The sequence below is a fragment of the Streptomyces sp. NPDC048275 genome (assembly GCF_040652275.1).
Taxonomy (GTDB): domain Bacteria; phylum Actinomycetota; class Actinomycetes; order Streptomycetales; family Streptomycetaceae; genus Streptomyces.
This window is the reverse complement of sequence record NZ_JBEZLR010000052.1, coordinates 1-54778: the sequence shown is the minus strand read 5'-3', so window position 1 is coordinate 54778 and position 54778 is coordinate 1. Positions and strand designations below refer to the sequence as shown.

Below are 54778 nucleotides of genomic sequence, written 5' to 3'. Positions count from 1 at the left end.
TTCGATCTTCACCCAGAAGTGTTTGACCAGCAGAAGCGCGAGCTGCTTCATGCTGGAGTAGTCGAGATCGGCGCGACGCCGGCCGAAGTAGTCGATCAGCAGACCGCGGACGGCCTGGTCGCGGACCCCGTACTGGTCGACGAGCTCCTCGATGCTCCGCTGGCCGCGCATCATCGCCGCCCGCATGGTCGTCGGCGTGGAGGTCGGGAACCGGTCCATGGCGATGAGGGCCGTCCACATTCCGTGCCCGAACAGGCGGTTGGAGGCAGGTTGACCGGGCTGGAGACGGCAGCGGGCCAGCCGGTTGTCGTGCGCGTACTGAAGGATCGACGCCGGCGTGACGTCGGCCAGCGCGACGCCCTGATAGGTGAGGAGGGTGCACATGTCGAGTACCGCCTCCCGCTGGTGCTTGAGCCGCAGCTCCTGTGCGGCGATGTGCTCCTCGAAGGTGACCAGCAGCGGGTCGTTCTGCGCGGAGATGAACAGGGGCGTGAAGTTGTTGAGCTGGTTCCGGCGGAAGGCGAGCATCGTGGGCTGCACGACGCGGAGACAGAACAGCGTGCGGACCCCAGGGGTGATCGCGAGGCCGGTCGTCCTGCGGGCTCCGAGGCTGTTCGCCTTGATCAGTCCCTTGCCCAGAGGACTGGCATCCCACCGCTCCTGCCAGGTCTGACCGGGGTGGGTGGACAGGTACTGAAGGATCCCTCGGGTGGCCTGGGCGCGCTGGTGCCGTGTGACGGTGGAGGCGTCCTCCCAGACGTCGAAGGCCAGCTTGGAGATGTGGTTGATCGTGGCACCGGACAGTTCCCCGTGCGGGCGCGGTGGTGTCTTCGCGATCGCGGCCTGCGGCTTCATCGGGCCGCCCACGAATCGGCTGGGGAAGGTGAGCCCCTCCAGGATGGGCCCGTGTCGGCGGCTGACCCCCGTGGTCGGGCTGGCCTGTGACCTAGGCACCGAACACCGCCTTGATGTCGTCCGCGGAGTACCCGGTGGGGTAGGTCATCGCAGGTCGGGGGGTGCTGTAGTGCTCGGCGAGCTTGTCGAACATCTCCTCCACCCGCGCGGTGAGGTAGCGGCTGGTGGTCTGGATGTTGGCGTGCCGCATGATCGCCTGGACCTCGACCGGGGTGAGTTTCCCGCCGTTGGCCATCCGGGACGCCGCCGTGTGTCGGAGGTCGTGCAGGGTCCAGTTCGTGCCCAGCAGCTCGTTCGCCCGCTGCATGATCCGGCGCATCGCCCAGTAGGACAGAGGCCGATCGCTCCCGCGACGGGTTCGCCAGACCGGCTCGCCCTGGGGAGGCGTGCCCGCTTCGTCGAGGTAGCGGGCCAGCCGGACGAACGCCTGCGGTGAGGCCGGCACCGCTTCCCTCTCCCGGGTGCCCTTGGAGATCACGTAGATCCGCTGGCCGGACCAGTCGATGTCGTTCACTCCGACCCCGAGGAGTTCGACCGCGCGGGCGCCGCTCGAGACGTAGAACTCCATCAGGGCGCGGTCGCGCTCGCAGCTCATGCAGTCGAACAGCTCGTCCCAGAGCCGGTCGGGGATGGAGCGGGGCGGTCGGTCGGAGACCTTCTGCCGAAGCCGTGCCCGACCTACAACCGCTCGCGGCTCCAACGGGCTTCGGTGTGCGAGGGCCCGTCGGCGGTGCGGCGAGACAGGGACAGGGTTGACCACCGGGCCGTTGCCCTGATGGGCGTGGAACCCGTAGAAGCCGCTGATTACCGACAACGCGTGGTTGATCGTCCTCGGCGCATATCCGGGGCGGAGTGCGGGCTTGCTGGTCCTGAGGTTCACCGATCCCGGCGCGTCTCCGCCCGGCCGCGTCCGATGGCGCTGCGGATTCGAGGCAGTCCGCAGCCACCCTGCCAGCACCGCGACCTCCGCCTCAGTCGCCTTCTCCCAGGCCACCCCCAGCAGCCACAGCAACCGGAACCACCGCAGCAGGCCGTACCCGTAGCTGCGTACCGTCAGCGGACTGCAGTCGTTCAACGCCAGGTCGCGCAGGTAGGCGGTAGCCGCTTCGATCTCGTCGTCGTACGCGTTCACGACGATGTACGGCGGGTGGACGCCCCGAGCGGGGACAACGGCCCCCACCCGGGGCAGCTCGGCCCGCCCCTCGATCAGTTCATGCCGCAGTTCCAAGGTGTTCCTCCTCGTCGATCGCACTGACCATCACGTCGATCAACGAGGGGAGCTGGTGCAGATAACTGTGCATTGCCGCCTGGTCATACCCGGATTTCCGTCCTTGTTCAGGACGTAGAGCGGCATCGACGCAAACCTGTGGTCGGGGTCCAGGGCATCCTTGCGTATGTTTCCGGACGATACGCGGAGAACGGGTATGCCTGCGGGTCCGGCTATTTCTTGCTCCAGCCGGTCGAGATGGGAATAGACGGCTTTAGGTTCCCATCCTGTGTCGGCGAAAATTGCGTAGTCGACCTTCGGGAGGATGCCGTGTGCGGAGAGGGCGAGCATGGCGCTGGACTGGATACCGGCACCTAGAGAAATTGCCCGGCAGGCAGGGAGTTCGGAAATGATTGGTCCTGGGGGTGAGGAGGGCGGGGGCTCGGTTCTGCGGCGAGGCGGGCGATGCGGTCGCTGATGAGCGCGGGGTGGCGGACGGGCAGCGCGTGCGTGGTGCGGGGGAGGATCTCCAGGCGGGCGGCAGGGAGTTGGGCGGCCAGCTGCTTGGTGTGGGCGGCGGGGATGTGCCGGTCGTCCGCGCCGGCCATCAGCAGCAGCCGGTCGCCGAACTGGTTGAGCGCGGTGGCGTCGCGCGGCTGGTAGCGGCGCAGGCACTGCCACAGGTCGGCGAGATCGCGGGTGCGGGTGTGGCGGATGCCGTGGCGGCACGGCGGTGGCCCATCGGCCGGTCGGTCGGGGTGGGGCGCGAGGCTGTAGGGGTGTGTGGTGGGCAGCCGGTGCCGCAGGAAGTCCACCGTGCGGGGCGCCCGGGTGCAGGTCAGGGCGGTGAGGCTGCGTCCGGCGGCCAGGAGCCAGGCGCGCGGGTCGCGTCCGGGCAGCACGCTCGCCCCGCGTGCGGTGGCTGACAGCAGCACCATGCCCCGGATGCGGGCGTGGTGTTGGGGGTGCAGGGCGGTGAGTTCCTGCAGGACGAGGGCGCCCAGGGAATGGCCGGCGAGCACGAGCGGCCCGGCGGGGACGACGTGGGCCAGGATCTGGTGCAGGTCGTCGGCGAGCTGCCGGATCGTCAGCGGTGCCTGGCCGCGCGGGGTGTGACCGTGTGCGCGCTGGTCGTAGCGCACGACGGTCAAGCCCAGGCCGGTCAGGTGCCGGGCGTGGACGCGCCACAGGTCGGCGGTGACGGACGCGCCGTGCACCAGCACGACCGCCGCGCCGCCGGGACGCGGGCGCACAGGGGTGTCGCGGTAGACGGACAGGCGAGTGCCGTCCGTAGCGGAGACCGACAACACCTCGGTGGCAGAAGGAGGGTTGCGCACAGGTAGGACTCCCAAAGGGGGGATCAGTAGGGGGCAGCCGTTCGCCGTCCGCGCCGGAGGGCCTGGGGCGGGCGAGCGCGCGGTGCCCTTCAGCGGCTGTGTCGCGCGGGATCCCGGCGGCGGACATGTTCAGCGGCGCGGGCCCGGCGTGACGGCGGGGGCGGCAACGACGGGCGGCCGTGTCGTGGTCGACCAGCGCGGAACGCTGACGGTCGGCAGTGCAGGACCGCGAGCCGCCCGGGCGCGGGCGAGGTCCCGCGGTGTGGGCGCCGCCACGGCCCGGGGCGCCGCGGGGGCGTGCGGCTTCAGCGGGCGCAGGTGGGCGTGGCACTCGCGCGGCACGCAGGCGCGTTCCCGGGAGACCGGCGCCGGATCGGCCAGAGCCGTGGCGAAGGCCGCGACCAGATGGGCGGGTGTGGCGCTGTGGAAGTCGGCCTCCCACAGCGCCCGTCGCGCCTCCGGGGCGGCAAGGATCCTCGCGCGCCACGCCTCGTCCCGGGCCACGTTGTGCCCGCCGAACGAGGAGGGAGGGCGGTATTCCAGGCGGGCCAGCCGGTCGGGCGAGGTCGCGGTGATGTGCCAGCCGTCCACGGTGATCTGCCAGCGGGCGGCGCGCAGGACCTCCCACACCATCTCCGGATGGTCATCGCGCTCGCGGTAGGGCTCGTCGTCCCATCGGCCCGCGGTGACGTCGGCGTCCAGGGCGGCGGTGACGGCGGCGACGATCTCGGGCGGGGTCTCGTCGGTGAAGGCCGCGGTCCACGTCGGTGGGGCGTGCAGATCCGTGCGGCAGCGGATCTGCCACAACGCGGTGGCGTCCGGCATCAGTTCGGAGGCTTCCGGGACGTAGGCGACGCGGAGTTGGCTGCCCATGGTCGTGACGTAGAAGTTGCCCATCTCGTCACACATGCCGTGCCAGTAGTGATGGGTCAGCGGGACGAAGGCGTCGTCACCGCAATAGGCACTGCCGGCAAGGTAGCCAGGGGCGACGAGGACATCGTCACCGGTACGGTCACGGCCGGCCCGCTGCGTGCGGCGCAGGCCGGGGTCGGGGCGGGGTTCGGGCACAGGGGAGTCCAGTGGTGGGGAAGAGACGGAGCGCTTCGGACCGCCGTCAGGTGTCGGCATTCAACGGCCCGGGCGGCGCAGGAGCTTGAGCTGTGCCGAAGAGGCCGGGCGGGAAGGTCAGCTGCGTGATCGTGTGGGGTTGGCAAGGCGCAGGTGCGCGGTTGTTCGGGCCACGGGTACAGCGCTGGCCGGGGACCGGGCGGTGGCGCGGGCAGCGTGAGCTTGGGTGCGGGCCGCCGCAGAGCGGATGGTCAGGAAGGGCAGATGGCGCTCGGGGAGGTTGTGCGGCCTGCGGCGGACCGGTGCCGGGCTGGAGAGGGCGTCGGCGGCGGCGATGATCAGGTGCAGCGGGGTGGCGGAGGTGAAGTCCGCGTGCCAGCGGGGCCCGTTGGCGGCCTCGATGCCCGCGTACATGGTGCGTTCGGCGGCAACGCCACCTTCCAACTCGGAGTGGAAGTCGGCGTCGTACTGGCGGAGGCTGAGGTAGGCGTGTCGGTCGGGTGAGTGCTGGTACTGGAAGAGGGCGTTGGCCTCGTCCTTCCAGCCGCGGGAGATGAGGACATCGCCGGGGGCGATGGGGGTGAAGTGGGGGCCGCCGGGGAGGAAGTCCTTGTGGTCGTTGTCCAGTCCGCGCATGAGGGTGGTGGTGAAGGCGGAGACGATCTCGGCAGGCCAGTCGCGGGTGAAGTGGGCGGTCCAGTGGGGGACGGCCAGTGGCGCGCGGGCGTAGGAGATCGTCCAGCCGTCGGGAAGGCGGGCGATCTGTGCGCGCAGGCAGGGGCTGGAGAACATTCGCCCGGCGGGCGTGCGTGCCTCAGCCCAGCTCGCTGCGTGCAGCGGGCGGGTGACCACGGCGGAGTTGCCGGGGCCGGCCAGATAGACGGGGCTGACCATGTGGTCCGTCGGGGCGAAGCCGGTCATCGCGTGCGTCCTGCGGCGGCCTGCTTGGTCGCAGGAGGTGTCACGGCCGCTGTTCGGGCGGGGGGCGTGGTGGGCTTGTGCTGGGCGAGGGCACGCTGGCCTTCGGCGGTGACGTGGAGGCGCTGGCCCTGGTACAGGGACGTCGTGGTGTCCACCTGGATGAGTCCTCGCTTGATCAGGGCGTTGAGGGTGGCGACGTTCACGGTGGCCCGGTCCTTGTCGATGGCCTTGAGCACGCCGTACCGGCTGATCACGTAACGGGTGCCGCCCCCTGCGGACAGCCGGGCGAGGACCGTGTACTGGCTGTCCGTGATCTTCGGCGCCGGTGTCGCCTGGTGCTGTTCGGCGTGCTGCTTCAGGTCCCGGGTGATGCCGCTGGCGAGGTAGTAGCAGCCGGTGTGGGCCAGATCGAGCTGGTGGGCGGCGTCCGCGAGGTGCTCCGCCATGGCGGGGACCGCCTCCGCGTGCCGCGCCGTACGCACGGCTGCTTCATCGGCCGGCGTGTCGGGGAACGGGGCGCCCGGCGGGCCGGGGAAGGGGGCGCCCTCCAGCGGGTTGGCCTCCAGCGCGCAGGCCAGGTCGGAGGCGGCGAGACTGGCGGCCAAGACGATCGAGGCGAGTGCTTCCAGAGCCGGGCGGCTGCCGGGTACGGCGGTGTACTGGCTGCCGTCGAGGGCGGCGAGGCGGAACATGGCCTGTTGGACCAGCTCGTTCGTGTCCACGATCTTCGCCGTGAGCTGCTGCCGGGCGTCGGTGCCGGGTGTCAGGGCGAGCGAGCGGATCTCGCTGTGCAAGTCCTCGAAGTCGCCGCCGAGTTGCCGCAGTCGGGCAATCTCGGCGTGCAGATCGATCTGGCGCATGGTGCAGTGCTCCGGGGGAGGCGGATGGTAGTCAGCGGCTGCGCCGCTGGACCGGTGCGGTGGGCGGCGGTGAGGGGGCGGCACCGGGGCGGGACGGTGCCGGTGCGATGTCCTGCGTGGTCGCGATGCCGAGGTCGACGTGCACGCGGACGCCGTGGGTGTAGAGATGGGCCTCGACACGGACTACCGCGTTCACGGCGTCGGCTGCGCCGGGCCCGGCAGCCAGCGTGTACTCCCCCGTCGTTTCTGTGGGAGTGAAGCCGTGTTGGGTGAGGACGTCGCCAGCCCGGTCCGTGAGAGCGGTGGCGGTGACCGTGCCGCCGTGGAATCGGATGGTCGCCTCGCGCTCGGCACCGTCGGTACTGGGGTGGTGTGTGGTCCAGGCGAGGTCGACGAGGTCCTGGGTGTGGGCCATGAGCCCGTAGGCCGCGACACCGGCGCGCTCGTGCGCGTCCTCGGCGGTCTCGGGCGGCAGGAGGTAGAGGGTGCGGCCCTGGTGTTCGCGGGCGGTGAATCCCGCGCCGGTCAGGATGCGGGCGGCGTTGCGGAGAGGGCGGTTGAGGACGACGAAGGTCCATCCGTCGCCGGTCGAGCCGATGAAGACGTCGTGGTGGTCGGTGAGAGCCATGGTGCTCCGGAGGGTCGTGGTGCGGTGAGCGCGATCCGGGGGTGTGGCGCAGCCCGGTCAGGCGGCCGTGCCGTAGTCGCCTTGCTGGGGTGCGTGCTTGGCGATGGCGCGGGCGGTGATGGCCTTCGACGCTCGGGCGGAGGCGGCGGACAGCTCGTCAGCGCCGGGCTCGAGGTACCAGGGGCGCAGGTCGAGCATGGCGGCGCGCATGCCGGTGGCGAAGCAGAGCGCGGTGCCCTTGGGCAGGGCACGGATCGCGTCGGCGGGCAGGATCCGCTCCTGCCGCATCGACACGGAGGTCGACTTGCCGGACTCGGAGTGGGAGGTGGAGGTGGTCTCGACGTCGTGGTCGCCGATGAGGCGGGAGAGCTTGTCGGCGAAGTCCGGGTCGTCGATGCCGGAGCCGATGACCTTCACGGTCGAGGCGGACCACATGGCGTCCATGCCGGCGTCCGACCACACCTTCTGGCCCTGGCGGTAGGACTGGAGGATGGTGATCGGGATGATCCCGCGGCTGCCGAGGTGGGAGTACAGGTCCGGCAAGTCGCTGATCTTGCACACGTTGGCGGCCTCGTCGAGGATCGCCAGCATGGGCGGGTCGAGACGTCCGCCGGCGCGTTCGGCCTGTGCGGTCGCGGCCCGCATAACCGAGTCCGCACACGCCGCGATCAGCGCACTGGCGCCCCCACCGCCATCCTTCGACAGCAGGTACAGCGTGTCGGCGGACACGACGAACGCGGACGGCCGAAACTCGGGGACGTCCTTCTGCGGGGTGACCCAGGCGGCGATCTCGCTGTTCAGCAGCGCGGCGGCGTACTGGCGGGCGGTCTCGTAGATGCCGTCCCGGGTTTCCGGCGGTCCTTCCACCGTTCCCTTGAGCTGGGCGGCGACGGCGGCGAGTTGGTGGTCGCGGAGGATGTCGAGCGGGGTACGGTCGGCGGGGAAGGCCAGCCACTGCATGACGTCGGTGATCGGCCGCTCGTCGAGGGCCGCGGCCAGGAAGAGCTGGGCGAGGATGTTGGATCCGGCCTTGGACCAGAAGTCGCCCTGCTGGCTCGCATCTACTGAGGCGGCGAGGAAGTGGCCGGCCAACCGCCCGGCGCCGTCCAGGGTTTTGGCGTCCGCCAAGGGGTTCCACCACATGGCGCGTGCGGCGTGCGCGATCTGCTGCGGGTCCATCGACCACACCTGTCCGACGCGGGCGCGGGCGTCGTAGGTGGCGGTGAAGGCATCGCCGGCGGCTTTGTTCGAGGTCAGCAGGACGGGGCCGGGCGCGGAGAGGATGGAGGGGATCGCGAGCGAGGTGGTCTTGCCCGAGCGGGGCGCCATGATGGCGACGGCCACGTCCTCGTAGCCCATGCGCACCTCGTGCCGGGTGCCCTGCAGGTTGCCGAGCAGGATGCCGGTGTCGCGGGCCTCGATGTGCTTGGCGTCCTTCAGGCTCGGGCGCAGGGAACGGGCCTTGTCGGTGATCGCCTTGGCCATCAGCGGCTCGATGTCCCGGGCCTTGGCCATGCCGGTGATCTTCTTCTTCCGGCCGCCGCTGCGGTTCTTGTGCCGGGCCCACAGGACGCCCGCCGCTGTCCCGAGGGCAAGGAGGAGGAGAACGGGAACGATGCGGGCACCGATCAGCAGGGACGTTTCTCCCGCGTCGGGCCAGACCTGCTCGGGGTGGAGCAGGGCGGTGGTCGGCTGGTAGGGGGCCCAGCTGGCTCCGGTGAGGTAGACGGTGATGTTGCCGGACAGCCAGGCGAGGTGGGCGAGGGGGACGACGACAGCGAGCACGCCGAGGAGGAGGCGCAGGACGAGGTCGTACCCGTCCGTGTTGCTGTTGGAGGAGGAAGGGGGCAAGGGCTACGTGCTTCCGGGCGGAGATGGAGGGATCAGCGGCTGCGGCTGTTCTTGGCCGGCGGCTGTCGCGAGGGGTTCGGACTCGCCGGCGAGATGGCGTGCCGGGCAGCGAGGGAGTGGACGCGCTCTTCCAGCGCCCCGGCCACGTACACCGCGAGCACGTCCGTGGCCCTACGGGTGACGACGTTCGGGTCGCGGGTCGGGAAACTGCGCCCGCTGTCCATGCGCAGCACGGGCTTTGGATCGGCGAGCGCAGCGGTGAACGCGGCGACCAGGCGGGCGGGAGTGTGCGCGCCGAAGCGGGCCTGCCACACCGGCCGGTCCCGGCCGAGTGCGGCGGTGACGAACCAGGCGCCCGGTTCTTCCACGCTGCCCAGCCGCTGGAGATACGCGGTGCCGCCGGGTGACACGAGGCCGTCGTCCGCGGAGGCGGGCGACCAACCGACCTGTTGGAGCGGCTCGCACGGATCGGAGGATGCGCCCGTCGGCGGGGCCGGATCGGTGAGGGCATCGGTGGCGGCGGCGATCAGTTCTACAGGCGTGCGGGCGCCGAAGCTCGCGTACCACGCGGGCCGGTCCGGCTCCGCGGTGTGGTGAAGGGTCCACCACTGTCCGTCGGGTTCGGGTTCCAGGCGCAGGAGGGCTTTCTGGCCGGGGCTGGAGAGCAGGACGCGCGGCATCAGGGGGTCGTCGCCGTGGCTCCAGCCGCAGGCGCGGTGGAGGGGGATGGTGATCCAGGCGGGGTCACCGCCACCGGCCAGGTGGCGCGGTGCGATGAACTCGACCTCGACAGTGTCGGGAGCCGGGGGCATGGTCACTTCCGTGCCGGGGTTCGCCGGTCGGCCGCGGGAGCCGGTGCAGGTGCCAGAGGTGAGGGGGCTTTGCGGGCGGCGGCGTTGATCTCGCGGAGTGTATTGCCATGGGTGGCCCAGTCGTCGAGGTAGCTCCACGCTTCGGCGTGGTACTCGGCGAGGGCGTCGTCGAAGGCCGTGGTGCCGGGCTTGGCGGTGGCGGGAAGGGCGTCTCGGGTTTCCAGCCACTGCTCGTGAAGTTGTTCGAGCCGGTCGAGGGCGGCGTGCAGGACACCCAGTTGGTAGACCCAGCGGCTCTGCACGGTGTTTTCCGGCAGATGGCCCAGTTGCGTCTCCGCTGTGGCCAGCAGGTGACGGGCGCCGTACCGGAGTGATTCGAACGCCTCGGCGGTGTCGGCGTCGCGCTGGCTCGCGCGCAGGCCGTAGGCGTGGTCGTCGTAGGGCCATCCGTCGAGGTCGGTGTGCTCGTCGGAGTAGGCGTCCCAGGCGTCGAGGATCTTCTTGCTGTCGCTCACGTAGTGGTCGAGGTGACGGAGGAAGTCGCGGTGTGCGCGGTGGTCGGCGGAAATGGGGGAGGTGTCCTGTCGGTTCAGCGGCGGGCGGTTGGCTGGGCGGTGTGGGCCTTCGCCGGGGTCGGTGCGGGTTTTGTCTGCTGTCGGCGGGCGGAGCGTGCCCGGGCGCGGAGCGACTCGATACGCGCGGTGTGCGCGTCGACCACCTGCTGTGGGCGCAGCGGGCTGGGTTCCTGTACGGCGTTGTAGTGGGCGGTGCGGTCGTACATGCCGCGCTGCAGTGGTGCGGGGTCGGCGAGCCCGGTGGCGAACGCGGTCACGAGGTGGTCGGGCGTGTTGCTGTCGAACCAGGCGTGCCAGATCCGGGGGCCCACAGGGTGTCCGTATCCCGGTTCTCGAGTCTCGATGTGCCAGGACGCCGTGTCGCGGCTATCGGTGTGGCGCCGTTCGATGTGGCACATCGCGTCCGGGGACTGGGCCGCGTTGTGCGCGCTGAGCTTCCAGCCCGCCGCAGTCAACGCATCCAACAAATGGGGCTGTTCGCGAGGCTGCGGAGAGACGAGGGCGTCGGTGACATGGACGAGGATCTCGGCGGGCACGAGTTCGCCGAACTCGGCGTACCAGCCCGGCTCGGCGTCGGTGGGCTCGGCCCGCAGCCGCCACCACGCGGAGGTGGCGGACTGCGGGTCGAACTGGAGGCGGTGGCGAAGGTCGGGACTGCGCAGGACGATCTCGGCACTCAACGGGTCGGAGACGACGCTCCATCCGGCGGCGGCCAGGCCGTGGGTGACATGGCGGGCATCCCCGGAACCGGCCAGGTGGCGGGGGCTGGTGTCGAACGGGATCTGCCCTGCGTGCTTGTCGGCGAACGCCGCGAGCTGCCGTTCGCTCAGCGGCACCGGCCGTACCCCTGCCCGCTCGCGAGGGCGCTGCCGTACAGGTCACGGAGATCGTCCAGCACGTAGTGGAGGGTGTGCTGGTCGGCCAGCTCCCACGCGGCCGTGCGCAACTCGGTGATCAGGAGAGTGACCTGCGCGGTGCGCGGGGTGTCCGGGTGGTCCTGTACGGCGCGGGCGAGGGCGCGCAGGGTGTCAGCGAGCTGGACGGGCAGTCCCGTGTACTCGTCGAGGAGGGGCTCGACGAGCGCGAGGGCCTCCTCGGGGTCGGGGTCCTCGCGCAGGTAGTCGGTGAGGTCAGACAGGGTTTCGGTCAGGGTGCGGATGGTGTCCGGGGTGAGTGCAGGCATCGGGCTCCTTGGAACGGGGCGTCGTCGGGTCAGCGGCGGGTCCGGGCGCCGCCGGCCGGGGTGTACGGACGGGCGGTGGTGCGCGGCTGGGTGCTTCGGGTGCTGCTCTGGGCCCAGGTGGCGGCGCGGGCGGCCGTGATCCGGGCCTGCTGCCACGCACGGAGCTGCGAGGGCTTGACGGAGACCGACCAGGTACGGATCTGCGCGCTGTGCGGCACGCGTCCGCGCGGACGCATCACGGGATCGGGGCTGGCGAGTTCGGCCGCGAAGGCTTGCACCAGGTGCATCGGCGTGTTCGGCGTGAAGTTGGCCGTCCAGCCGTTGCCCTGCCTGTCCTTCGCTCCGGTCCACCACATCGCTGCCCCGTCGGGGCTCTGCTGGTACTGCATCCACGCACTACCGTCGGTTTTGGTCGCCATGTAGTCGTGGCCCTCGAAACGCGTGTGCCAGTTCTGTTTCTCCAACGGTGCCCAGACGTTGGGGGCGTGGGCGGAGCGGGGACGGGTGAGGGCGTCGGTCAGACCGGCGACGATCTCCACCGGAGTCTGTCGGCCCAGGTGCGCCGACCACTCGCCGTTCAGGCCGTCCGCTCTGCCGTGGATGGTCCACCCGCCGGGCAGAACATAGGGGTCGTAGGCAACACGGACGGTGCGGTCCGGGCTCTCCACGACCAGAGGGCCGCCCTTCTTGGACTTGTCCCGCCATCCCGAGGCGCGCAGGAACTCCGAGACGTGGCGGACGTCGCCGCCGCCGGCGAGGGCGCGAGGCTGGACGAGGTAGTGCTGCTCGGCCTGCTCGCCTGGCCCCCAGCCCTGCCACTGCTTCTTCGTCACCGGCGCCGCCGGACCACGAGCGGTGCGGGTGACGGGGGCTTCGCCGCGGTGGTGGCGGGCTGGGTGCCGACGTGCTGCAGGGTGTCCTTGTGTTCGTCCAGGTCGAGGGTGATGTCGTGCAGTTCGTTCGAGGCGCGGCCAAGCGCGAGCCACACCTCCGCGGGGAGGGCTCCGCGTTCGGCCTGGTCCTTGGCGAACGCGCTGCCGGTGGAGACGAGGTGGGTGATGCCGCCGAGGACTCCGGCGTCCGGGTCGAGAACGCGGGCGATGACCTGCGCGGCCTGCGGCGGGGGAAGCTGAGAGAGGTGGTCGGCGAGCTGGCCGAGCTGGCGGGTGATCACGTCGGCCAGTCTCACCGGGTAGGGGGCGGGGTGGGACATGCTCCTCCGGGTCGGTGGACGGTCAGTGGTGGTGGCGCTGCCCGATGCGCTGTGTTTCTGCGAGGACGGCTTCCGGGCGGGCGTCGGCCAGCGGGGAGACGCGGTCAGGCCCGGTGGGGATGCAGGCCCGCAGGTAGCGGCGGAACAGGGCGGTCGCGAGGCGGGGTGTGAGCCGGTTGCTGATCTGTGGGGGTGTGCGGGTTGCTACGGGTTTCTCCGGGAGTCGGGGCGGTTTGGTGGGTGGCCCCGGCGCGGTGCCGGGGCCACCCAGGGGCTTACGGGGTGCGGCGGGCCGGCGCGGGCCGTGAGGGGGAGCTGGCCGGTGCCGGATGCTGCGCGGCAGGGCGGGCCGCACGGGTGCGGATGTCGCGCACGGCCTGCCGGTAGGCGGCCTCGTCGAAGACGTCGGGCGTGCAGTTGACTTCGTACCCGGCCAGGAGCAGGGCGGGGATGGCGCGGGTGGCCAGGTGCTTCTGCTCGTCCCCGCCGAGGTGTTCGGGCACGGTGTGCCAGATGTAGAGCGATTCGCCCGTGGGGTATTCGTGGCGTTCCAGGCCGAGCTGTTCCAGCAGGTCGTGGAGCCCGGCGGGGGCTCCGGTGGGCGTGTCGGCGTGGATGGTGGTCGTCAGGGCCTTGATGTAGATCTCGACGTCCGTGCCGTATTCGTCGGCCAGGTTGGCCATGTACTTTTCTCCGGGGTCAACGCCGCCGGGAGGCCGGGGGCCGGGTGGAGCTCGGCGGCGGTGCGGGGGCCGCCGTTCGCGGAGCGCGGGCGGCGTGGTTGCGGGCGTGGAGGATGAGGCGGGCGGCCCGGCTCATGGAGCTGGCGGTGTCCCCGAGCCGTGCGATCGGCTCGGGTTCCTCACCGGGCGAGGCCCCTTGGAGGTCACTGGCGGCGATCCAGGCTCGGACGACGACTTCTCTGGTGAGGGGCAGCAGCCCGGTGACCGGGGCGGCGATCTCGGTCAGCACCTCGGCCCTCGTGTTCGCCGTCCGGGGTGGCCAGCGCGTTCAGCGCGGGGTCGAGGTGGACGCTGTGGCCGGCGGCGAGCAGGGTGTGCGAGGCGGTGGCCGCCTTCAGACGCTGCTGCTCGACGGGCAGGTCGTGGGGAAGCCGGTGATAGTCCCCGCGAGGCCCGGCCGCGGACAGGAACCCGCCGGTTCGCTGGAGGATGTCCGCCGCCTTCTCGGTGCCGCCTATGGCGACGACCAGGCCGCTGCGCGGATCCTTGGTAATGGTGACGTACTCCAGCACCCAGAAGTCGGGCTCCGTCTGCCTCATCGCCCGCGGGCTGCCGGTGCGCGGGTGCCCGCCGGAACCGGCGGCACGGACGCCGGGGCGGACGTGGGAGCGGTCCGGCCAGCGGGATGCTGCAGGCCGGTGCCGATGCCGATTGCTTCCAGCTGCGGGCCAATCTCGCGCAGGGCACGGGCCTGCGCCTGGGTGTCGTTGCCGCCCAGACGGTAGATGCCGCTCTGCGGGTCCTGGGCGAAGCCGTGAGCGATGAGGACCGTCCCGGCACGGTTGTCGACGGGCGCGGTGGCGACGCTGCCGTCGGGCTGCCAGGTCAGGACGATCCGGTCTGGCTGGGAGGGCTGGAGGCTGCCCAGGGCGTTGTGGCGGACCTGGGCGAGCGCGGTGTCGTAGCGGGCGAGCAGGTCGCCGGCGACCTGCTCGGCGCTCAGGAACGGATCGTCCGCCAAGGCGATGCCGTTGGGCTCGGGGACGGCGCGGTACGCCTCGTCGGGCAGGGCGCGCGGGGCGACGGCGGCGATGAGGAACCCGTCGCGTTCGTCGTGCCGGTCCAGAAGGACGAGCTGGGCGCCGTCCGGGCGGCTCAGGACGGCCGCCTGCTGGAGCGGATGCTCGGCGAGGGAGGCAGCGACCAGGTCCAGGTCCCATATCCGTTCCGAGAGTTCGGCGAGGTCATCCTTGGCATCCGGCGGGAGGTGGGAGCTGGTCCAGGCGTCGGGGAGTTCACCGGCGAGGACGTCGGCGTACGAGGCGAGGCGCTCGGAGGTGTCGTGGTGGTCGTGCATGGTGTCCTTGGGCGAGGTGGGAGTCAGCGGCGCAGTCCGGCGGCCACCGGGGGCGGCGGGGCCGGGAGCGTGCGTCGCGGGGGCGGGCAGGCGCACACGGCGGAGCGCTCGCGTTCAGTTGCGGGGACCTCTGCGCCGCAGGTGCTGCGGCCGGGGTGCGGGGCGTGCCGGTCGGCGAGCGCGTTGCGGGTGCCGGAGAGGTCGGTGCGGATGATGCGGAGGTGCTCGTCGGCGAGATAGCGCAGCCGTCGGGCGATGTGCGGGTCGGCCGCCTGGCCGAGCCCGTCGTGGAAGTCGGCGGTGGCGGTGAGGACTTCCTCCAGCGCGGCGAGGACGCCGTCGTGGGCGGCGGTCAGCTCGGTCAGCGCGTCGGCCGTCTCGTCCCTAGTGGTGGCCTCGCGAATGCGCTCGGCGAGGTGGGCGACGGACGAGCCCAGCGGCAGGTAACTGGCCGGACGGGCATCGGTGTCGAAGTCCTCGTCGCAGTCGACGTGGTATCCGTTGGCTCGGAGACGGGCAACGGCGTCGGTGGCGAGACGATCCTCGTCCTGGTCGGCCAAACCGGTGGGGGCGCGGTGGTAAGTCTCGTGGACGCGGACGACGGCGACGAACCCCGCCCGCTGCAGGACGCTGTACGCCTCGGAGTCACCGCCGCGGGCTAGGAGTTCCCAGGAGTGCGGGTCGCGGCGGATGTCCAGGAAGCGGTCGGCGAGGGGCAAAGAGACGTTTCTCCTACGGCGATCGGTGGGTGGTGCGCCGAGCCGTGGGTGGTGCGGCGGCGATCCGGGGCTGGACCAGGTGGGCGGCGGTGCCGGCCAGGTCCTGCTGGATGGCGTGGAGACGGCGGGCGAGCAGCTCCAGGCGGTGAGCCGCGTCGGTGCCGGCCGCTCCGGGCTGGCGGGCGACCCGGTGCGCGGTGTGCTCGATGAGTCCGCGGACCGCGGCCAGTGGGCCGGCCTGTTCGTCGGCGAGTTGGGTCAGGACGCTCGCGAGCTGGGCCGATGCCGTGGGCGCCGTCCGGATGGCGGGCCGCGCCGTGGGCCCGGTGCGAACGCGGAACAGGTGGAGGTCCTGCTCGATGCGGCGCGCCTCGTCCGAGAGGCGCCGCAGGATGTCTGTGGGCGGGGTGTGCCAGGCGCCGTCGAGGTGGATCAGGTTGGCGATCAGATCGAGGCGCTGGGGCTGGGCCTGTACGGCGATCCACCGGCAGCCGTGCTCCTTGCCGGGGATCTCGATACCGGCGGCCCGCGCGAGCCGGTGGGCGGTTTCGGCCCACTCCGGTCCGGTCAGCTGACGGTCGTCCGGGTGAAGCCGGACGTCGAGGTGGAGGATCGCCCGCCGGTCGTCGTCCGGGCTGGCGGCGAACGGGTGCTCCAGATAAGGGTCTTCGAGGTGCTCGGCCCACTGGACGGACGTCCAGATCTTCTGCTCGTCGTCCAGGGTGTAGTAATCCAGGCCGGGCCAGTGGGCGACGACCGTGTACTCCGTCAGGCCCTCGTTCGGGGAGACCGGCCGCCCCAGTGCCTCGGCGAGCGGGTCGTGCGGCGTGTGCGTCCGCTCGTGGAGGCGGGGGATCACCGGCCGCCCCGGATGTCGGCGATGTGCACGAGTTGGCCCAGGGCGGTGGTGGTGTACCAGCCGCAGTCGATCAGCTCGTTGCGGCCGGCGAACCGCGCAAGGAGCGTGTCCTCCATGGCCCGCAGGTAGATCAGGCAGTCCGGGCAGCGGCGCGAGAGGTGCACGAGGTAGCGGGGGTGGGCGGTGACGAAGGACTGGGCTCCGCCGGTCGCATCACGCAGCCGCCAGCCGTCCTCGTCGGTCGGGGTGTGCCAGGACGGGGCCACGACGCGCATCGCATCGCCCCACAGTTCCCCGCCGGCCACCCCCTTCAGGACGACGACGGTGTCACCGGCCTGGAAGTGCTGGTGCGTGATGTCCCGGTCGGGGGTGAGCGGGTCGGGCGTCGGCGCGAACGCCGAGGTGGGCGGGGGCTGGGACATGAGTTCCTTCCACGCAGTTGCTGGCGAGGTGGGAGCATCAATAGTCCGGAGGAACGCCGGTTTGGCTAACCGGCGTTTCCCGGCTATGTTCCCCCGGCCGTTAGCGGAACGGGTTCTCCGTCCCGCGGTCCGCCTCACTGGCTGCGTCGAGGAGTTCGAGCAGGTCAGCGCCTTCGGCGTCGCGCTGGTCGATCCACCATCCGGCACGGGTGATGGAGCGCGCCTTCTCCTCCAGCTCCGCCCAGTCCGCCTCGTCCCAACTCCCCTCGACGACCAGCGCGGTGTGCGCGGCTGCCATCAGCTGGTGGCGGGAGCGCTCGCCCCAGTCCAGGGCCTTCTCCCGTCCCTCCAACTGCGGCATGTCGAACTGCTTGGCCCACGCGACGGCTGCCTCCTGCTCCTCGGCGCGCTTCGCCGCGAGCCACTCCTCCTTAGACTCGGAGTCGACATCGCGCGCCGCCTTCCAGCAGTCGCTGCAGTCCTTCGATGCGAGCCAGCGGGCAAAGCCCGCCCGCTTATCGGCAGGGCGATTGGACAGGTCATGATCCACACGGTGGGAGCAGGCGTGCTCCACGGTCCACTGCGTACGCACGGCCATAAGTCGGTCTCCTCAAAGGTGTTGAAAGTGGTGGGGTTGCACCCTGATCAGGGCGTCTTGCGCCGGCCTCGGAGCGGGCGGCGGTGTCGGCCGCGCAGCAGCTGTCCGGCGGGGCGGAGCTGTCGGTGCGCGGCGAGAAGGACGGTGAGAGCGAAGGCCGCGCCGGCGGCGGGCAGCGCCGCGCTGGCGAGCGGCTGCTCGGCGAGGCGTCCGGCCAGGGCGGTACCGGCGGACTGTCCGACGCCGATCGACAGGATCAGCCACGCGTACGCCTCGCTGGTCCGGCCCGCCGGGGTGAGAGCGTCCGTGCTCACGTAGGCACAGGCGACCACGATGGTCAGGAACGCACCGGGCACGGCGACCGCGGCGGTGGCCGCGAACGGGCCCGGCAGAGTCAGGAGCGGGAGCCACCCGGCGAGGAACGCCGCGCTCGCGGTGATCAGCCGGTCGGCGGTGGTTCCGGTCCAGGTGCGGCGCCCGTAGACGAGGCGGCCCAGGAAGCTGCCGGTGGAGAACGCGGCGGGGATGATGCCCAAGAGCATGTCTTGCTCGTGGTGCTCGGCCATGGCGATCGACCACACGTTCATGGCTCCGATCGCGAACCCGATACCGGTGAGCGAGACGAACAGGAGCACCAGGCCGGGGCTGGTCAACCGGCCAACGGCACTGTGTTGGGTACCGGTTGAGGGGGCTGGTCGCCAGTGTCTCGATGGCGGAGCGAGCACGACCACGGTGGTTCCGGCCAGGCCAAGGACGGCGGTGACGGTGAGCGCGACGGTGGGGTTGTACGTGGAAGCGAGGGCGGCGACGAGCAGGGGGCCGACGATGTACAGCAGGCCCTGCGTGCCGGTGTCGAGGGCGAGCGCGGCGTGCCGCAGCCGGGGGTCGGGCAGCACGCTCGGCCACAGGGCCCGCAGCCCGGCCTCGAGGGACGGGGTGGTCAGGCCACCGGCGACGACGATGGCCGTGGCGAGGCCCGGTCCGCCGTACGGTCCGGTCAGCGGCAGGGCCACCAGGAGGGGCGAGTTGAGCAGAGCGGCCGGGAGGTGCACTGCCGTCTGGCCGTGGCGGTCCCATGAGGCGTCCCTTGACCGGTTGCACCACCGAGGAGGACAGCCCGTACAGGGCGCTGAGCAGTCCGCCGAAGGCGATGCTGCTGCCTCGCGGTGCCGGGGCCGGATGTGCGGTCGGGGACAACGGGTGCTTTCTCGGTGCTTAGCGGTGGCGGGCGGTTGTGCTGGCGCGGGTCGGCGGCGTGGGCGGTGTGGTGTCCACGGCCGGGCGCGGGCGGGCGCGCAGCACGGGGGTGCGGTGCGGGGGCAGGACGGCGACGGTCGCGCCGAGGTCCTCGGCCGCCTCTTCGACTTCGCGGGTGAGGAACTCGATCTGCCGGCCCAGCGCTGAGAGGCGGGCGGCGATCTGGCGCCCTTGCACGGTCTCCAGGGCGCTGGCGAACTGGCCGCTCGTTTCCAGGAGTTCCTGGAGACGGACCATCGGGCCCGCGTCGTAGCCGCGCTGGACGGCACAGAGGAGAGCGTTGGACGCGTCACCGGCGGTCTGGCCTTCGACGACGTCGCGTATGAGTTCCTGCAGGGACACCTCCGGGACCGGTGCTGGGCGGTTGAACCGGGAGACGTCCGGGCGCAGCACGCCGGGCGGGACCGGGGCGGGCAGAACCTTGCCTGCCTCGTATTCGTGGGTGTAGTGCCCGATCACCTGCCAGCCCGGTGCGTCCGGGTCGCCTCGCAGCGCGACCACCGTCGAGTCGTCGTCCTCGACCAGGTGGGCGAGGGTGATCGGCTGCCCGTCGGCCGCGTACCACGACTCGGTCGGCTCCAGCTCGCCGCGCCCCTGCGCGGCCTGGGCCATCTCCGTCCACATCTGCTGTTCCTCGTCGGTCAGCGGAGCCTTGTGGTGCTGGCCGTCGCGCTGGTCGGCGAGGTTGCTGGCGATGGAGCTGTGGTCCGCCCAGGCGGTGAGGTGCGGCCACAGGGCCGCGTGCTGAGCGCGTTCGGCTGGGGAGCTGGGGGCGGCCGGCCGGTCGAGCGCCCGGCGGATCTCGGCGGCGGAGGCAGCCAGGCCGTCCAGGACGGCCCGCCACCCGGTCAGGTGCCGGGCGGGTGGCAGCTCGTCGAGCACGAGGCGGGCGGCATCGACGAGAGCGTCGGCGTGTGGGGCGAGGTGGGTGGCGTATGCCTCCACCGCAGCCTTGTCACGATGGGCTCGTGCGGCTGCGGCGGCGCCTGCGTGGACGGTGCGGCCGTAGCGGTCGCGTGTCATGTCGAGAGCGGCCTCGGTCTCGCAGTCGATGACCGCCATCCGCAGCCGGAAGTCGCGTGCCCCGTTGGACAGTTCGGGCGCTGTCGGCAAGGGGCCGTCGGGGGCCGGGTTGCTCGCGGGTGTCATCGGGACCGCCCGCCGGCCGCGGCCGTCAGGTGGACGGTCGGAGCGTAGGTGGGCTTCGGCGGGATCGGCCGGGCCGACGGCGGGGAGGTGGTGGGCGGTGTGGAGCGCTGCGTCGTTCGGCCGGCGGCGGCCTGGGCGAGACGGTTGCGGCGCTCCAGGAGTCCGTTCGGCCGGACGGGGCGTGGCGGGCCGGCAGAGAGGGACGGGTCGAGGCGGATGTCGGCCTGAACGGTGTAGCCGTGGCGGCGCAGATCGTGGACGGCCTGGCGGGTGCGGCGGATTCCGTCGCGCTCGGGCTCGCTGAGCCGGTACAGCCCGGGTTCTCCGGGAACGGGCTCGAACTGCTCGCGATCCAGGTACCAGTGGGCGAGGTGTGCGGGCAGGGCGGCGGTGAAGGAGGCGACGAAGCCGTGTTCCTCGTGGTCGCCGAAGGCGAAGTGGGTGCCGGGTTGCAAGGGGGCGGGGTTCTCCTCATGTTGTCGGGGTGGAGCGGTCAGTGGCTGCGGTGCGCGGGCCGGGCCGCGGTGAGGGGGCGGGCTGGCGCGGCGACGGGGAGGGCCGGGCGGCGGGCGTGGACGGCCTGCTCGTAGGAGGGCAGGTACCGGTCTGTGAGGGCCTGGGCCGCGCGTCCAGGGAACGGCGGCAGGACGATGCTGTGCGGGGCGTGGGGATCGCCGTAGCCCTCTTCTAGGGCGTGTTTTAGAAGTGGATCAGAGGCCGCGTAGGATCCCGTGCCGTCCGCCGTAGGATGCGGCTCGGCGATTCGGAGGCGGCATGACGGTCCAGAGGAAGACCCAGGACTCCGGTAGAGAACACTCGGGCAGTGGCTCGCTTGAGGACCGTGTCCGCGCACTGACCACAGCCCTGGTCGACGGCACCACGGCCGTGGCTGATCAGGTTCATGGGCTGTCTGACGACGAGATCCACGGGATTGAGTATGACCAGTCCGCGCCTCTCGGGGATGCCTATCGTTGCTTCCTGACGCTTATCGGTGGCGGTGCCGGGCGCTTCATGCAGGGCAGTGATGTCTTCTATCCGCGAGTCATCGGCTTGGGGGAGGCAGCACGAGAACTGCTGGCGGAGAACGACGTCCCCTTCGTTCTCGGCGCGTCGGACCGGGTCATCCTCATGCACCAGGGTTACCAGTTCGATTTTCTGCGCGGCCCCGTGCCCGATCCCGAGGTGTGGTCGTACTGTGAGGGCGAGGCGCCCGCCTTGAGCTACGCCAGGTTCACCGACTGGCTCCAGGCCCACGTCACGCAGCAGACCAGGGCGTGGGCGCGGCTCGTCCCGATGTACGAGGTCGAGAAGCAGAAAGGGCCGGGCGAGCGGCGCTTGTACTTCAGCCGTCGCCATCCGGACGGCAGCGTCACAGACGAGCTCTGACGCCGGAAGCCTCTGATCAAAGCCACTCGTTGATGATGGCGACGATGACGGTGGCCTCGTAGCGGACGGCGAGTTTGTCGTATCTCGTGGCCACCGCCCGGTGGCGCTTGAGGCGGTTGATCCCGCACTCGACCGCGTGGCGCTCGCGGTAGTCGGCCTTGTCGAACTTCGGCGGACGGCCGCCGTGGGCTCCCAGCTTCTTGCGGTTGCGGACCTGGTCGGACTTCTCAGGAATCGTGCAGCGAATCCCGCGTCGGCGCAGGTACTCGCGGTTGGCCCGGGACCCGTAGGCCTTATCGGCCCGCACCCGATCGGGTCGACAGCGCGGCCTGCCGGCGCCTGCCCGGGGCACTCGGATGCGCTCCAAGACCGGCTGGAACTCGGGGCTGTCGTTCCGCTGGCCGGCGGTCACCAGGAAGGACAGCGGCTTCTGTCCGTGCTCGACGGCCAAGTGCACCTTCGTCGTCAGACCACCGCGCGAGCGGCCGAGCCCGTGGTCGGCGGGCTCATCGGCGACTCCGCCTGGTTTGTCCCTCTGCAGGTCCCCCTTTTGCGGGCGCCTGCTGCATGCTGATGCGCTCGCGCGATGGTGGAGTCCACGCTCACGTCCCAGGTGATCAGGCCTTTCGCGTCGGCCTGGGCCTGCAGTTGGGTGAGGATCCGGCTCCAGGTGCCGTCGCGCTGCCAGCGCCGGAAGAGCCCGTAAACAGTCTCCCACTCGCCGTAGCGGGCGGGAACGTCTCGCCAGGGCGCACCGGTCCGCGTCCGCCATCGTATGCCGTTGATCAGCTGTCGCTTGGACCAGACCGGAGGCCGTCCCGACTTCTTGCCCACCGGCAACAGCGGCTCCAGTCTGGCCCATTGCTCGCTAGTCAGATCTCCACGCCCCACGAGTGGATCATGGCAGTCCTTGATCCACTTATGAAACAGACCCTAGTCCTTCCGGGGCGAAGGCACCTACCAGGTAGTCGAGTTGACGGCCGGGGCGCTCGATGAACAGCAGCGTGGTGCCCTGTACCGTGTCCGTGAGCGTCGCGGCGTAGGGAACGCGCTCGCTCTGGAGGGCGCGGCCGAGTTCGCCGCTGTCCCAGATCCAGGGAACGAGGTCTTCCTGCCAGGCGTGGTGCGAGTAGATCTCGACCGAGGCGCGCCACTGGCCGGGCAGGAGGCGCGCGAGGCGTCGCCGATGAAACGCCGGCTGCTCGTGTGCACGCTGGTGCGGTGCCGCTTCGCGCACGTGACCAGGTCGACCACGGTGGTCCCGGTGCTATCCGCAGGCAGGTGGTAGACGCCGTCGTCGTCCCGCTTGAAGCCGCTCTCCGCGAGGGCGGTGCACGCCCACGGGTACCGCTCGCCCGACGCGACGGCGACGATCCCGGACTCCCGGCTGTGCGACAGGATGATCTGCGCCTCAGCCATGGACCAGGTCCTCGCGGCGCAGGATGGCGCGCAGACTGCGGCCGTACGCCCAGGCGTGCCCCCGGGCCGCCGCTTCCAGCTGGTCGTATCCGACCTGGGCTGTCATCTGCCCGTTCCTGCGGTACCTGTACACGGGGACCGGCAGCAGGATTCCGGGCGCGAGAGCGGTGACGCCGAGGGCCGCGCAGTAGTCCTCGCCCTGAACGAGGCCGCCCATCGGAGCGGCGCGCACGAGGTCGGTGCGGGCGAGGATCGTGGTCGGCCCGATGGGGATGGTGTCCGCCGGCGACTTCCAGTACGTCCACACATCACCGGCCTCGTGCCGGCCGGGCGGCGTGGGGGCCCGCCACAGAGTGGTCGAGCCGTCGGGGTAGCGGTCCTCGCTCCAACCCGCACACCAGCCGACCCCGGTGGACTCCAGGGTGTTCAGCCGTACGGCCATCGCGTCGTCGGTGAACTCGTCATCGTCGTCTGCCCAGTTGGTGTACGGAGTGCGTACGTGTGCGAGGCCCAGGTTCCTGGCGCAGGCGGCGCCGACCGGCCGGGGCAGCGCCAGCGTGCGAACGCGGGGGTCCCGCGCGAGTGGGGTCGGCAAACGGTCGGGCGGTGCACCGTCGAGCGCGATCACGGCCTCCCACGGCACGGACTGCCGGGTGAGGCTGGCGTGCATGGCGGTCAGGTAGTCCAGTCGGTCTTCGCGCAGGCGGCTGGCGATGACGACGGTGATCAGGGGCGTGGTGTGCGGGGGCAGAGAAGGCTCCGGGAAGACGAGGGGAACTAGCGGCGGGCGGCGGGGCGTGAGGTGCCGGCCTTCGCCGGGGCTGCGGCAACAGCGCTCTGGGGCTGCCTGCCGCGCGATGCCCGGATGGTCGGTGCGGGGTCGAGGGAGGACCAGGCCGCCGGGTGGTCGTTGAAAACGGTGCGCGGGTCGGTGGACCAGCTCACGACCGGGCCGAGGTCCTCGTGCAGGAGGCTGATCACCTCAACGCCCTCCTTGTGCAGGACGTACCCCCACTGCATGTCCTGCGCGTCGGCGGTCGTGTCGGTGACCGACATGCGTACCGGCGGCGAGCCGTCCGGGGTGATCAGGTGGTCGAGTGTCCGGCTGGGCCAGTGCTCGCCGCCGGTCAGCGCGCTCACGAGCGCGGGCGGGGCATCGTCGAGGAGATCGGTGCCGAGTTCGTCCCAGCCGACGGCGACGTCGTCGATGAAGTGCCGGCACATGGCCTCGACGTTGCGTCCGAACTTGTACTGGTAAGCGGCCAGGAGCAGGGGGAGGTGGTGGCTGGGCACGCCGTCGAGCTGGACGTGGATGCCGGTGTAGCCCGCGCCGACGCTGGGGCGGGCGATGAAGGAGCGTGTGGACAGGGAGATCTCCGGAGCGAGCAGGGGGCGGGGGATGTTCGGCGGCCATCACGGTGGCGCCCGGGTGCGTCTACGCGCGGTCCGACCAGGACGGGACCGGCGGGCCGGAGGCATCGGTGCGGGCGCAGGTGTAGCCGATCAGGCGGGAGGGCTCGGCCTTCGTGGGGACGGTGGCGGCGTCGTTGCACACGAACGTGTACGTGATGGAGGTGCGGGGCACGTCGTGGAGCCAGGACCGGTCGTCCTTGCCGGGGTTGATCTGCAGGCCGGAGTGCGCGACGGCGTCGGTCTGGGTGTGCGTGTGGGAGAAGAGGATCAGCGCGCCGCCGTCGGTGGTTTTGAGGGCGTAGGCGTCCTTATAGCGGTTGGCGGTGCCGGCGAAGACGGTGGTGCCCTGAGTTCCGTAGCGGGTGCCGGTCTTGTCGTGGACCTCGATCTGCCGCCTGCTCGCCTTGGTCGGTGCGAAGACCTTCGTCCCTGTGCTCGTGCCTCCGGTGGCGAAGTTGTCGAGGATCGCGGTGCGCAGCAGGTCGGCGTCGGCAGCGAGGTGCTTGTTGCCGTCGGCGGCGACGGCCGTCGCGTATCCATCGTGGTCGAGGGCGATGTCCGGCAGTTCCGGGCTGTCGAGGTCGACGACGGAGACCATCTCCCAGCGCTTGCGCTGGGGTCGTTCGGCGAACACGGCCAGCCGCGAGGGGGCTGTGCCCTTCTGGTCCGAGAGCGCAGCGGCGAACCAGCGGTCCTGTCCGGCTCCCAGGCGCGGGATGTACAGCTTGGCGCCCGCTGAGTCGTAGGACCATGGCTTGTACGGCTTGCGGTCCGCCGCGGGAAGTCCTTTGCTCTCGGTGTAGTCCGAGACGGACATCGCGTACAGCGGGCCGTCCTCGACCGTGTCGAGCAGGCGCCGGTTCCGGTTGGCGTTGGCCTCCTTGTTGATCTTCGAATAGCGGGTGATGACGTCGCGGGCTTGAGCGGCGGTGAGGGCGGGCGCGGGCATCGGGGCGGTGCTGGCACTGGGCGCCTGCCGGGCGTGGGCGGTGCCCTGTTCGTCAGCGCAGCCGGTGAGGGCCAGGGCGAGGCAGGCGGCGCCGACGAACGGCGGCAGGGTACGGCGAGCGGTGCGGATGGAGGCTCCAGATCTGCAGGGCGGGAGGAATCAGCGCGTACGGGCGGTCGTTGGTGCGGTCTTCGGTGATGCCGGCGGAAGGGCTGCGGTGGTGGGCGCCGAGTGGCGCAGGTTCACGCCGATTCCCTTGGCCGTGAGCTGCTGGACCACGCCCTGGACGCGGAGGGCGCGACCGCTGTCCCCGTATGCGGTGGGCAGGAGGAACGCCGCTTGGTGCGGGTGGTACTGGAAGCCGTGGGCGTACAGCGTCATGCGGGCATCGACCGGCACGCTGTCGTACGGCGCGCCGAGGGCTCCGTCGCTGTACAGGGTCAGAGTGAGGACCTGGTCGACCTGCGGCGGGCCAGGCCGGTGGGGAGGATCCGGCTGGTCCGCCGCGTTGTCGAGCACCGCTTGCAGGGCCTTTTCGTAGCGGGGCAGTACCCGCCGGGCGACTTCTGCTGCGGCCCGAGCGGGGTCCTTGGGAACGGCGATCCCGTTGGGTTCCTCGACGCCGGCGAAGTGGTGGGGCTTGATGTGCGTGCCGACGGGGGTGAGCGGGGCGACGACGAACTGGTGCGGGTAGAGGGGCCGGTCGGCCACGTACAGCCGCTGGTCGGCCGGGCCGTGGAGCACGGCGTCGTGGGTGAGGACGTACTGGCTGACGATGTAGTCGACGTGGCCGGTGTCCCAGAGCTGCTTCGTGCGGGGGAACTGGTCCGCGTACTGCGCGTGGCGCTGATACTCGCTGGTCCAGGTACCGGGCAGGCGGGCTGCAAGGCCGGCGGCGAAGGCGGACAGGTCTGTGCGGTGTGGGTTCACCTTGCGCGTCCCTTCGCCTGCTGCGGCCTGCGGACCGGTGCCGCAGCCCGGGGTACGGCGGCGGTGCGCAGCACGGTCGCCGCATGGACCAGGCGCTGGCGCGCGTTGCCGATGGTCCACACCAGGCCCTCCTGGGCGAAGGCGAGCGCCCGTTCGCGTGCGGGACCTGCGGGCCGGTGCCGGCAGGCGTCGGCACGGCCCAGGCAGGCCACGGCGGCGCCGAGGTCGCGCAGCGCGGTGCTGACCGGTTCGGCAGCCCGTGTGAGTGCGGTGGTGGTCTGCCGGAGGTGGGCGGCGGGCGTGAGGGGCGCGCGGTTGCCGGCGCGGATGCGGAAGGCGGACTCGCTGGCGAGATGGTTCAGCATGCGTCCGACTTCGCGGATTTCGTCTGCGAGTATCTCCGCGAGGGCTGGAGTGGGCTGGATCATGTCGGGCAGCGGTAGCCGGTCGACGGCGTCGTTCAGCTGGTCAGCCAGGGTTGTCAGCAGCGTCCGCTGGTCGATGTCGGACAGAAGTAACTCCTCTTATGGGGCGACGGTTTTGGCTCAGCGTGCTCGAAGCCGCGGGGCCGGGGAGAGCCTGGCCGGGGCTGGACGGCTGGGTCCCGTTGCGGGGTGGGCCGGCATCGGCGTCAGCGCCGGGGGTGGCGAGGGCCGCTGGGTGGGCTCGGTGGCGGTGCGGCCGGTGGCGTGGGCCGTGCGGTGCGGAGGGCTTCGAGGTCCGGTGGCGGGTCGTAGTGTGCGCGCAGGATGTCGAGGTCGGCGTGGGCGGCCATGGCGATTCCGGTCGCGATACGGCTGGCAGCGTCCCGCAGCAGGATCGGTGGCGAGCCAGGTTCGGCGTTGCGGTGGCGGTTCTTCCAGGTGCGGCTCTCGGAGAGGTGGTTGATGACCTCGTTCAGGAACGGTTCGACCGCGTCGAGCAGTGAGTTGAGGACGTAGCTGAACTCGGCCGGCGTGTCGGCGGCGTGCAGGGCCTCGGTGAACGGGGCCAGGTCCGGCGCGGGGAACGGCTGCGGCAGGGCGTGTTCGGCGCGGAAGCGTTCGGAGTCGCGGCGGGCCCAGCGCATCAGATCGTCCGAGGTGGCCGCCCCGGTGTGGGCGGCGGCGATCTGTTCACTGGAGCGGCCGACGTTGTCGTACAGCTCGAAGTCGGGGTGGGGCAGCAGAACTCCTCGGGGGGTGACTGATGCTGGTCAGCGGTTGTGGCGGGGGCCCGCTGGGTGAGCCGGAGGCTGCGGCAGGCGCTGAATGCCGGCCCGCGCGGTGGCGGCGTCCGTGTACGACTCGGATCCGTTGAGCCGGGCGGTCAGAGCGAGGAGGGCGTCGCCGTAGACGGGGGCGTGGACTGCCGTGTCGCAGACGGCAGGGGCCTTGGGATCCGGGGCCGTCGGCGTAGCCGGGAGCGGGGGCGGGGACGGCGTTCCGGTGGGCGAGAGGGGATGTGGCAGCAGCCCGAGCTGGGAGAGGCGATGGTCGATCGCCTCGATCAGGGGCTGGGCGCTGCCGCCGTGGCGGGCCTCGGGCCGCTGAGGAGTACCGGGGTCATCGGAGGGCGCGGAGTCGTAGAGGACCTCGAACAGCGACGGGTCGTCGGGGTGCTCACGGGTGGCGATCCAGCTCTCCGGGTCTCCCGCCGGGCGCTCGGAGGACGGCTCCTGTGGCGGACTGATGATCAGGTGACTGCCGTCGGGGAGCGACTGTTCAACGACACTCAAGATGCCTATGTGGGCGGTGAGTTGAGGGCATGCTGTGTGCCGACGGATTCGGACGCATGTCTGCGCGACTGTGGTGTTCGTTGGCGGCGACACCTTGCCGATGAGGAGGGCATGCGAAGGCCCTCCCGGCAAACTCTTGGCCGAGTCCGGGAGGGCCGTGAAGCGCACGGAGACGCCGGTGCTCACGGTAGAGGCGGACGCGGTCAGGGTCGAGGCCCGGCTGAGAGCGGGCGAGGTCGAGTGTCCGGATTGCGGGGGTGTACTCGCCCCGTGGGGCTGGGCGAGGCATCGCGTGCTGCGGAACGTGACGGGTGTCGTGAGGGTGCGGCCGCGGCGGGCCCGCTGCGCGGGCTGTGGGGGTTCGCATGTGCTTCTCCCGGTGTTCGTGCTGGTCAGGCGGGTGGACTTGGCGGACGTGATCGGGTCCGCGCTGGTGGCGAAGGCGGCCGGGGCCGGTGCGAGGACGATCGCCGCCGCTCTGGGCCGGCCGGTGGACACGGTGCGGGGCTGGCTGCGGCGGTTCGAACAACGGGCTGAGCACGTTCGCGTGTACTTCACCGTGCTGCTGGTCGACACCGGGCCCGATCCGATCCCGCCCGCCGCGTCGGTGAGCGTCTTCGCCGACGCGGTGTCCGCGGTGGTCGGGGCCTGGAAGGCCGCGGCCTCGCGCTGGCCGGACATCGGCGAGGTGTCGCCGTGGCAGCTGGCCGCGGCCACCAGCCGGGGACGGTTGCTGTCGCCGAGATGGCCGTGATCGCCGATCAACACCAACTGCCTCTGATCTTCAGCGGGTTGTTCCTGACAACCTCGGCGGGCCCATGCCCGTGACGAGACGTCAGGAAGGTGGACGTGACGAAGAAAGACGACGACGAGGCCGCCCGCACGGAAAGAGCCAGACGGATCGGCCTGTTCCGCTACATGCTCATCCGCGAGGCCGCCGACCCGAGCCTGACCGGCCGCCAGCGCGGCGCGCTGGTGCGCAAGCTGGCCCAGCAGGAGCACATCGACGCTGATGGCCGGCCGGTGCGGATCACCCGGTGGACGCTGGACCGCTGGATCCTGGAGTGGCGCCAGGGCGGCTTCGACGCGCTGGTGCCCTCCCCGCGCCAGTCCCAGCCGCGGACCCCGCCCGAGGTGGTCGAGCTGGCGATGGCCCTGAAGAAGGAGAACCCGGACCGCACGGCCGCGCAGGTCAGGAGGATTCTGCGGGCCCAACTCGGGTGGGCGCCGGACGAGCGCACGCTGCAGCGGATGTTCCACCGCACCGGCCTGGTCGCGCTCAGGACGGCGAAACCCGCCGACGCCTTCGGCCGGTTCGAGGCCGACCGCCCCAACGAGCTGTGGGTCGGCGACGCGCTGCACGGGCCGCGGATCGACGGCCGCAAAACGTACTTGTTCGCCTTCCTGGACGATCACAGCCGGGCGGTGGTCGGGCACCGCTGGGGCTTCGCGGAGGACACCGTCCGCCTCGCCGCCGCCCTGCGTCCGGCCCTGTCCGCCCGCGGTGTCCCGCAGTACATCTACGTCGACAACGGGAGTGCTTTCGTCGACTCGTGGCTGCTGCGGGCCTGCGCGAAGCTCAGCATCAAGCTGGTGCACTCCGCCCCGGGACGGCCCGAGGGCAGAGGCAAAATCGAACGGTTCTTCAGAACGGTGAACGGGGAGTTCACCGTCGAGATCGCCTCCGACAAGGGCGAGGTCGGCCGCGAGATCAAGGACCTCGCGGAGATGAATCGCCTGTTCACCGCGTGGGCCGAGAACATCTACCACCGCCGCGTGCACTCCGAGACGAAGCAGGAACCGCTTCAGCGGTGGATGGCCGGCGCCCCGTTCCCGGTCCCGCAGCCAGCGGATCTCGCCGAAGCGTTCCGCTGGTCCGAGCACCGCCGCGTCGCCAAGACCGCGACCGTCTCGCTGCACGGCAACCGCTACCAGGTCGAACCCGAGCTGGTCGGCCACAAGGTCGAGCTGGTCTTCGACCCCTTCGACCTGACCTTCCTGCGAGTCCGCCTGGACGGCCGGGACGCGGGCACCGCGACGCCGTTCCAGATCGAACGGCACTCCCATCCCAAGGCCCGGCCCGAAGTGCCGGCCGAGGAGCCCAGGGTGACCACCGGCATCGACTACCTCGGCCTGGTCGACAACGCACACTCCAACCACCTCGGCACAAAGATCAATTACGCGGCGCTGGCCGAACCGCCCGCCGCGGCCGTCGATCTGACCGACACCGCCGCCGAGGGCTGAGCCGATGGCAAAGCCCCTGGCCACAGGCGACTGGGCGGTGTTCCTCAAAGAGCTGCACGGCTTCTTCGAAGCCTGCGGCGACGACGTGGACGAGGCGCTGGCCGCCCACTTCGGCTTCGACACCGCCGTCGACTGGATCACCGCCGGACTGGAGCTGGTCACCGAACACCTCCAGTCCTCACCTGCGAACTGACCGGAGAATCACCGTGATTGAGAAACTGCAGGCCCACTACGGGTTCGAGCGCATGCCGTTCGGCCGCAACCTCGCGCCGGGCATGCTGCACCGGCACGACTCCCACAACCAGGCCGTCGCCCGCATCTCCTGGTGCATCGCCGAACGCTCCATCGGCGTCGTGACCGGCGAGGTCGGCGCCGGCAAGACCGTCTCCGTCCGCACCTGCCTGGACGCCCTCGACCCGTCGAAATACAGCGTCGTCTACATCCCCAACCCGATGATCGGGGTCCGCGGCATCCACGAAGTGATCGTGAACACCTTCGGCCAGACCCCCTCCCACCTGGGCTCCCGTCTGACCGTCCAGACCGGCAAGGTCCTGCTGGCCGAACGCGAGGAACGCGGACGCACCCCCGTCCTCGTCGTCGACGAGGCCCACCTGATGTCCTACGAACAACTGGAATCCATCCGCATGCTCACCAACCAGGGCATGGACCAGGACTCCCCGCTGTCCTGCCTGCTGGTCGGCCAGCCCACCCTCAGACGCACCATGAAACTCGCCGTCCTGGCCGCCCTGGAACAGCGGACCGCCCTGCGCTACACGATGCCGGGCATGACCTCCACCGAGACCACCAGCTACGTCGCCCACCACCTGAAGATCGCCGGGCGTCCGGACCAGCTGTTCACCGAGGACGCCCTGACCTTGATCCACACGACCTCGCGCGGCTACCCGCGGGCGGTCAACAACCTTTCCCTGCAAGCCCTCGTCGCCGCGTTCGCCACCGGCAAGAACCTGGTCGACGAGGCCGCCGCCCGCGCGTCCGTGAGCGAGGTGGTCGGCGACTGAGATGTCCGCTTCCCACCTCTCGGTGTCCCGCCGGTCCCAGAGCACACGTGGCTGTCAGTGCGTTGAGCTAGCGTCACGCGGTATGAGTGATCAACAGAATGAGGTCATCGTCCGCCGCGCCCAGCCAGCCGATGTGGATGGCCTGATCGCGTGCAGCAGCGCGCTGTTTGTCGAAGATGCCGGGACGAGGGATCCGAGCGTCGACGTGGGCTGGTCTCGCAAGTTCGGACCTGAACGTTTCGCCGCCGGCATAGACGACCCGACCAGGCTTCTTCTCGTCGCGGACTGCGACGGGCAGATCGTCGGACACCTCACCGGGTCCGTGGCTGAGGGATCAGCGATGAGGCCGGTCATGGTCGCGACGCTCGTGAGCATGTATGTCCAGCCGGCCCACCGCCGCGGCGGGCTCGGAGCACGTTTGGTCGCGCAGTTCTCGGCCTGGGCGAAGGAAGTGGGGGCCGAACTGGCCGAGGTGACCGCATACTCCAGCAACGCCGATGCGATCCGCTTCTACGAACGGAACGGCTTCGCGAGTCAGTCAGTGACGCTGCAGACCGCTTTGTGAGATCAGGCGCCAGTCGACATCGCGGCCTGGGCGATCGGCGCTCGCGCTGACCGCAGTGCCGAACCACCGGCACCTCGCCGAAGAAAACGACACCTTGCCGACGACCGCCCCGCCGGGACACCCACCGGCGGGGCGTCGCCGTCACACCCCGTCGGCGTCGTGAACGCCGCCTTCATCGGCATTTTCAACGCCGGGCAACAGAGCGACACGCGCACCACGTGGGCGCTGAGGCCGAACTCGATGTCGCACTCCAGCCGGCGAGCTCGCAGCGGTGTGGTGAGGTGCGCGTGGCGGCGCCACAACTCCTGCCACCACGGCATGTCCACGTTGCGGTGGTTGGGAAGAGGCGCGAGCGGCGCCGCACGGCGGGCGTGCGGAGTGTTTTCCGCGTCAGCGGCCACGGCTCCTCCTTCGGGAGGCCGCCGTGCGGTGCGGTGGAGGTGTCCGGCGAGCGGGGTCGGCATCCGGCTTCGGTATCGGGCTGAAGTCGAGTTCGTACTCGTCGTAGGCGGCGATCAGGTCGTGTTCCATCTGGGCTTCGCGGTCTGCGATCTGTGCCATGAGGTCGTCGTGCTCGGCCTGGCACTGCTGGTACTCGGCCCAGTCGGCGGCGCTGATGTGAGGGGGACGTTTCAAGAGGACTCCATGCGCGAGCGGGCGGTGGTGCAGCGCACGGTTCGACGGCGGCATTCGCCCGCTCGGGGCTCCGTTCGCGAGAGGAGGGGACATGGGGAAGCGGCGTCCAAGCCGAGTTGATCGTCGAGACCCCGGCGGCGCCGGGCAGTTGTTCCGGCGAGGCTGCGGTCATGAGGGGGCCTGTTCTCGCTCGGCGACGGGCAGCCGCGATGAGTGGCGTTGGCCACCGGCGGTCTGCTGGACGGCTCTACGGCTCGTCGTGGGCGAGGTCGTCCAGGGTGTCCTGCCGGTAGTGGAAGACGGTCTCTTCGAGCTGGGAGAGCCGTTCGCATGAGGGGTTCGCGCGGAAGGCGTCGGTGCGGTCGAGGGCGTACTGCTGCTTTTCCGCCTCTGCCGCGATGACCTGGACGGTGTTCCGGGAGGAGATGCGGGCCCACTGGGTGGTGTCGGTGGGGGTGGCGTCCTTCATCCACACCCATATGCCCTGGCCGAGCCGGAGGACGCTGTGCGGGTGGTACAGCCCGCCGGTCCTGCGGTGGCGCCGGGGACTGCGGCGTTCGCCGAAGTCGCGCGCGACGGCTTGTGCAGCCTTGCGGAAGGCCGCATCGTTCAGTTCCTGGTCCTGGCGCAGACGTTCGGCCAGCGCTTCCTGGAACTCTGCTGTGTGTATGCGTCCGACATCCGTGGTGACCTGCAGAGCTACGTCGAGGGCGAGTTTCCGCAGTGCCGGGTCGAAAGGGTTCTTCAGGGAAGGTCACGCTCCTTCCATACCGACGCGATCTCCTCCAGGGCGGTCGCCGCGTGCGCGATGACCTCCCGGGTCACGGCGCGTCCCGGGGGAGCGAACTCCGGGTCGTAGAGGGTGAAGGTCTTGCTGCCGCGGACTTGGGCGAGGGACGGCAGAACTTCACACAGGAGCTGAGTGGCAACCCGCCGCTGTCGCGTCTCTTCCTCTTGACGTGCCTTGCGCTCCGCCCAGGCGCCCTGCAACGTCAGCTCACCCTCCACGACGCGGGCGGCGAGGGCGGGGTCCTCGTTGCGGAGTTTCGCCAACTGGGCTTCCGCCGAGTCGGTCTGTGCCTTCTTCTGCCGGGCGGTGTCGTAGGCCCGGTCCAGCCCGACGGCGCCGCTGATCACGGAGTCGACGAGTTCAGGCGCGTGCCGCCAGACGACACTCGCCCTTCCGATCACGGCGCGCGCGACTCCGAGCTGCTCCTCGATGTCCCTGACCGTGTGTCCCTTTTCGGGACGCGCTTCCCGTCCCGAGTCGGGACAAGCCTCTTGTCCCGACTCGGGACAGGTTTCGTGACCCAGGGTCGCGCGCGCTTTGACCGTGATCATCGCGGACTGGCCCTTTGAGAAGCTGCGGCGTTTGAGATTGACGGACAGGCTGTAGATGTCGGTGCCCGCGCCGTCGTAGGTGATGAAGTGCGGTTCGATGCCCAGACGTTCACAGGCCGTGAGTCTGCCGCGACCGTCGAGGATCCGGCCTGAGCGGTCCAGAACGATGGCCTGGAGGAGCCCGTTCTCCTGGATGTCGTGCATGAGGACGGCGAGGTCGTCCTCGTCGAGCGGTGGGATGAGGGAGTTGGCGGGGTGGGATTCGATGGTGGTCTCCGTCAGGGAAGGCGCGTAGTACCGGGTGGTTTTCGTGAACCCGGCGCTTTTTCAGTGCATGCGGGCGTCGGTGTCGAACAGGGTCAGTTCGTGGCTGTGCAGGAGGTGCTGCACGATGAAAGATCGGCCGGCGACCTTCCACAGGCCACGCCCCCGGTTGAGGTGCGCGATGGCATCCATCTCGACGGAGGTCAGGCCGAGCAGCGAGGCCGCGGCGTGGAGCTGGTCGGTCTCCTGGCGGTAGATGATCCGGGTGCTGCAATCGGCGAGGAGTCCCTCGGCCAGAGCCCGGCCTTGCGATCCGGCGTCACCGGCGGTGAGAAGGTCGGACAGCCGGTGGATCACCATGAGGTTGGCGATGCCGAGACCGCGGGACAGCTTCCACTGGGCCTGCATGCGCTGGAGCAGGCCGACGTGCCGCATCAGCCTCCATGCCTCGTCGTACACGATCCAGCGCCGCCCGCCGCTGGGGTCAGAGAGGGCGGATTCCATCCAGGCGGAGGCGCAGGTCATCGCGAGGACGAGGGCGGTGTCGTCGCCGGAGCCGCCGAGCCGGGACAGGTCGATGGTGAGCATCGGCGCGGTCGGGTCGAAGGCGACGGTGGAGGGGGCGTCGAACATGCCGGCCAGGTCGCCGTGGACGAGACGGCGCATCGCGTGGGCCAGGTCGCGGGCGGCATCGCCGAGTTGGCCCGACATCATCCCGGCGGCCTCGTCGAGCGCACTCGGGTTGTTGAGGGTGGCGGCGACGTCGCCGAGGAGCGGGGTGCGGTGCGTGTCGGCGGCGCGGGTGACGACGGCGTCGAGGGCGACGTCCAGGGCGGTGTGCTCCATGGGCATCAGGTCCCGGCCCAGAACGGTGCGGGCCAGGGAGCCGAGCAGGAGCAGGCGTCTTTTGCGGATCTCGCCGACCCAGTCGGCCTCGGACACGCTCTCCGGGCGCGGTGCCGCGTCCAGGGGGTTCAGGCGTCCGGGCAGCCCGGGTCCGAGGGCGACGGACCGGCCGCCGAGGGCCTCTGCCACCGGCGTCCACTCGCCCTTCGGGTCGCACGGCACGTAGACGCGGTATCCGAAGGCGACCGACCGCAGCGCGAAGGACTTGGCCAGCGCGCTCTTGCCCTGGCCGATCACGCCGGCGAGCAGCAGGTTCGGGTTGGTGAACCCCTCGACGCGGCCGTACAGAGCGAATGGGTCGAAGACGAACGATGCTTCGGCGTGGACGTCGCGGCCGATGTAGATGCCCTCGGCGCCGAGTCCGCCCTCGGCGAGGAAGGGATAGGCGCCGGCCGCGATGGCGGTGGTCATGCGGTGGGCGGGCAGCCGCAGCCGGTTCCCGCGCGCGGATGCGGGCCCGGGGCGTCCGCTCGGTGGGTAGAGCGCGGCGGGCATCTGGTGCTCGGCGGGCGTGCTTTCGCTCTGGTGGGCGCTGGCTTCCGCGCGGGCTTTGGCGGTGGCCTCGGCGAGCTGGCGGCGAGCGGCCTTGCGGCTGGCGCGGTCGGTGCCGTGGGGGGTGAAGAGCGGGCTGGCGGAAGCACGGCGGGCGCGGCGGGCGGGCCGGTGGCTCATCGGGGGCCCTCGTTTCTGCGGGTGGTGCTCATCGCACGCAGGCCGTGGTGTGCGGGCCAAGGTCGGTGGGGGTGGTCTTGCGGCGGACGACGTGTCCGGCGGCGAGGTGGCGCTGGCAGATCGTCAGCACGGGCGGGCCCTCGGGAAGCCGCTCGGGATGGCAGGCGCTCGTCTCGGCGTCGGCCTGGGGTGTGCCGGGCAGCAGGTGGAAGGCGGCGTGGACTTCGCTGGTGGCCTGCCAGAGCCTGGTGTGGGCGGTGGCCAGGTGACGTCCGGCGGCCGGGTGAGGGGGCCGGGTGCTGTCGACGAGCCGGTCCAGAAGGTGGAGCAGCGCGGTGAGGTGGGCGTGCAGCACGTCAAGGTGCAGGCGGTCCCCGGGCCTGGGCGGGTGCGTGTCCGACGGCGCCAGGGTCCGTGAGTGGTGGCGGATGCCGGCGCTCGCGGCGCGGAGGTAGGGGTGCGCGTCGTCGGGGCGCGTGGGAGAGGTCAAAGGTGGTGGTCCTTCCTGCCGGTAGGCAGGGCAGTGAGGGGCGTCCCGTCGCGGGTGAACCGGAGTGCAGTGGGGCCGGGCGCGCACGGGCGCGGCTGGTTCACAGGGCGGTGCGGGCGAGCGGGAGCGCGGTGAGGGCGAAGGCGTCCGGCTGCTGGTAGTTGAGTCGACGCAGGTCGACGCCGGAGGTGACGGCGTGGGTCTCGATCTGTGCGCAGGCGGCGTCCAGGAGGGCGTCGGTCTCGGCGGTGACGGTGACCAGGCCGGTCAGAGCCACGTCTGCGTGCCCGGCGATGAGCTGGCGTTCACGCTGCTTGACGTCGGCGTACTCGACGGAATCCTCTTCGGAATCGACTTGGCCGCGGCGGGCGCGTTCGTTGGCGTCGGCGATGATCGCGGCCTTCTTGCGCTGGACGTCGCGCAGTGCGGACTCGAGCCCCTGCGGTACGTAGATGAGGGAGAGGCTGCGGCGCACGCCGGCCGTGAACATGATCCTGTGCAGGAACCCGGCCCCCATCTCGGTCCTCGGCCAGTTCTCCACCCAGTAGGTCGCGTGCCGTGCGCTGTCGGTAGCGAGGCGGTCGTACTCCTCGAACTGGACGACGGGACCTGCGGCGGCGGGGTCGGCCTCGGCGCGGCCGGTCTCGGACCACTGCTGGAGCGCGGCGAGGGCTTTCGGGTCGTAGGCGGTTCGGATGACGGCGGCGATCTCCCGCGCGCTCAGCCAGCCGGTGACCTGGAGACCTGCGTTGCGGGCGGCCTGCGCGATGGAGGCGGTGGTCTGTTCCATGACGGTGAACGCACCGGGCAGCCCTCCGCCGGCCTGGCTGATCAGGCGCCGGGCGGCCTTGAGGTCGAGGGAGATGGCGAGGTAGGTCTCGTGCGGGGCGGCGGCGGGGCCGGCCGAGGCGACCAGCTCGGAGTAGATCTGTCCGGCGACCGGAGTGTCAGGCTGCCCTTTGTGGGTCCAGTGGCGGGTGAGGGTGTCGCCGCTGTCGGGGACGGTGCGTTCCAGTATCTGGACGGTGGCGATGTGCCCGGTGCGGGCGATGCCCGCGAGCGCGCGCCCCCAGCTGCTCACGTTGTGGTTCTGGGTGGCGGGGTCGAGGAGCGCGAAGGCGCGGCTGGTGACGCGGGCGATGGCGGTCAGGGTTTGCTGGTGCGGGTCGTGGACGGCCGCGGCGCCGTTGGCGGAGTCGCCGGGGGTGACCACCTTCAGGGAGGCGACGGTGCCGGGCAGATGGAGGACGCCGTCCTGTCGGGGCCGGGTGACGGGCCGGGCGAGCCAGAGAGTCTGGCCGGTGCGGCGGCGGTGCGCGTACCGGGTGACGATCGGCGCCCAGTCGATGAGGGAGCGGCCGTGCCGGCGGATCGCGACGAGTGCCCCGGATGCCGCCCACAGCGGCGCCAGGGCGACGGCGCCGAGCAGCCCGGTGGAGATCACCGTCATCAACAGCAGCGCCAGCGTGCAGGAGACGAGGACGAGTTGGGGCAGGGAGAGGCCGAGGAGGATGCCGCGGCGGGACCGGTGCGGGAACTTCACCGTGACCGGGGCGACAGAGAGATCAGTCATGGGGCGGGTCCTGGAGGCGCGGGTGGAACCCGGGGGCGGAAGGGCGCGTGCACGTCCCGCCCCCGGGAGTCGGGCAGGGGATCAGAGGCCGGTCGGAGGCGGCGGTGGCCCGCTCGCCCCGCTGGACGGGGCGTTCTGGCTGCTGGGGGGCGGCGGTGCGCCCTGCGGCGGCGGGGTTGTGGTCGGCGGAGTGGACTGCCATCCGCCGCTCTGCCCTGACGCGGTACTCGCGCCGGATCCGCCAGGCCCCGGGCTGCCTCCCACCTGGCCGCTGGTGTCGTCGGACACGCTGGTCGGCGCGGGCTGGACGGCCTTCTCCAGGCGGGACTTGACCGCGTCGCCACCGGGCGAGGCACCCGTTCCGCCTTTCTGCGATCCCTCCTTGCTCTCGCCGCCTCCGCCGGTCGGGTTAGCAGCGATGTCGCCGGGAAATCCCCCGCCGCCGTCGGGGCCCTGCGGTGCGGCACCCGCGCCGGCGGCAGCACCACCGGTTCCGGCGGTGGCCGCGGCAGCGGCGGCCTTGCGGGCGGCCTTCTCGGCGTGGGCCTTCGCGATCTGCGCACCGGCGCCGCCTGCACGGTGGATGGACTCCGCGTCGGTCCCGTCGGCCGCCCAGTGCACGAACTTGAAGACCGCGTACGGGCACAGCAGCACCAGGATCATGATCACGATGCCGGACATGACGTCGGCGAGGGCGGCGATGCCGTCCTTGGCCTCGGTCTTGCCCATGGCGGCGATGCCGAGTACGAAGATCACGGTCATCAGCAGCTTCGAGACCACCAGGGTGGCGGTGGCTTCGATCCAGCCCTTGCGCCAGCGCCGGGCGACTTCCCAGCCGCCGCCGGCGGACGCGAAGACGGCGAGGGTGACCATGACGAGGATGCCGACCTTGCGGACCATCATCACGCACCAGTAGAGGAAGGCGCCGATGGCGGCGCCGAGGCCGGCGACGACCGGGACGAGCCAGCCCAGGGCGGACAGTCCCCCGATCTGGTTGACCTTCACGATGCGGCGCACGGCTGACTCGATGTTCAGGTGCGCGGTCTTGAACAGGCCGTCGCTGACGGCGTCGACGACTTCGACGGCCACCGTGGTCAGGGCGATGGCGCAGAAGGCGAACAGGACGCCGCTCATGGTGCCGGTGAACGCTTGTGTCAGCGCTTGCCCGTCGCGCCGGATGGCGGCCCGGACCAGCTGTGCGCAGAACGTGGCGACCAGCAGGACCAGGCCCAGTGGCAGCAGCGTCTCGTAGTTGTCGCGGAACCATCCGGCGTTGAGGTCAACCTTGGTGGTGGTGTCGACGGCCTCGGCGGCCAGATCGGCTGCGGCGGCGGCCAGTTCACCGGCGGACTTCGCCATCCAGTCGCCGATGGCCTTGCCGGGGTCCGAGGCGAAATCCACCGCGTCACCGACCGCGCACAGCTTGTCGGCCAGGGGGTAATCACAGAAACCCACGGGGAGTTACTCCTCCTTTCGTGTCTCAGGCGCGGGTCACTGCGTGACGCTCGGAGCGATGGCGGCCAGGGTGCAGTCGTGGCTCGGGCGGCACTGGACGGCGAGGGTCACCGCCCGTTCCTCGGCCCCGCCACCGCGCTGCTTCCAGGCGATGTGCTGCGTGCCGTTGACGGTGACGACGTAGATGTACGCCTCGGTGATCGCGGACGGGTCCTCGGCCAGCGCCTGCTTGAACGCGCCGGGATAGTGGCCCTCGGTGACGCTGGCGGTGGCGTGCTGGTCCTGGTCGGCCATTCGCGACCACAGCACCGGGTCGGGAACCTGGCCGGAGACGGAGGCCCAGTCGGCGTACTTGGGCTCGGTGGTCATCCAGGCGCGCATACCGGCGAGCTGCTGGTCGCGGCTGGTGCCACGGGTGTCATAGGACCACAGCATCTGGGCCGCTGCCTTGGCGTAAGCGACCGGCTCGGAGATCTGCGGCGGCTCGGGCACCGACCCGGATCCGGAAGCGGGCTTCGGTGCGGCCTCGGAGGAGGACGGGCTGCCGGTCGGAGCGGGCGCCGCGGTGCCCGGGGCCTGGTGGCTGTTCCCGCTGCCGGTCAGCAGGGCGACAACCCCGGCGACGGCGAGCAGGACAGCGACGGCGGCGGCGATTGTGATACGCCGGTTGGCCGACCACCCCGAGCCGTACGAGGACAGCGAGAGGGAGGGGGATCGTTTCCGCATCAGTGGACCTGCGAGCCCAGGCCGGAGAAGAAGGCCACGATGCCGTTCGCGGCGCCCAGACCGAGGGCGGCACCGGCGGCGACCACGGCGCCCTTCTTCCCGTTGGCCTCGGCCTGGTGACCACCGGTGTGGTGGCCCCAGGCCCAGACACCGAGCGAAACGGCGAGGGCGCCGACGACGGCGATGATGCCGAACAGATTGATGCTGTTGACGACGTTCTTCAGCACGCTCAGGCCGGGCAGGCCACCGCCCTGGGGCGAGATTCCTGGGTCGTAGGCGAGCTGAATGACGCGGTCTGCGAGAGGGACGGACATAGGTGTGGCGGGGCTCCTTGCATACGCGGGCCCAGCGAGGGCCGGCGGGGAAGGGGAAAGCGGAGGGGGAGGCGCGCGAAGGGCGCGGAAGTGGCCGCGGCTCCGGGCCGTCCGGGGAAATGCCGGGCGGGTGCGGCGTCAGAGGACGCGGCGGGCGGCGAGGATCGTCCAGTCCTTGACCGGGGTGATCCGGACCGGCTTGGTGGTGCGCGGCGCCTCGATGACGAGGCCCTCGCCCATGTACATGCCGACGTGCTCCGGCCGTGCGGCGCTGCCGCGGCTGAAGATCAGGTCACCGGGCTTGAGGTGGGCGGACGAGACCGCCTTGCCCTCGTTGACCTGCGTATACGTGGTGCGGGTGAGCGTGACGCCGGCGTGCGCGTACGCCTGCTGCATCAGCGAGCTGCAGTCGCAGCGGCCCATGGGGTCGGGACCGTGCGAGTTCGTGCAGGAACCGCCCCACTGGTAGAGCGTGCCGAGCTGCTGCATCGCCCAGGCGATGGCCTTGCGGGCCTTCGGATCGGCGTTCTTGGGGATCGAGTAACCCTTCGGGACGCTGCCCTCGGGGATGCGGCCGAATCCGGAACCGTCCTGGCCCGGCGCGCAGCCGGTCGTACTCGTCGTCGGCTTCTTGCCCTGGTCCGCGTCCTTGCCGTCCGCGGCATCGGCGCCGCCGGGGAAGGTCTTGGCGATGGCGGCCTGCAGCGCGGTGGCCAGCTTCTCCCACTGCGCGTAGGCGTCCGGCAGGCCGGACTTCTGCACCGCCTGGGCGGCCTGGGCGACAGTCATCTGCTGCCAGCCGTCCACCTTGAGCAAGTGCTTGTAGAACTGCTCGCTCGCGTAGGTGGGGTCGCGGATCTGCTCGGCGCTGCCCCAGCCCTGGGAGGGACGCTGCTGGAACAGACCGAGGGAGTCACGGTCCCCGTAGCCGAGATTGCGTAGCCGGCTCTCCTGCATCGCCGTCGCGAGCGCGACGATCTGCCCTTTCTCGGGGACGCCGAGCGAGAGGCCGGCGGCCACGATCGTCTGGGCGTTGGGGACCTGCTCGGCGGGCAGGTCCAGGCCCTCGACGTGCACGTCCTTACCGGATGCGCCGTCGAGGATCTTGGTTACCTGTTCGGCGACCTTGTCGCTGTCGATGTCGCTCAGGCAGCTGCTGAAGGAGCCGCTGTTCTGCACGGCGTCGGCCGAGGAGGCCAGCATCATGCCGGTGCCGGCGATCAGGATCGGGGAGAGGAAGACGACGCCGATGCCGGCGGCGAGCCCCTTCAACTCGAGCGGACCGCTGCCCGGTCAGCGGTATCGGGCATGGGTGGGTAGCGAGACGTCATGAACGTGTCCTTGGGGGTGCGGTGTCCGGCGTGCCGCGTGCGCGAGGCGTGTCGGAAGGGCGCGGCGGCCGGGGCGGGCGATCGGAGGCGGGCCGGTGTGGGCGAGTTGCCGCTCGCTTCCTGTGGCCGGGCCGTGAGCTAGGTGTGCCAGGGCAGGGGGTACCTCCGTGAGGTGTGGCAGGGGAGTAGCCAGCGGCGGTGTGCGCCGGGCGGTTCAAAAACAGTAGGCGCGGATCGGCGGTTGACCAAAAAGTCGGCGTGAGGTGCCGGAATCCGGCACCTCGGCACGGCACTTCTTGGTCGTCGGCGGTTTCGCCTCTACAGTTTTTGGACTCCCCCTCGCCTCCTCGGTCTGCGGTCCTGGGCTTCTGCATGCCCACTTCCGGTCCGCGAGGACTCCCGTGCGAGGCGGCTAATTCCCTCCGCGTTTCCGCACCCGAATCGGGGTTCCTCTTTGCCTTTTTCCCTTCACCAGGGCGACGCTCTGGCCGTTCTCTCCGGCCTTCCGGACGGCTGCGTCGACTCCGTCATCACCGACCCGCCGTACAACAGCGGGGGTCGGACCGCGAAGGAGCGCACCACCCGCTCCGCGAAGCAGAAGTACACCTCCGCCGATTCCAAGAACGACCTCGCCGACTTCACCGGCGAGAACATGGACCAGAGGTCCTACTCGTTCTGGCTGACGCAGATCATGACCGAAGCCCACCGGCTCACGAAGACCGGCGGGACCGCGCTGCTGTTCACCGACTGGCGTCAACTCCCGACCACGACGGACGCGATCCAGGCGGCCGGATGGCTGTGGCGCGGTGTCCTGGCCTGGCACAAGCCGCAGGCCAGGCCCCAGAAGGGCCGGTTCACCCAGAACTGCGAGTTCATCGTCTGGGCCAGCAAGGGGCCGATTGACGGCTCCCGCAACCCGGTCTATCTGCCCGGCATGTACTCGGCGTCGCAGCCCTCGGGCGCGAAGCGCCGGCACATCACGCAGAAGCCGGTCGAGGTGATGCGCGAGCTGGTCAAGATCAGCCCCGAGGGCGGCACGGTCCTCGACTTCTGCGCCGGCTCCGGCTCCACGGGTGTGGCCGCCCTGCTGGAAGGCCGGGACTTCATCGGCGTGGAGAAGACCGAGCACTACGCGTCGATCGCGGCCGACCGGCTCACCGAGACGATCCGCGAGACCCTCTCGCAAGACGACGTGGTTCTCACCGTCTGAGCCGTGTCCTTGCCCGTCGCCACGGCGACCGGCTCCCACACGCAGCCGTCGGCGGAATACGGCCGGATCAACGTGCGATCCGCCCGCGGTGCCGCGCGAGGGCACCCCTCGCATGTCCCTCATTCCGTGTCTCGTAGGAGGCCGAACTTCTCAATGCCCGAATCCGCAAAACCTGCCGACGATGGAGAGTTGGAGCCGATTCGTATTCCGGATCCGCAGCTGGAGGGAATCGAGGCGAGCGTGCGGCGGCTCATGGAGCAGTCGGCGCAACAGGCTCAGCAGCTCGACCATCTCGCGTCCGCCCCGTCGCCGGGCGGATCGCCGTTCGCCGCGTTCGGCATGCCGGGACTCGGCGGCCCGCCTGCCGCCGCTCCGCCGGAGCCCCGCCCGATCCTGGAACTGGACGGAGAGGAACGCGAGGACGAACTCGACGCCCTGTCCGACTGGGTCGACGATTTCTTCCTCCCGGTCTATGGGGCGGAGGTCACCACCGCGGCGCCGTGGTGCCTGCAGTGGCAGGAGCACGACGACGTCGTGGCCTGGCTCCATGCCTTGTGGCTCGCCTACCAGCAGCACAAGGACCCCGAAGCCGGGCTCTCCGGCCTGTTCGTGTGGCACCGGGACTTCCTCACCCACGCCGTCGCGGCGATTCGCGCACCGGGCGGCCCGCTGTCAGCCTGCATGACCTCTCCCGACCGGCCCGCACACCGTCTCCTGCCCGGCCCGCCGCCGTCCGTACGCACGGAGACAGCGGCCACCGCGGAAGCCGCCGGGCCCGCCGAGCCGGACGGGCCGGCGTCATGACCGCGGGAATGGGACAGCCCGCCTTCGGACTGAGCTTCGACCCGCGCGCGCTGACCGATCTTCTCCAGGCCCCCAGCGACATACGCGACCTCACCCTCGCCTATCTGCAGGAAGTCGTGAACGCCGAGCGCTTCGGGCTGCGCCTCGACGGTGACCTGGAGGGCTTCAGGAAGCTGTTCGTGGACTCGCGCAAGGACTGGCGTGTCGTCTACGCCGTCCGCCCGGCGCCCGCGGAATCCGTCCATCCCAAGGAGATCCACGTCGTCGCGATCCGGCCGCGAGCGGGCAACGACGTCTACGACGAGGTCGGCCGCCGTCTGGGCGTGGCTCGCCGGCCGCTGAGCGCCCGCACCCACGCGGCACGCTCCCGTTCCCCGCAGCTGGCCACCCGCGCGCCCGTTCCCCGGCCCGGTCCGCCGCCCACCGCGACGCCAGGTCTGCCCCGTCCCGCACCGAACCCCGCGCACCACCCCACCCGCTGAACGCACGGAGCGTCGCCTATGCCCCCTGAACCCGCGCCGACACCCACCCGGCGTGCGGTCTCCCCGCTCGACCATCGCCTCGAAGCCGCCACCGGGCACGACATCGACACCCTGTGGGCCTACCGCGACCGCGGCGTCCTCGACGAGCAGCACGCCCTGCTGGTCGACCGGCACCGGGAACTGGCCAAGACCCAGACCGGCGTCATCTTCTACCTGTGCCTCCTCAACCGCCTCTCCAGCGGCGAGTTCGACGTCGACGGCGCCCTGTTCACGCGCATCGACCGCACCGTGGACCAGCTGGAAGAGGCTGCCGACGCACGGGACGCCGCCGCCCGGGCGGTGCTCGCCGCCCTCGAACCCATCGAAGCCGCAGCAGCGTCCACCGCGCCCGACGCACAGCAGCTCTCGACGGAGGACCAGGCAGCGCTGCTCGCCATCGCCGGCGGCGCCAAGCTCTACGAACACCTGCTGACCGGCCGGTCCGTCACAGCCGCCTCCGGCACCCGCATCCCGCACGCCAAGCTACGGCGGCTGGAGGACGCCGGCCTGGTCGCCCGGGACACCGGCCACCCCGTACACGCCGGCCAGCCGGTCGCGCTCACCGACGGCGGAAGAGCCGCACTGTTCGCTGCCCGCCGGACCCCCACGACGCAGGCGCCGAAGGTCCCGGTTCGCCCCGGCTCATCGCCGTCCACTCCGGCGCAGCGGCGTTGAACTCCACCGAAAGGCCCCTTGTTGTATTCCACCGATCCGGCGCCGGTCCGGAAGCCCATCCCCCAAGTCGACTTCGATCTGGACGACCTCGACGCCGACGAGGCGAAGTACCTCGACTTCTACCGCAAGGTCGGCGTCCACGAGGACATGCTCGTCCCCCTCGCCGAACACCACGACGGGCCGCGCAGCTACTACGTCCTGTTCGACCGCACCGCGACCTGGGGACACCCCGGCATGCCCCGGGTGCTCGCCGTCCATGTGCAACGGGACTACGAGAAGCAGACGTTCAGCTTCGAGCAGGCTCCGCTGCCGCTGCCCGCGATGGCGCAGTCCTGGCTCATCCACCGAGGCTGCCCGCACGATGCCATCGGCCTCGTCCCCGAGCTGGGCCCGCCGCCGGCGGACGAGGCCACGCGAGCGCTGGAGCGACGCCTCGCCGGCGACGGCGACCACTACGCCATGGGCTACTCCTACACCAGCGACGATCCCGACGACATGGTCGTCGTCGTGGCCCTGCGCGCCCTGGACGAGCGCGCCCCGTCGCCGTTCCGCGTCGTGGTCGAAGAGGTCGACAGCGTTACCTGGACGCACACCCTGCGCGAGGGCGGCTTCGACACGGTGGGTGAGGCCCTGCAGTGGTGCGACGACCGCCTCATGGGCGAGGCCGATCCTCTCCCACCGGTCCGCCCGGCTGCCGCCGCCAGCCGCCCGGCCGGTGTGGCAAAGGCCCCGGTCCCGCGCCCGCCCGGCCGTTCGCGCTGAGCGCTCAGCCCGACGCGGGCGGCGCAACATAGCCGACGATCGCCGGTTAGCCAAACCGGCGATTCTCCGGACTCTTATACAGCCGCCGGGACAACCCCTGCGGCGCTCTTCCACACATTCCCCACGCCTTTTCGGAGGTTTCTTCCGCATGCGCTCCACCCGAATTGCCATATCCGCAGCGATGCTCGGCGCACTCGCGCTGCCGGTGCTGTCCGCCACCACTGCCAACGCGGCACCGACCGCCGCCTCCGCGGCCCCCGCGAGCAGCTGCTCGTCCCTGCCGCCGCTGCCGTACGCGGTGCACGCCAAGGCCGTGACCATCCGGTCCAAGGCCAGCTCGAAGTCCACGGCGCTCGGCGTGCTCTACAAGAGCCACAAGTTCACCGTCTCCAAGAAGAGCGGCAACTGGCTCTACATCACGGACAAGACGACCGGCGTCAAGGGCTGGGTCTCTGGCACGTACGTCTACCGCGACGTCCGTATGTGCCTGGACTGACCGGACTTCAGCACGTCCGGCAAGCGGCTGGTCCGCTCAGTACGGGCGCTCACATCCCCGTAGGCATCGGCCTATCCAGAACAGGAGATCCCCCTTGTCCGACGGCATATCCGAGGATTCTGCGGATGTCGTGGGCGTGCTCACCGAACGGATCGAAGCACGCTTCGACATGGGCATGGACCAACTGAAGGCCGCGTTCGCCGCCGCGCCGACCGCGAATCCTGACGCCACCGACGTCGTCAAGTGGCACGGCCTTCTCGTCGAGGCCCAGTCCGTGCTGGAGCGCGCGGAGGACGACCTCCTCGCCGCACTGCAGACCCAGCCCAGCGAGGTCGACGACCCGACGTTGGGCCTCGCCCACCGGGTGAACGCGGCCGTCACCGCCCGCGACGGCCGGGCCCTGGTCGTGCGATGGCTCCTCGCCCCGGACGCCCCAGGGAAGAAGGACCTCGCGGCAGAGCGCCTCGCCCGCCTTCGACCCCGCGCGGCCCCGGCGGTGCAGACCAGCGCCCCCAACCGGCCCGCGGGTACAGCCGCACCGGCGACGGCGTGGCGGTCGGCAAGGGCTGCCCGATGAGCCGGGACAAGGCCAGCACCATGGACGCCGACCTGCAGCAGGTCTTCGGTAAGCCCGTACCCGAGCTGTACGAGGCGGCTGTCGGCCACGATGCCTCGCCCGCGCTCGGCCGTGCCCTGGAGCTGCGGCCCTTCCTGGCGCTGACCGAGGAGCAGGTCGCACGCGTCCGCGACCGCGTACACGCCGACATGGATCCGGACCGCGACATGGGCGAACTGTCGGCGGACAAGCTCCGCTTCGACGCGCAGTGGCTGGAAGCAGCACTGGAGGCCCGCGACGGCTACCGCGCCGCCCTCGGCGAGCTGCTGCGCACCATGCCCCCGCCTGTCCAACAGGACCGGTCCGTACGCACGGCACAACTCAGGGCCACCGCAACCCTGCCCCCGTCTGCCGCCCCGGCACGCCAGCGTGCCGGGGCGGCCCGGGCCCGCCGACCGTGAAAGCCCCCGCTTGCCCCACCTCACGTCCACCGACATAGCCGGACGGATCGAGGACCTGTACGGCGCACCGCTCGCCGACCTCGAAGCCCACGCCCAGGACCAGCCGCCCGGCATGCTCTCCGCCCTGCTCGGCATGCACGACGACCTCGCCCTCGCCGAGCGCAGCATCGACTTCCACCGCGACCACCTCGCCCGGCTCATCCACCCCGAGCGGCAGATCGGCCCGCACGAGGTATCCCACCTCCTCGACGGTGCACGCCGACTCGCCGAAGCCGTCGCCGTCCGCGACGTCCAAGCCACATCGGTCGCCGCCGTCCTGCAGAGCCTGGCCCGCGTCCCGGCCCCGACGCCTATCCCGCCAGCTCCCTCGCCGCCTGCTCCGGCCCCGCCTCTTGCGGCGCAGAGCCCGGCGCACAACCGCTGACCCGCAGGCGATCCCCCCTTTCATTCACCCAGGAGTTCCTCCCTTGGCCATCACCGCTCTGCCCCCGGACACCGACGCCGACATCGCCCGGGTCACCGAGGCCCTCGCCATGATCACCCCGCGCTGGAACGTGAGGATCCTCCTGGCCCTCTCCGGCCCGCCGCTGCGCTACAGCGAGCTGGCGGCCAAGGTGTCCTGGCTGCAGAACGGCCAGCTCCACCCCAAGCTCAAGGCACTGTGCGACGCCGGACTCGTCGAACGCACCGAACACACCGCACGGCACGTGACCTACGGCCACACCGAACGTGGCGTTGCCCTGCTGCCGGTCCTGCCGGTGATCGTCACCTGGGCCGAGGAACACCTGGAGACGGCGGACCGCCCGCTGCCCGCGATCGAGCAGATCGAGGACAGCCTCACCCTGCTCACCCGGCGCCATGCCGCCGCCATCCTGTGGGTGCTCAAGTCCCGTGAGGAAGTCAGCGGCCGTGCTCTGGCACGGATCGTGATGCCCAGCAGCGACTGGACCAACATCTATCCGCCGCTGCGGCAGCTCGTCGCCGACGGCTTGGTCGACACCGACGGCATGAGCCGGCCCTACCGGCTGTCCGCAGCTGGTGACGGTTTGGGCGCCGTGCTCGGCACCCTGTCCGCATGGGCTGCCGGGCAGCCCCTCGACCAGGCCGCCCAGCACCCGGTTTGGGGGAACCTGCAGGCGAAGTCCGCGCCCAGGCCGTGGGTCAGCAGCCAGTCGAGGCCGGCCCCCGCAGCGCTCCCACCCGCTCGGACACTCCAGTCCTCTCCGGCGTGGCACAACCGTGATCTCTTCTCGCACGCCACGACCGCCCGCCCGAAGGCAGCAATCCCGGCGGGAGGCCCGCGCCGATGAGCACCCCCTTCACCTCTGCCGAAGCGCATCGCGCTGTCGAACTGCTCGCCTCGCGCTCCTTGATCCGCCTGATCACCGAGATCGACGACAACGGCGCCATACCGCCGCGACGGCTGGCCGACACCCTGCCCGACCTCTCCACGCATCAACTGCGGAGCGCTTCCGACACAGCCCGCGTCAACGGTCTTGTCCGGGTCGCGCCCGGCGCCGGTCTGGAACTCACAGCTTCTGGAGCGGAGTTGGCAGATTTGTACGACGCGATGGCTCGCTGGGCCCGGCGTCACGCCGTCCCGGCCCCCGTCTGCGAGTTCAGCAGCCGCATCCGGCACGTCCTTGACCTGTTGGCACCATCGCTCACCACCAAGCGCGCCGACGGTCCCTCCCCGCGGACCGACGACGACGCCGAGGCGGGCCTGGCCCGTATCCGCACGCTCCTGATCCAGTGGCTGGCCGACAGCCCCCAGGTAGCCAGGGTGTCCGAACCTGAGCCGGTCGCGTGAGCGCAGCGGTCACACCCCGGCACGCACGCCACACTGCCGGGCTGATGCGCAGCATCTACCTGCCGCGCACGGCGGACGCGTTGGCGTTCGCGATGTCTACCTACGGCATCCCGCTGCTCGTCCTGTCCACGACGCGATCCGCTTCGCTGACGGGCGCCGCCTTCGCCCTGGAGTGGATTCCGCGTCTGGCGGCGTTCGGTTGGGCCGGATCGATTGTCGACCGGCGCGGTGCCTCGGTGGTCTTCCACCTGGCCTCCCTGGGCCGGGCGCTGGCTCTCGCCGTCGGTGCGGTCCTGCTCCACCTCCACCCGTCCGGCACCGTGGCGAGCGCGACCGTGATGGTGCTGGCGGCGACGACCGGCGTGCTCACCGAGTTCAGCTATATCGCGGCCGAGACAGCGGGCGCTGCCGCCGGACGCCGAGCAGGACGGCGGGCCCACCGTGTCCAGGCCGTCCTGCTCGGCATCGACCAGACGGCGATCCTGGCCGGTCCGGCGCTCGCCGGAGTGCTCTTGCTTGCCGGGCCGCCGTCGATGCTCGCGGTGATCACTGTGCTCTCGCTGCTTGCTGCGCTGCTCGCCCTGCGCACCCCGCCCTCGCCCGTGGCACCGGCCCGTGCGCCAAAGGGGCAGTCCGGCGCCGGACTGCTCACCGGGTGGCGCACCATCCGCTCGCTGCCCGCGCTCGGCTGGCTCGTGACCGGGCTGACCCTGTCCAACCTGGCCACCGGCTTTCTCCAAGCGGCCGGTCCCGTGATCGTCGTCAAGCACTTCGGGCAGTCCACCACCGCCGTCGGCCTGGTCTGGTCCGCCGCTGCCGCTGCGACGCTCCTCAGCGTCACGCTCTGCCGGTTCGCGCTCGACCGCCTCGGCCTGTGGCCGGTCGGCGCCGCCTGCGCCGCCTTCGCCTCGCTCGGCTGTCTCGCCGCTGCCCAGGCCCCCGACTACCGGTCCTACCTGGTCCTGGTCGCGGTCCTCATGGCAGCAGATGGCGGCCTAGCGGTCGTCCTGCGCACCCTGCGCTCCCGCCTGATCCCTCCGGAGAAGTTCGGCAGCACCCTGTCGGCGACCATCCTCATCCTCCTGCTGCCCTTCCCCGTCGCCGGCGTGCTCACCGCACTCACCCCGCCCGACGCGCTGGGCCACGTCATCACCGTCTGTGCCGCGCTGCAGGCCCTCGGTCTGTTCTGCGCCTTCGCCCGCCTGCGAACCGATCCCGCCCTGCGCACCTGAACTCGCTGCGCCCCCAGCCTGTGGAGACCTTCATGTCCATCGCCGCCTTCGGAGCGCACCGCGCGACCGGCCGCACCATCACCGAGCAGTTCCACGCCTTCGACACCCACAACCCGCACGTCTATTGGGCCCTGGAACGCATGGCCGCCCGCCGCCTGGCCGCCGGCGCCACCCGGGTCAGCTTGAAGGACCTGTTCGAGGACCTGCGCCGCCAGCTCCCCCACGGAGTCGCCGGGCTGAGCAACAACTACACCTCCCTCTACGCCCGCCGCTTGATCGACGAACACCCGCACTGGGCTGCGGCGTTCGAGCTGCGCCGCCGCCGTGCCGCCTGAGACACCCCTCTCTTCTCTCGTCCTGCCGTCCACCGATACGGAGAACCTCTTCTTGCCCGCTCGCCCCCTCGTCCTCGTCGTTTCTCCCGGCGACGAGACCTATCGCGGCTACTGCCTGGAGCAAGTGGCCGCCGCGTACGACGTCGTCCTGCTCACCGGCACCGAGCCGTCGTGGGAAAAGCCGTTCATCGTCGACCACACCGTGGTCAATCTGAGCGACCCCGCGGCACTGCTCGCCGGAGGCCGAGCCCTGGCCGAGCGCCACGACCTTGCCGGCGTGGTCACCTGGGACGAGTGGCACCTCGTCCCCACCGCCCGTCTCGCCCGCGCGCTCGGTCTGTCCTCGCCGTCCGTCGAGGTGATGCGGGCCTGCCGCAACAAGGCCACGGCCCGCACCCTGTACGCCCGCCACGGCGTGCCCTCGGCCGCCTCGATGAGGGCGCGGACCCTGCTGGAGGCCGGCCTGGCGACGATGACCCTCGGCCTGCCAGCGGTCATCAAGCCAGCGGCGTTCGCCGGCAGCATCGGCGTGATCCGCGTCGACCAGCCCGAAGAACTGCCCGCCGCGTTCGCATTCGCCTCGGCCAGCGCGAGCCGCAGCCGCGAGGACACCGGCGTCCTGGTCGAGGAGTACCTCGACGGGCCGGAAGTCTCGGTCGAATGCGTCACCCACCGCGGCGTGACGACCGCGGTCGCCGTGACCCGCAAGCACCTGGGCCCCGCGCCGTACTTCGACGAGACCGGGCACACCGTCGATGCCGCCGACCCGCTCCTGGCCCAGGTCGCCCCGGCCGCCGCTGCCGCGGTCAAGGCCCTGGGGATCACCGACGGCGTGCAGCACGTCGAACTGCGACTCGTGGACGGCAGGCCCCGACTGATCGAGGTCAACGCGCGCATAGGCGGCGACATGATCGGCCACCTCGTCCGCCTCGCCACCGGCATCGACCTGCCCAGGGTCGCCGCCGACCTCGCCTGCGGCCGAGCACCGGACCTCACCCCGACCCGCAGCGGGGCCGCGGGCACCCGGATGCTTTACCCGGACACCTCCGGCACCCTCACCGCCCGGCACATCAACCAGCCCTTCGCCGCCCACACCCCCTGGCTGCGCCAGGTGCAGTGGATCCGCGAGATCGGCGACCAGCTCGTCCTGCCGCCCGACGGAGGCCTGTTCACCGCCCGCGCCGGGTTCTACATCGTCACCGGCCGCACCACCGCCGAGGTCACCGAACGCCTCGACCTCGCCGCTGACGAGATCACCGTCACCACGAGGGCGGACCGATGAACACACAGCCCGATCCGCACCACGACATCGACGGCGACGTCTACGTCTGGCCGCGCCACCTCGCCTCCACCACCGGAACCGGCGACCCCGCCCTCGCCCCGCTGCTCGACCTCGGCTGGGACCTGCGGTACGACGAGGACTCCAACGTGTACCTGAGCGCTCCGGACCAGCGCGTACGCCTGGGCTACCTGCCCGAAGGCGAGGACGACGGACTCTGGCGCATCAACGCCTACAAGGATTCCTTCGGCCCGCCCGCGTGGGGCGTCTGCTTCAACGACCGCGTTCCCACCGAGTTCGTCCAGGCGTTCACCACGGTCCTGGCCACGGCGTACGAGCAGGGACCGGATGCCTACCTTGCCCGGCCGGTCTCCGGCATCGACGAGCACGATCCCTTCCTCGCGGTCGTGCCGCTTTTGAAGCAGGGCTGGGAGATCGACCGTCCGCGCTGGGGCGTCTTCGCGGTCCAGGCCCCGGACGGGCACGCCGGGATGGAGTTCACCACCGGCGACCTCGATCCGGAAGCCGAGCTGACCACGCGGGAGGCCCGCTGGCAGCTGTGGGCGGGCAAGTCCATCGACCGGCCCGTCTGGTATGCCACGGCCAGCACCGACACCCCGGTCGCTCTGCTCACCGCTGTCACCGAGTGCGTCGCCGATCCGGCTCCCCTGCCCCGGTGGCGCGAGGTGACCTCCAGCTACATCAAGGGGATGGCCCAACTCACCCCGATCCTCCCGCCCGGCCCGGCGGCTCCCACTCCGCTCGACGTGCGGCGGGCCGTCTCCTCCCGCCGTCCGGCTGCGCTGCCCGCGGCCAGCGTCCCGCGCTGGAGCACCACCAGCCGACCGGCTCTGCCCGGCCCGCGCCGGTAGCACGCTCCTGATCCGACCGGAGATCCTCCATGTCCCTGCAAGCCCCTGAGTTCTTCGCCGAACTCCGCCTCCCCTTTCACGACAGCACCGTCGTGGGCAACACCTACCTCGCCGCGCCGACTCCAGGCGCGCACCTTCGGCTCCGAATCGACTTCACCCGCACCATCTACGCGGACACTTACGGCGGTCTACGCCTCGCGGTCGTCCACCCGGACCGCGGCGAGATCGACGCGGTCGCCCTCAGTTTTCTGGACCACGGCACCTTCGACCGCCGCGACGTGGCCAGCAACAGGCCCCTGAACGACTCCACTCGCGGCACCTTCGACAAGTACCGCCGCGCCGGTCAACCACCCTGGGAGGGGGCTGAGTTCATCGGGCTCCGCGACGCCATCAAGGAATACACCGCTGTCTGGTTCCCAGGGGCATGGGCGGCGTCTGCGCCGAGCCGGGCTGCCAACAGGAGCACGCACACGGCTCCCGCCCCGCCGACCGCGCGCGGCGGCGCTCGCACTCGCTGAGCCGCGCCCTTCCAAGCCGGCAGTCCGTCCTTCCTCCGCAGGAGCCCCGCCCGTGCTCACCCACCCCCTTGAGAATCTCGACCCGGCCCAGAGCGTGAAGGTCCTGCCTCGTCACCTCGCCGGTCCCGGCGCCGTCGACCCCCGCGTCGTGTGGGCCTTCCCCTTCGAGGAGGGCTGGCCGTTCGCCCAGACCGATGCAGGCACGGCCGCTGCATTCAGCCCATGCCTACGCCTGCAGACCACCTTCGACCCCCAGCCCGACAAGCCCGGCAGGGGCACGTGGACCATCAATGCCCACAAGGCGCCGTTCACCCCGCCGGCCTGGCGGGTCACCTTCGACGCCACCACCCCCGCCGAACTGCTGCACGACGTCCACAGCGAGCTGCTCGACCTCTATCTCGAGGACAGGTACAGCGGCCAGGAGCGGCTGTTCCAGGACGTGACACCGCCGTACGAGGCGTACGCGCCGCTGCTCACCTGCGGCTGGAGCCATGCCGTCAAGACCGACGGCACCCAGACCTTCCTCACCCCGGAGGGACTCGGCGGTGTACGCCACCGCTACGCCACCGGCGGTTCCAGCGAGCTGGCCTGGCGGGCTTGGGGTGGGTACCCCAGTGAGCCGCACTGGACGGCGCGCTTCTCCTTCGGTACGCCCACCACGCTCGTCGCGGCCTTCACCGCCTCGCTCATCTCCACCGAACCACTGCGGCGCACTGTCCAGGACGTCCCCACCCAGACCCGCCGCGCCCTCTACGTCGCCACTCCGACAGGCAAGCAACCGAACATCAACCCACCCGTCGCACCGCCACCTCCCGCCCCGGCCTCTGGCCACACCCGATGACCTTCCCCGTCCCCTGCCCCAAGGAGTCCTCTTCCTCGTGCACGCACGATTCGTTCGATCCGCTGCTGCCGTCGCCGTTGCGGCGGCCGGCACCCTGACCTGGGCGCCGGCCGCCAGCGCCGAGCCCTCCGAACCGCCCCCCTCGGCCTCCGCCGCTCCCGCCGAGACCCCGGCCCCGGACGCGGGCAGCGTCGAGATCACCACGAAGGACACGGCCGGAGACGCCCTGCCCGGCGCCGCGTTCCTGCTGCTCGACTCCACCGGCCAGGAAGCCGGACGCGGTCAGAGCGACGCCCAGGGGAAGCTGACCTTCCCCGACCTCGCGCCGGACATCTACCGGCTCAAGCAGACGGGGTCCGGTAGCCCGCTCCACGAGGTCGTCGCCGACCAGGACGTCATCGTCACCCCGGGCAACGCCACCCAGCTGACGATCACCGACCCGTTCAAGGCCGCCAAGGTCCTCCTGCAGGCCAAGGACGACAAGACCGGCAAGCTCCTGCCCGGCGCGACCGTGAACATCGGCACCGGCACCTCCACGCTGCTCACCCTGACCACAGGCGCCAGGGGCACGGCCTCCGGAGAGCTGCCCGTGTCAAGCCGCAGCACGAAGTTCTGGGTCAAGGAGATCAAGGCCCCCGCCGGCTACGACCTCTACAAGCCGACGAAGACGTTCACTGCGGGCCCCGGAGCCCCGGTGACCGTGACCGTCACGAATGCCAAGACGGCCACCGACCCGAAGCCCGACCCCTCGGACAAGCCGACGCACAAGCCCACCCACTCCCCGTCCAGTCCCGGCGAGCCGAGCAGCGGAACCGGAGGCGCCACGCCCTCCGCCTCGGACAGCCACACGCCAGATGCCGACTCCTCGTCCGTGGCCGCGACCCCTGTCGGGGACTCCACGCCGAAGGCGCCGACGGGCTCCCTCGCCCACACCGGAGCCGACGCCACACCGTGGCTGATCGGCGGTGCCGGCGTGCTGATCGCAGCAGGCGGAGGCACCGTTCTCCTGGCACGCCGCAACCGCAAGGACAGCCCCACCGACGACTCCACCGAGAACTAACCCGCACCCCACCTCTTCACGACTCCGAGCCCTCGGATTCCACCGCCTGGAATCCGGGGGCTCTGTCGTGCGCGCACGCGCGCGGCTCTCGTTAGGCTGCCGCAGTGATCGACCCCTCTTCTCTCCCCGGCGATCCCTCCGAGCTGCACCTTTGTGTACAGCCGGTCAGTGACCGGTTAGGGTCCGCGGGTGTTGAGTAGACCCGGGTGGACGGTGCACTTCGTGAGCCGTGACTTACCCGCACCCGCGACCATGCCTTCTGTCCTGGAGGTCATGTCCCCTGTAGTGCAACGCCGTTGCGTTAGCCGTCAGGCCCGGCGTCAATGTCTCCGTCCTTGACCATCTTGAAGCCCAGTGTGTACGTCTGCACGGTGCGCGGATG

General features: G+C 71.0%; 68 protein-coding genes and 1 pseudogene. 25 read left to right on the top strand and 44 right to left on the bottom strand.

Features of this window, described 5'->3' with window-relative positions; all coding sequences use genetic code 11:
• Positions 1-946: 946 nt before the first annotated feature.
• The 24 genes and pseudogenes from AB0D57_RS27560 to AB0D57_RS27445 form a co-directional block, all read right to left on the bottom strand.
• Positions 947-2143 (bottom strand): site-specific integrase, encoded by a 1197-nt coding sequence (locus tag AB0D57_RS27560; protein WP_362078426.1) that lies wholly within the window; start codon positions 2141-2143, stop codon positions 947-949.
• A 66-nt stretch (positions 2144-2209) separates the two neighbouring features.
• Positions 2210-2473 (bottom strand): annotated as a pseudogene (locus AB0D57_RS27555) (hypothetical protein); the annotation flags it as partial.
• A 23-nt stretch (positions 2474-2496) separates the two neighbouring features.
• Positions 2497-3459, bottom strand: coding sequence for an alpha/beta hydrolase (locus tag AB0D57_RS27550; RefSeq protein ID WP_362078423.1), 963 nt, complete (start codon positions 3457-3459; stop codon positions 2497-2499).
• A 129-nt stretch (positions 3460-3588) separates the two neighbouring features.
• Positions 3589-4527, bottom strand: coding sequence for a DUF317 domain-containing protein (locus AB0D57_RS27545; RefSeq protein WP_362078420.1), 939 nt, complete (start codon positions 4525-4527; stop codon positions 3589-3591).
• A gap of 117 nt (positions 4528-4644) precedes the next feature.
• On the bottom strand, positions 4645-5448 hold the full coding sequence (locus AB0D57_RS27540; protein WP_362078417.1) for a DUF317 domain-containing protein: 804 nt from the start codon (positions 5446-5448) through the stop codon (positions 4645-4647).
• Positions 5445-6308, bottom strand: coding sequence for a hypothetical protein (locus tag AB0D57_RS27535; protein WP_362078414.1), 864 nt, complete (start codon positions 6306-6308; stop codon positions 5445-5447). Before AB0D57_RS27535 ends, AB0D57_RS27540 begins: the two co-directional genes overlap by 4 nt.
• A gap of 31 nt (positions 6309-6339) precedes the next feature.
• The gene (locus AB0D57_RS27530) at positions 6340-6936 is read right to left on the bottom strand and encodes a hypothetical protein (RefSeq protein WP_362078411.1); all 597 of its coding nucleotides are present in this window, start codon (positions 6934-6936) and stop codon (positions 6340-6342) included.
• 57 nt (positions 6937-6993) lie between these two features.
• Positions 6994-8787, bottom strand: coding sequence for a TraM recognition domain-containing protein (locus tag AB0D57_RS27525; protein WP_362078408.1), 1794 nt, complete (start codon positions 8785-8787; stop codon positions 6994-6996).
• A gap of 32 nt (positions 8788-8819) precedes the next feature.
• A complete protein-coding gene (locus tag AB0D57_RS27520; protein WP_362078405.1) occupies positions 8820-9599 on the bottom strand; it encodes a DUF317 domain-containing protein in 780 nt (259 codons plus the stop codon).
• A 2-nt stretch (positions 9600-9601) separates the two neighbouring features.
• Positions 9602-10114 (bottom strand): hypothetical protein, encoded by a 513-nt coding sequence (locus AB0D57_RS27515; RefSeq protein WP_362078402.1) that lies wholly within the window; start codon positions 10112-10114, stop codon positions 9602-9604.
• Positions 10115-10188: 74 nt separating this feature from the next.
• Complete coding sequence (locus AB0D57_RS27510; protein ID WP_362078399.1) at positions 10189-11010, bottom strand: DUF317 domain-containing protein; 822 nt, start codon at positions 11008-11010, stop codon at positions 10189-10191.
• Positions 11001-11357 carry a hypothetical protein gene (locus AB0D57_RS27505; RefSeq protein WP_362078396.1) on the bottom strand — a complete coding sequence of 119 codons (357 nt, stop codon included), beginning with the start codon at positions 11355-11357 and terminating at the stop codon, positions 11001-11003. Before AB0D57_RS27505 ends, AB0D57_RS27510 begins: the two co-directional genes overlap by 10 nt.
• A gap of 29 nt (positions 11358-11386) precedes the next feature.
• On the bottom strand, positions 11387-12190 hold the full coding sequence (locus AB0D57_RS27500; RefSeq protein ID WP_362078393.1) for a DUF317 domain-containing protein: 804 nt from the start codon (positions 12188-12190) through the stop codon (positions 11387-11389).
• Positions 12187-12570 carry a hypothetical protein gene (locus tag AB0D57_RS27495; RefSeq protein ID WP_362078390.1) on the bottom strand — a complete coding sequence of 128 codons (384 nt, stop codon included), beginning with the start codon at positions 12568-12570 and terminating at the stop codon, positions 12187-12189. The genes AB0D57_RS27500 and AB0D57_RS27495 overlap by 4 nt, the downstream gene beginning before the upstream one ends.
• A gap of 275 nt (positions 12571-12845) precedes the next feature.
• Positions 12846-13253, bottom strand: coding sequence for a hypothetical protein (locus tag AB0D57_RS27490; RefSeq protein WP_362078387.1), 408 nt, complete (start codon positions 13251-13253; stop codon positions 12846-12848).
• 203 nt (positions 13254-13456) lie between these two features.
• Positions 13457-13852: a hypothetical protein gene (locus tag AB0D57_RS27485; protein WP_362078384.1), complete on the bottom strand. Its 396-nt coding sequence runs from the start codon at positions 13850-13852 to the stop codon at positions 13457-13459.
• Complete coding sequence (locus AB0D57_RS27480) at positions 13849-14610, bottom strand: hypothetical protein (RefSeq protein ID WP_362078381.1); 762 nt, start codon at positions 14608-14610, stop codon at positions 13849-13851. Before AB0D57_RS27480 ends, AB0D57_RS27485 begins: the two co-directional genes overlap by 4 nt.
• A 23-nt stretch (positions 14611-14633) precedes the next feature.
• Entirely contained in the window at positions 14634-15329 is a 696-nt protein-coding gene (locus tag AB0D57_RS27475; RefSeq protein ID WP_362078378.1) for a hypothetical protein, read from the bottom strand.
• Between the two features lie 13 nt (positions 15330-15342).
• On the bottom strand, positions 15343-16188 hold the full coding sequence (locus AB0D57_RS27470; RefSeq protein WP_362078375.1) for a relaxase/mobilization nuclease: 846 nt from the start codon (positions 16186-16188) through the stop codon (positions 15343-15345).
• Positions 16185-16610, bottom strand: a complete 426-nt coding sequence (locus tag AB0D57_RS27465; protein WP_362078372.1) for a hypothetical protein — start codon at positions 16608-16610, stop codon at positions 16185-16187. Before AB0D57_RS27465 ends, AB0D57_RS27470 begins: the two co-directional genes overlap by 4 nt.
• A 100-nt stretch (positions 16611-16710) precedes the next feature.
• On the bottom strand, positions 16711-17208 hold the full coding sequence (locus AB0D57_RS27460; protein ID WP_362078369.1) for a hypothetical protein: 498 nt from the start codon (positions 17206-17208) through the stop codon (positions 16711-16713).
• A gap of 47 nt (positions 17209-17255) precedes the next feature.
• Complete coding sequence (locus tag AB0D57_RS27455; protein ID WP_362078460.1) at positions 17256-18389, bottom strand: MFS transporter; 1134 nt, start codon at positions 18387-18389, stop codon at positions 17256-17258.
• A gap of 34 nt (positions 18390-18423) precedes the next feature.
• Entirely contained in the window at positions 18424-19614 is a 1191-nt protein-coding gene (locus tag AB0D57_RS27450) for a hypothetical protein (RefSeq protein WP_362078366.1), read from the bottom strand.
• A complete protein-coding gene (locus AB0D57_RS27445; RefSeq protein ID WP_362078363.1) occupies positions 19611-20069 on the bottom strand; it encodes a hypothetical protein in 459 nt (152 codons plus the stop codon). The genes AB0D57_RS27450 and AB0D57_RS27445 overlap by 4 nt, the downstream gene beginning before the upstream one ends.
• Before the next feature lie 41 nt (positions 20070-20110).
• On the opposite strand from AB0D57_RS27445, the gene AB0D57_RS27440 reads away from it, so the two are divergent.
• Together AB0D57_RS27440 and AB0D57_RS27435 are read left to right on the top strand one after the other, a co-directional pair.
• Positions 20111-20305, top strand: a complete 195-nt coding sequence (locus AB0D57_RS27440; RefSeq protein ID WP_362078360.1) for a hypothetical protein — start codon at positions 20111-20113, stop codon at positions 20303-20305.
• A gap of 83 nt (positions 20306-20388) precedes the next feature.
• Positions 20389-21000, top strand: coding sequence for an SMI1/KNR4 family protein (locus AB0D57_RS27435; RefSeq protein WP_362078357.1), 612 nt, complete (start codon positions 20389-20391; stop codon positions 20998-21000).
• 16 nt (positions 21001-21016) lie between these two features.
• Here the strand turns inward: AB0D57_RS27435 and AB0D57_RS27430 are convergent.
• The 9 genes from AB0D57_RS27430 to AB0D57_RS27390 form a co-directional block, all read right to left on the bottom strand.
• A protein-coding gene (locus AB0D57_RS27430; protein WP_362078354.1) for an IS5 family transposase occupies positions 21017-21891 on the bottom strand; the annotation gives its coding sequence in 2 pieces (ribosomal slippage) (positions 21017-21499 and positions 21502-21891; 873 coding nt in all).
• A gap of 28 nt (positions 21892-21919) precedes the next feature.
• On the bottom strand, positions 21920-22237 hold the full coding sequence (locus AB0D57_RS27425) for a hypothetical protein (protein WP_362078351.1): 318 nt from the start codon (positions 22235-22237) through the stop codon (positions 21920-21922).
• Positions 22238-22411: 174 nt separating this feature from the next.
• A complete protein-coding gene (locus tag AB0D57_RS27420) occupies positions 22412-23149 on the bottom strand; it encodes a glycosyltransferase (protein ID WP_362078457.1) in 738 nt (245 codons plus the stop codon).
• 47 nt (positions 23150-23196) lie between these two features.
• Entirely contained in the window at positions 23197-23712 is a 516-nt protein-coding gene (locus AB0D57_RS27415; protein ID WP_362078348.1) for a hypothetical protein, read from the bottom strand.
• 142 nt (positions 23713-23854) lie between these two features.
• On the bottom strand, positions 23855-24781 hold the full coding sequence (locus AB0D57_RS27410) for a hypothetical protein (RefSeq protein WP_362078345.1): 927 nt from the start codon (positions 24779-24781) through the stop codon (positions 23855-23857).
• A 159-nt stretch (positions 24782-24940) separates the two neighbouring features.
• Positions 24941-25711, bottom strand: coding sequence for a hypothetical protein (locus tag AB0D57_RS27405; protein ID WP_362078342.1), 771 nt, complete (start codon positions 25709-25711; stop codon positions 24941-24943).
• Positions 25708-26076 carry a hypothetical protein gene (locus AB0D57_RS27400; protein ID WP_362078339.1) on the bottom strand — a complete coding sequence of 123 codons (369 nt, stop codon included), beginning with the start codon at positions 26074-26076 and terminating at the stop codon, positions 25708-25710. The genes AB0D57_RS27405 and AB0D57_RS27400 overlap by 4 nt, the downstream gene beginning before the upstream one ends.
• 266 nt (positions 26077-26342) lie before the next feature.
• Positions 26343-26780, bottom strand: coding sequence for a hypothetical protein (locus tag AB0D57_RS27395; RefSeq protein WP_362078336.1), 438 nt, complete (start codon positions 26778-26780; stop codon positions 26343-26345).
• A 126-nt stretch (positions 26781-26906) separates the two neighbouring features.
• A complete protein-coding gene (locus AB0D57_RS27390; RefSeq protein WP_362078333.1) occupies positions 26907-27428 on the bottom strand; it encodes a hypothetical protein in 522 nt (173 codons plus the stop codon).
• A gap of 157 nt (positions 27429-27585) precedes the next feature.
• Between AB0D57_RS27390 and AB0D57_RS27385 the strand changes: the two genes are divergently transcribed.
• The 5 genes from AB0D57_RS27385 (at position 27586) to AB0D57_RS27365 (ending at position 31256) form a co-directional block, all read left to right on the top strand.
• Positions 27586-28182 (top strand): hypothetical protein, encoded by a 597-nt coding sequence (locus AB0D57_RS27385; protein ID WP_362078330.1) that lies wholly within the window; start codon positions 27586-27588, stop codon positions 28180-28182.
• Between the two features lie 95 nt (positions 28183-28277).
• On the top strand, positions 28278-29672 hold the full coding sequence (locus AB0D57_RS27380; protein ID WP_362078327.1) for a DDE-type integrase/transposase/recombinase: 1395 nt from the start codon (positions 28278-28280) through the stop codon (positions 29670-29672).
• Positions 29673-29676: 4 nt separating this feature from the next.
• Positions 29677-29865 (top strand): hypothetical protein, encoded by a 189-nt coding sequence (locus tag AB0D57_RS27375; protein WP_362078324.1) that lies wholly within the window; start codon positions 29677-29679, stop codon positions 29863-29865.
• 13 nt (positions 29866-29878) lie between these two features.
• On the top strand, positions 29879-30691 hold the full coding sequence (locus tag AB0D57_RS27370) for an AAA family ATPase (RefSeq protein WP_362078321.1): 813 nt from the start codon (positions 29879-29881) through the stop codon (positions 30689-30691).
• Positions 30692-30773: 82 nt separating this feature from the next.
• Positions 30774-31256, top strand: a complete 483-nt coding sequence (locus AB0D57_RS27365; RefSeq protein ID WP_362078318.1) for a GNAT family N-acetyltransferase — start codon at positions 30774-30776, stop codon at positions 31254-31256.
• A 2-nt stretch (positions 31257-31258) separates the two neighbouring features.
• Here AB0D57_RS27365 and AB0D57_RS27360 read toward each other — a convergent pair whose 3' ends face one another.
• From AB0D57_RS27360 to AB0D57_RS27310, 11 genes are all read right to left on the bottom strand, one after another.
• Positions 31259-31657 (bottom strand): hypothetical protein, encoded by a 399-nt coding sequence (locus AB0D57_RS27360; protein ID WP_362078315.1) that lies wholly within the window; start codon positions 31655-31657, stop codon positions 31259-31261.
• Positions 31647-31892, bottom strand: coding sequence for a hypothetical protein (locus AB0D57_RS27355; RefSeq protein WP_362078312.1), 246 nt, complete (start codon positions 31890-31892; stop codon positions 31647-31649). Before AB0D57_RS27355 ends, AB0D57_RS27360 begins: the two co-directional genes overlap by 11 nt.
• A gap of 247 nt (positions 31893-32139) precedes the next feature.
• Positions 32140-32361 (bottom strand): hypothetical protein, encoded by a 222-nt coding sequence (locus AB0D57_RS27350; RefSeq protein ID WP_352044918.1) that lies wholly within the window; start codon positions 32359-32361, stop codon positions 32140-32142.
• Between the two features lie 275 nt (positions 32362-32636).
• Entirely contained in the window at positions 32637-33473 is an 837-nt protein-coding gene (locus AB0D57_RS27345) for a ParB N-terminal domain-containing protein (RefSeq protein WP_362078454.1), read from the bottom strand.
• Between the two features lie 87 nt (positions 33474-33560).
• Positions 33561-35075 carry an ATP-binding protein gene (locus tag AB0D57_RS27340; RefSeq protein ID WP_362078308.1) on the bottom strand — a complete coding sequence of 505 codons (1515 nt, stop codon included), beginning with the start codon at positions 35073-35075 and terminating at the stop codon, positions 33561-33563.
• A 28-nt stretch (positions 35076-35103) separates the two neighbouring features.
• Positions 35104-35565: a DUF6238 family protein gene (locus tag AB0D57_RS27335; RefSeq protein ID WP_362078305.1), complete on the bottom strand. Its 462-nt coding sequence runs from the start codon at positions 35563-35565 to the stop codon at positions 35104-35106.
• 100 nt (positions 35566-35665) lie between these two features.
• Positions 35666-37138, bottom strand: a complete 1473-nt coding sequence (locus tag AB0D57_RS27330) for an SCO6880 family protein (RefSeq protein ID WP_362078302.1) — start codon at positions 37136-37138, stop codon at positions 35666-35668.
• Between the two features lie 81 nt (positions 37139-37219).
• Positions 37220-38593 (bottom strand): ATP-binding protein, encoded by a 1374-nt coding sequence (locus AB0D57_RS27325; protein ID WP_362078299.1) that lies wholly within the window; start codon positions 38591-38593, stop codon positions 37220-37222.
• 36 nt (positions 38594-38629) lie between these two features.
• Entirely contained in the window at positions 38630-39319 is a 690-nt protein-coding gene (locus tag AB0D57_RS27320) for a hypothetical protein (RefSeq protein ID WP_362078296.1), read from the bottom strand.
• Positions 39319-39633 carry a DUF6112 family protein gene (locus AB0D57_RS27315; protein ID WP_362078293.1) on the bottom strand — a complete coding sequence of 105 codons (315 nt, stop codon included), beginning with the start codon at positions 39631-39633 and terminating at the stop codon, positions 39319-39321. Before AB0D57_RS27315 ends, AB0D57_RS27320 begins: the two co-directional genes overlap by 1 nt.
• Before the next feature lie 138 nt (positions 39634-39771).
• Positions 39772-40905, bottom strand: coding sequence for an NlpC/P60 family protein (locus AB0D57_RS27310; protein WP_362078290.1), 1134 nt, complete (start codon positions 40903-40905; stop codon positions 39772-39774).
• A gap of 513 nt (positions 40906-41418) precedes the next feature.
• Between AB0D57_RS27310 and AB0D57_RS27305 the strand changes: the two genes are divergently transcribed.
• The 18 genes from AB0D57_RS27305 (at position 41419) to AB0D57_RS27220 (ending at position 54396) form a co-directional block, all read left to right on the top strand.
• The gene (locus AB0D57_RS27305) at positions 41419-42174 is read left to right on the top strand and encodes a site-specific DNA-methyltransferase (RefSeq protein ID WP_362078287.1); all 756 of its coding nucleotides are present in this window, start codon (positions 41419-41421) and stop codon (positions 42172-42174) included.
• Positions 42175-42426: 252 nt separating this feature from the next.
• Entirely contained in the window at positions 42427-42978 is a 552-nt protein-coding gene (locus tag AB0D57_RS27300; protein WP_362078451.1) for a DUF4913 domain-containing protein, read from the top strand.
• Positions 42975-43460, top strand: coding sequence for a hypothetical protein (locus AB0D57_RS27295; protein ID WP_362078284.1), 486 nt, complete (start codon positions 42975-42977; stop codon positions 43458-43460). Before AB0D57_RS27300 ends, AB0D57_RS27295 begins: the two co-directional genes overlap by 4 nt.
• A gap of 18 nt (positions 43461-43478) precedes the next feature.
• Positions 43479-44174: a hypothetical protein gene (locus AB0D57_RS27290; protein WP_362078281.1), complete on the top strand. Its 696-nt coding sequence runs from the start codon at positions 43479-43481 to the stop codon at positions 44172-44174.
• Between the two features lie 18 nt (positions 44175-44192).
• Entirely contained in the window at positions 44193-44936 is a 744-nt protein-coding gene (locus AB0D57_RS27285) for a hypothetical protein (protein WP_362078278.1), read from the top strand.
• Between the two features lie 148 nt (positions 44937-45084).
• The gene (locus tag AB0D57_RS27280; RefSeq protein WP_362078275.1) at positions 45085-45432 is read left to right on the top strand and encodes an SH3 domain-containing protein; all 348 of its coding nucleotides are present in this window, start codon (positions 45085-45087) and stop codon (positions 45430-45432) included.
• Positions 45433-45526: 94 nt separating this feature from the next.
• Complete coding sequence (locus AB0D57_RS27275) at positions 45527-46009, top strand: hypothetical protein (protein WP_362078272.1); 483 nt, start codon at positions 45527-45529, stop codon at positions 46007-46009.
• Complete coding sequence (locus AB0D57_RS27270) at positions 46006-46449, top strand: hypothetical protein (protein ID WP_362078269.1); 444 nt, start codon at positions 46006-46008, stop codon at positions 46447-46449. The genes AB0D57_RS27275 and AB0D57_RS27270 overlap by 4 nt, the downstream gene beginning before the upstream one ends.
• 10 nt (positions 46450-46459) lie before the next feature.
• Complete coding sequence (locus AB0D57_RS27265; protein ID WP_362078266.1) at positions 46460-46873, top strand: hypothetical protein; 414 nt, start codon at positions 46460-46462, stop codon at positions 46871-46873.
• Positions 46874-46916: 43 nt separating this feature from the next.
• On the top strand, positions 46917-47759 hold the full coding sequence (locus tag AB0D57_RS27260) for a helix-turn-helix domain-containing protein (protein WP_362078263.1): 843 nt from the start codon (positions 46917-46919) through the stop codon (positions 47757-47759).
• A complete protein-coding gene (locus tag AB0D57_RS27255) occupies positions 47756-48259 on the top strand; it encodes a regulator (RefSeq protein ID WP_362078260.1) in 504 nt (167 codons plus the stop codon). The genes AB0D57_RS27260 and AB0D57_RS27255 overlap by 4 nt, the downstream gene beginning before the upstream one ends.
• Entirely contained in the window at positions 48256-49491 is a 1236-nt protein-coding gene (locus tag AB0D57_RS27250) for an MFS transporter (protein WP_362078257.1), read from the top strand. The genes AB0D57_RS27255 and AB0D57_RS27250 overlap by 4 nt, the downstream gene beginning before the upstream one ends.
• 32 nt (positions 49492-49523) lie before the next feature.
• Positions 49524-49826 (top strand): hypothetical protein, encoded by a 303-nt coding sequence (locus tag AB0D57_RS27245; RefSeq protein ID WP_362078254.1) that lies wholly within the window; start codon positions 49524-49526, stop codon positions 49824-49826.
• Between the two features lie 52 nt (positions 49827-49878).
• Positions 49879-51108 (top strand): ATP-grasp domain-containing protein, encoded by a 1230-nt coding sequence (locus AB0D57_RS27240; protein WP_362078251.1) that lies wholly within the window; start codon positions 49879-49881, stop codon positions 51106-51108.
• Complete coding sequence (locus AB0D57_RS27235) at positions 51105-51977, top strand: DUF317 domain-containing protein (RefSeq protein WP_362078248.1); 873 nt, start codon at positions 51105-51107, stop codon at positions 51975-51977. The genes AB0D57_RS27240 and AB0D57_RS27235 overlap by 4 nt, the downstream gene beginning before the upstream one ends.
• 29 nt (positions 51978-52006) lie before the next feature.
• On the top strand, positions 52007-52495 hold the full coding sequence (locus tag AB0D57_RS27230; RefSeq protein WP_362078245.1) for a hypothetical protein: 489 nt from the start codon (positions 52007-52009) through the stop codon (positions 52493-52495).
• A gap of 52 nt (positions 52496-52547) precedes the next feature.
• On the top strand, positions 52548-53336 hold the full coding sequence (locus AB0D57_RS27225; protein WP_362078242.1) for a DUF317 domain-containing protein: 789 nt from the start codon (positions 52548-52550) through the stop codon (positions 53334-53336).
• Between the two features lie 37 nt (positions 53337-53373).
• Complete coding sequence (locus tag AB0D57_RS27220) at positions 53374-54396, top strand: SpaA isopeptide-forming pilin-related protein (protein WP_362078239.1); 1023 nt, start codon at positions 53374-53376, stop codon at positions 54394-54396.
• Positions 54397-54778: the final 382 nt, after the last annotated feature.

What these genes read in the sequence shown, in the direction of transcription:
- AB0D57_RS27320 (WP_362078296.1), bottom strand. Translation starts at nt 39,319, where the DNA reads ATGCGGAAACGATCCCCCTCCCTCTCGCTGTCCTCGTACGGCTCGGGG.
- AB0D57_RS27340 (WP_362078308.1), bottom strand. Translation starts at nt 35,075, where the DNA reads ATGAGCCACCGGCCCGCCCGCCGCGCCCGCCGTGCTTCCGCCAGCCCG.
- AB0D57_RS27395 (WP_362078336.1), bottom strand. Translation starts at nt 26,780, where the DNA reads ATGCGCTGGGCCCGCCGCGACTCCGAACGCTTCCGCGCCGAACACGCC.
- AB0D57_RS27290 (WP_362078281.1), top strand. Translation starts at nt 43,479, where the DNA reads ATGCCCCCTGAACCCGCGCCGACACCCACCCGGCGTGCGGTCTCCCCG.
- AB0D57_RS27480 (WP_362078381.1), bottom strand. Translation starts at nt 14,610, where the DNA reads ATGCACGACCACCACGACACCTCCGAGCGCCTCGCCTCGTACGCCGAC.
- AB0D57_RS27375 (WP_362078324.1), top strand. Translation starts at nt 29,677, where the DNA reads ATGGCAAAGCCCCTGGCCACAGGCGACTGGGCGGTGTTCCTCAAAGAG.
- AB0D57_RS27300 (WP_362078451.1), top strand. Translation starts at nt 42,427, where the DNA reads ATGGAGCAGTCGGCGCAACAGGCTCAGCAGCTCGACCATCTCGCGTCC.
- AB0D57_RS27255 (WP_362078260.1), top strand. Translation starts at nt 47,756, where the DNA reads ATGAGCACCCCCTTCACCTCTGCCGAAGCGCATCGCGCTGTCGAACTG.
- AB0D57_RS27295 (WP_362078284.1), top strand. Translation starts at nt 42,975, where the DNA reads ATGACCGCGGGAATGGGACAGCCCGCCTTCGGACTGAGCTTCGACCCG.
- AB0D57_RS27495 (WP_362078390.1), bottom strand. Translation starts at nt 12,570, where the DNA reads ATGTCCCACCCCGCCCCCTACCCGGTGAGACTGGCCGACGTGATCACC.
- AB0D57_RS27485 (WP_362078384.1), bottom strand. Translation starts at nt 13,852, where the DNA reads ATGAGGCAGACGGAGCCCGACTTCTGGGTGCTGGAGTACGTCACCATT.
- AB0D57_RS27535 (WP_362078414.1), bottom strand. Translation starts at nt 6,308, where the DNA reads ATGCGCCAGATCGATCTGCACGCCGAGATTGCCCGACTGCGGCAACTC.
- AB0D57_RS27330 (WP_362078302.1), bottom strand. Translation starts at nt 37,138, where the DNA reads ATGACTGATCTCTCTGTCGCCCCGGTCACGGTGAAGTTCCCGCACCGG.
- AB0D57_RS27350 (WP_352044918.1), bottom strand. Translation starts at nt 32,361, where the DNA reads ATGAAGGACGCCACCCCCACCGACACCACCCAGTGGGCCCGCATCTCC.
- AB0D57_RS27230 (WP_362078245.1), top strand. Translation starts at nt 52,007, where the DNA reads ATGTCCCTGCAAGCCCCTGAGTTCTTCGCCGAACTCCGCCTCCCCTTT.
- AB0D57_RS27435 (WP_362078357.1), top strand. Translation starts at nt 20,389, where the DNA reads ATGACGGTCCAGAGGAAGACCCAGGACTCCGGTAGAGAACACTCGGGC.
- AB0D57_RS27235 (WP_362078248.1), top strand. Translation starts at nt 51,105, where the DNA reads ATGAACACACAGCCCGATCCGCACCACGACATCGACGGCGACGTCTAC.
- AB0D57_RS27270 (WP_362078269.1), top strand. Translation starts at nt 46,006, where the DNA reads ATGAGCCGGGACAAGGCCAGCACCATGGACGCCGACCTGCAGCAGGTC.
- AB0D57_RS27490 (WP_362078387.1), bottom strand. Translation starts at nt 13,253, where the DNA reads ATGGCCAACCTGGCCGACGAATACGGCACGGACGTCGAGATCTACATC.
- AB0D57_RS27530 (WP_362078411.1), bottom strand. Translation starts at nt 6,936, where the DNA reads ATGGCTCTCACCGACCACCACGACGTCTTCATCGGCTCGACCGGCGAC.
- AB0D57_RS27245 (WP_362078254.1), top strand. Translation starts at nt 49,524, where the DNA reads ATGTCCATCGCCGCCTTCGGAGCGCACCGCGCGACCGGCCGCACCATC.
- AB0D57_RS27450 (WP_362078366.1), bottom strand. Translation starts at nt 19,614, where the DNA reads ATGACACCCGCGAGCAACCCGGCCCCCGACGGCCCCTTGCCGACAGCG.
- AB0D57_RS27520 (WP_362078405.1), bottom strand. Translation starts at nt 9,599, where the DNA reads ATGCCCCCGGCTCCCGACACTGTCGAGGTCGAGTTCATCGCACCGCGC.
- AB0D57_RS27505 (WP_362078396.1), bottom strand. Translation starts at nt 11,357, where the DNA reads ATGCCTGCACTCACCCCGGACACCATCCGCACCCTGACCGAAACCCTG.
- AB0D57_RS27365 (WP_362078318.1), top strand. Translation starts at nt 30,774, where the DNA reads ATGAGTGATCAACAGAATGAGGTCATCGTCCGCCGCGCCCAGCCAGCC.
- AB0D57_RS27400 (WP_362078339.1), bottom strand. Translation starts at nt 26,076, where the DNA reads ATGCTGAACCATCTCGCCAGCGAGTCCGCCTTCCGCATCCGCGCCGGC.
- AB0D57_RS27410 (WP_362078345.1), bottom strand. Translation starts at nt 24,781, where the DNA reads ATGCCCGCGCCCGCCCTCACCGCCGCTCAAGCCCGCGACGTCATCACC.
- AB0D57_RS27540 (WP_362078417.1), bottom strand. Translation starts at nt 5,448, where the DNA reads ATGACCGGCTTCGCCCCGACGGACCACATGGTCAGCCCCGTCTATCTG.
- AB0D57_RS27315 (WP_362078293.1), bottom strand. Translation starts at nt 39,633, where the DNA reads ATGTCCGTCCCTCTCGCAGACCGCGTCATTCAGCTCGCCTACGACCCA.
- AB0D57_RS27280 (WP_362078275.1), top strand. Translation starts at nt 45,085, where the DNA reads ATGCGCTCCACCCGAATTGCCATATCCGCAGCGATGCTCGGCGCACTC.
- AB0D57_RS27465 (WP_362078372.1), bottom strand. Translation starts at nt 16,610, where the DNA reads ATGTCCCAGCCCCCGCCCACCTCGGCGTTCGCGCCGACGCCCGACCCG.
- AB0D57_RS27460 (WP_362078369.1), bottom strand. Translation starts at nt 17,208, where the DNA reads ATGGCCGTGCGTACGCAGTGGACCGTGGAGCACGCCTGCTCCCACCGT.